Here is a 57,671-nt window from a genome sequence, read left to right on the forward strand (position 1 = left end):
GGGCATTAAGCCCAAAATATGAAAGAACCAGTACTACTTCCCCCGCAAGGTGATACTTGCCCCGATTCCAGTTATCATTATCGGCGTAATAATGTCCCCATCCCGGAACTGCCAGAGATCGCAGAAAAGCTCCACGTGGCGATGGAAGGTCTTCTTTTTGCTGAGCCCTAATATCGGTTCCCGTAGAAAATAGTAGTGCAAAAAGAATAATGAATATAGAATATTCAACTTTGAATGTTGATCTGATCCGGAGCTCTAAAGTATTTGACTTCATTATTCTGTGTTCAACATTGATTATTCATTATTCTTTTTCCGTTCTCTGCCCCAATGTCGGAAAATCGAAATGCTAAATCCAGCCATCAGAATAAATGTTCCTGCCCATACCACAGATATAAACGGTTTCTCATCCGCCACAATAAGCACCCATTCCGGCTCATATTCTTCCTCAAGTCCGGTTACCGTTAGTTCAATATTGTTTTCCTGAGGGTTTATTTGGGTGAATTGAAATTCAAGATCAAAGTCTGGAACCCGGGCTGGCGGTGAATAGATGTAGCTTTGCCCGTCTTGGCTGTAAACAGCAAAAAGGGGTTCAAGAGTGATGACTCGATTGCTGGCAGGATGCATCAACTCAACCTGTGCTTTAACACCAATGGTCGTATTTGGCGGAAGTTCGGAAGTATCTGTTCTGGCATAGCTCACAAACCTGATTTTAAACTTGCCCACATCAATAGTCTGACCCGGGTTTAGTTTAATTTTTTGAACTTCAGGTGTATCTGTTCCAGAGGTATCTTGCAGGGATGCATTTTGCATCATCCGGCGATTTTCACTGGCCCGGTCGTTTTGTTCCTGTACATATGAACTACCACCTACATATAAATAAATATCACTTAGCAATCCTGTTCTCACATCCGGATCTACCGACCATTGGATATTCTCGGCAGTGGAAGTTGTCAGCATCGGATACACTTCCGGATTCATATAGAAAGTCTTGCCACCATCAACCGGCTCAAACTTAATTTTATAGGTTTGCTGTCCCCTGCGGATTGAATTGTCAAGTTCGTACCCTTCATAAGTCACAACATATCTGGAGTCTACTATAACCGGCTCATTCAGATTTAACAATAGCATTTCTTCTTTTTGGGTGACTTTAAAGCCTTGTTCATCCGTCACCTCTCCCCGTTCTACCGCGGTGTTATAGTTCGCTGTTTTCTGATCCACCAGATAGGAATTATATGCAGATGAAGCTAAAATTCCGACCAAAAGTAATCCAAAACCGATGTGTGTAAGTGAACCCCCAATGAGCTTAGGATTCTGCATTGTTAAACGCACCAGAACCCAGGCATTCCCTACCACAGCGAAGTACCCGCAAAAGAGATACACCATGTAGTAGATGTTCCGTACATCTCCAAGAATGATGGACAGGATAGTTACCGCACTCGTAACCAGTAAGGGACTAATCAGAGCTGATGCCAGAGATTCAGCGTCATATTTTTTCCAGAAAAGGTACTGTCCCAACACCGTAAAGATGGCCATTATCATAGCAATGGGCATACTCCAGTCGTTATAAAAACTTATTTCCGGGGGAGTGGGATTTTCTACAAATAATTTACCGATAATCGGAGAACTGGTTCCTAAAATAATAACCAGGCCAAGTATGAGAAGCAGCATCGCTCCGGTGACCGTCATAAATTCACGGCTCAGGAATTTAGCTTCTTTATCTGGTGAAGGAAGCTCCTTGTACCTCCAAAAGAAGAGCCCCAGACCTACTCCGGTTACTACTACCATAAAAGCCAGCAGCTGATTGTACAATCCTAAATCCACGAAACTGTGAACGGATGAACTTCCCAGAATTCCGGATCGAGTCAGAAAGGTTTCATAAACAATTGCTACGTAAGCAAGTATGGCAAACAGAATCGATGATTTTTGAGCCACTGAGCTCTTACGTTGAATAATCATAGTGTGAATGCCCGCCGTACCGATCAGCCATGGAACCAGGGATGCATTTTCAACCGGATCCCAAGCCCAATAACCTCCGAATGAAAGCGTGACGTATGCCCAATATCCCCCGAGAAAAATGGCGGTCAGTAAAGCTACATTTGCACTCAGTGTCCAAGGAAGTGCCGGCCCAATCCACTCATTATACTTTTGCTTCCACAGCGCGGCCATGGCAAAGCAGTACGGGATGGTCATCATCGCAAAACCCACAAATAATATAGGCGGATGAATCATCATCCAGGGGCTTTTTAGCAAATCATTTAAGCCGCTTCCATCCTGTGGAACAAAATCAGGATTAGTTTGCAGAAACGGAGCATTTGGCATTTCTTCAGCGATGGTTCGGAATGGTGAGGCTCCCAGTTTTAGCCCAAAAATATCCCATCCCAAAAGCATGGATAATAAGAATACCTGTGTAAGTGTCAGGAAGAAAAGCACCGGAGCCTTATATGGTTCCCTCGTCCACTTCATCAACCCAAAACCAAAGAAAGCGGAAATGAGAATCCAGAGCATGAAACTGCCTTCCTGCCCTCCATAAAAAGCTGACCAGAGATAACGCGGGGCTAAATCAAGACTGGTATAATTGAATACATAATAATATTGAAACTGATGCTGGAAAATCAGATAAACCAGGATTCCGGAAGCAACAACAAGAAAAGCTGCTTTTGTGGCAAACAGCCAGTTGCCCACTTTCAGGGTTCTGTTTTCATCCCGGTTTGCTGAAATGAAATAGAAGATCATGGCCGCCAGAGAAGTTACAAAAGAAGCGGAGATCAGGATTTTACCAATTGTTCCTAGCATAGAAGAGATTTAACCTTGTGCAGCTTCGCTGAATTGACTTGGGTCGGCATCGTTGTATTTAGAAGGACACTTCATCAGCATTTCGTTTGCATAAAAAGTATCACCCCTCATCTCACCGATAACCACCAATTGGTCGGCCTGTTCAAAATTATTGGGTTTGGGCTTGGAGTACACCACTTTTTTGGAAACACCGGATTCGTCTTTCATATAGAACACAAATCTCTTGGTTTCCAACGAAAATTCAGCTCCTTTTTCTTCATCCCAGGTACCCGGGATGTGAGCACTGCTCATTTCAGATGCACCTTCAAAAGTTGTGTAGGTACTAATACTTTCCCCAAAGTTGTACATCAACAGGGAGGTAAACCCAACAATGGCTACAATGCCTATAATCAGTTTTGGTTTCATGCGTCTTTTGATGATTGAATTTGTTCTTCCAGTTTACTCACTTTCTTATCTACCCGGAAAAGAAAAAACAGGAGTATAAACCAGATGATCAGGCTTACTCCCAACACTACATATATTAATTCGTTTGAAGACATAAATTGAATGAATGCACCGGCATCTTCTGCCCCGGGAGCTCCACTCCAATTGTCAGAGTAGGCTTGAGTCAGGGTATCAACGACGGCGAGTGAATCTTCTTGCATTAATTTTAAATCTTATTGCATTGAAATTTACGAATTCTCAATTTCGAATTGAACCTTTTTATATCTGTTAACTACATCGTAAATCCAAAAGCCTATAGCTATAAATCCGATGAATGCCGGGTATAAAATATAACGAAGTTCGTCGGCTGTAATCTCGCTAAAAGCAGGATTTCCATCTGCCCCGGGATGCAAGCTTGTTAATTGCCGCGGAACCACATACAATAAAAACGGTATGGTAGTAACTGCAAAAATATTATAAACAGCCGACAATTTTGCGCGCTTCTGTTCGTCATCAAAAGCGGATCTGAGTACAAAATAAGCTACATAAATCATCAGAGCGAGAGCGGCCAGATTCATTTTAGGTTCAGCGAACGTCCACCATGAGCCCCATGTAAATCGCGCCCAAAGTGAACCCGTCAATAATCCACAAACCCCAAATGCGACTCCCACCATCGCAGCTGATGAAGCTTTAATATCGAATTCCATAACCGGTTCATTCAGATATTTAATGCTGTACCAAAAGCTTATAAGGAACAGCACAAACATGGTCATCCACATAGGTACGTGGAAAAAAATATTACGTGCCGTCTGTTCGAGAATGGGAATGTCAGGGATTTCAATCAAAAAGCCAGCAATGATAACGAGCGTCATCCAGCCGGCAACTACGTATTTCCAGGGTTTCAATAGTATGCGAATTTTATTAACTATGGCTACGTTTGCAATGCAAAATATACGAATTTACCCACGATAATCTGAGTATATAATCTGTAAAATCTGTTATGAGTAACAACGAAAAATCCATCATTCTCACTCCCTCCTGGAAAGCTTTTTTCTGGCGGTATTTTTTTGGAGTAATTCTGACCCCGGTTTTAATTGGCATCTACCTGCTTTGGAAAACATGGAAAACACAGAAAGGCATTTCGTATAAAATCACTGACCGGAAAATTACGGTGGTAGATGGCCATATATCTCAGAATATTGATCTGGCAGATATCCGGCAGGCTGTTTCTGGGGAAAAGTCGTTTGGTGTTGGCTCTGTTGTCCTCAAAACAAGCGGCAGAAAGATTGAGCTTATCGGGCTGAAAAACCCGGAAGCGATCAGCAAATCAATAGAAAAAGCCGTTGAAGCTGAACTCAAAAGAATTGAAGCGGAAAAAGAAGCCAAACCAAGAGAATCGGAATACGACCCCGGTTCAATGGATCGGCTGGAATACTTGACTGGCCTTTGGCAACAGGGACTTATCGACGATCAGGATTTTAGGGCCGAAAAAGAGAAATTGTAGCTATCCCGAATTTTATCACAGCCTTTTACAAATATATCTCGTTTATTGTTCGCCTAATCTAAACATTATGGTTTTTCTATGAACACATCTTTATTAAAATCAGCTCTTTTAGTCGCTTTTCTGGTCGCTTTATTTTCTAATACGGCATTTGCTCAACAAGCTAATTTCGAGGCTGCAGAACGTTTCACCGGTGATAAAATGGAAAAACTAATTGGAAATACTTCGGTATGGGCCCAATGGATTGAAGACACCAACAACTTTTGGTATACCTACGAAAACGATAAAGGTAAAAACTGGTATTTCGTAAATGCTGAACGTCCGTCCCAGCGCCTTCTTTTTGACCAGGAAGAAATGGCGTCGCAACTTACAGAGATTTTTGAGCGTCCGTTCAATGCCAAAGACCTGGATCTGAAAGATTTTGAATATGACACAGATAAAGAGCGGTTTACTTTCCATGTGGACAGTATTCAATTCACTTATAATCTAAATGGAAACGACCTTATTAAAGGAGACTCGCTTGAAAAAGAAGAGCGCGAACGTTGGGCTACCTACTCTCCTGATAGTACATGGATTGCCTTTGCTAAAAATCACAATCTCTACATCATGCGTTCAGATGACGAAGACAGTACTGAGATTCAGCTTACCGATGATGGTGAACGATGGTTCAGTTACCAAGCTGATGAAGGCGACACTACCAGCGACAAACGCCTTCGAACCAATGCCGACTTTTTTGATGACGAAAGCAAACTATACATCACCAGAACAGATGACCGGAAAGTGAAAGAACTTTGGGTTATCGATGCTCTCGGAAAGCGTCCGGAACTTGAAACCTACAAATACTCCATGCCGGGCGATGAAGAGATAGGAATTCCACAGGTTGAAGTTTTTGATATCGCCAGCCGCAACCGTGTGATCATGGATACTGATAAATGGGAAGATCAGGAGCTCCGGGCTAACTATGGAAATCATCAAACCGGGGACTTTAAATCCACCCCTTCTGATAAACTGTATATCTACCGCGAAAACCGGACTTCAGACAAAGTAGATATCCTCATTGGTGATACTGAAACCGGTGAAACTGAAGTTCTTCTAAGTGAAACCAGCAAGCCTTATTTCAACTGGAGTTTCCAGGATCTGGCTATTATCAATGATGGAGAAGAATACATTTGGTGGAGCGAGCGTACCGGCTGGGGACAGTTATATCGTTATGATTCTGAAGGTAATCTCAAGAATCAAATCACATCCGGTAATTTTGTAGTGGGTGATATTGTTAAAATCGATACCGCGGCAAAAACCATTTATTTTGAAGGCTACGGCCGTGATGGAGATCATCCTTATTATGAACACCTGTACAGTGTTCGTTTTGATGGTTCGAACTTCAAACACCTCACTCCTGAAAATGCCGATCACAGTATTTCAGAATCTGACAAAGGCAATTACTTTGTAGACAATTATTCACGTGTCGATATGCCAACCAAGTCGGTACTTCGGGACCGGAATGGAAAAGTGATACTCACGCTTCAGGAGGTCGACATGGGTAAAGCTGAAGCTATTGGGTGGAAAGCACCGGAGGAATTTAGAATAAAGGCAGCAGATGGAGCTACCGACTTGTATGGTGTAATGTGGAAACCATTCGACTTCGACTCATCCAAGTCCTACCCTATTATTTCTTACGTGTATCCGGGGCCACAAACCGAGCCTTTCCCAACCAGCTTTTCGCTGCAGGGTTACACAGGCCGAAATCAGGCACTGGCACAGCTTGGCTTTGTGGTAGTGGCATTTGGTAACCGTGGCGGAAGTCCGGTTCGCTCCCGTTATTACCATACCTATGGATATGGAGATCTTCGTGATTATCCTTTGGCTGATAACAAGTATGGAATCGAACAACTGGCATCCCGTCATACTTTTATAGACCAAAACCGTGTTGGTATTTTCGGGCATTCCGGTGGTGGCTTCATGAGTACCGCAGCCCTGCTCACTTATCCTGATTTTTATGATGTTGCTGTTTCCTCTGCAGGAAATCACGACAACAATGTATATAACCACTGGTGGAGCGAAACACACAACGGGGTGAAAGAAAAGCGCAAAACCATAAAAGAAATGAACGAGGACAGCGTGGAAGTGGAAAAAGAAGAAATCACTTTTGACGGCCCGATTGAATCGAATGCAGACTTGGCAGGTAATCTGAAAGGGCATCTGTTACTTGTACACGGAAATATCGATAACAACGTACATCCCGCTAACACTCTTCGTCTGGCGGATGCGCTCATCAAGGCCGGCAAGCGATTTGACATGATGATTCTGCCCGGTCGCCGACATGGCTTCGGACCTTATCAACCCTACTTCGAACGCCAGAAATGGTATTATTTCTCTCAGCATTTATTGGGTGATTACCGGAGTAATGTAGATATGAATTTACCGGAAGACGAAGATTAGAATTTCGAGCAGTGAACACTGAATATTGAAGGCAGAAAAATTCAGAGCTTTGCCTTCGATGTTTCTTGTTCGGTATTCAACCGCCAGGCTTTTTCGTTGGGGGTTATGGTGAAGCTCCATAAGATTCCGGCAAGTGCCATCACTCCTCCGTAAACCATAATGAGGGGTTTTACGGTCATCAATCCACTCTCAAGAATTAGTGAAGCGATGATTACCGAAAACGAATTTCCTATTGTAAATAGCAGCCATTCAGTACTGAATATTCTTCCGCGAAAAGTATCCTGAGTTCGTTTTTGGAGAAGTACCGTACTGGAAACCCAGTTTGCCCCGGATGCAGAATGAGCCAATAATACGAACAATAGCATCAGCCCGATACTATTCACCATCCCGACCACTAAATACATCACTCCACAAAAAGTGATAGCAAGCCCCATCAGCAACACCCAGTCTTTTTCATCCCTGAAGATACGCCTGCCTATAATCGGTCCTATTCCTGTTCCAAATCCCCGTGCAGCATAAAGTAATCCAAGACCAATACTGCCCATCATCAGAACTTCCTCACTGACAATAATGAGCAGGTAAACAAGTCCGCCCAGAAACACCGTTGAGGTTCCTTTCGCCAGTGAAGGCCGAAGAATATGCCGGTTTCTCACCAGGTAGCTGAGGCCTTCTTTAATTCCTTTGAGTGGATTTCTTGTTCTATATAACTCCTCTTTCGACAGTCGTTTTTGAGGGATTACTGCCCGGTATACAAACCAGGCTGAAACAACGTAACTGACTCCATCAAGAATCAGCACATTGGTTGTTCCCAGCCACTCGGTTGCAAACCCACCAATAGCCATCCCGGTAGTAAAAATGATACTCCAGCTTGCCGTCGATATGATATTGGCGTTTGTAAGGTTTTCTTCTGAAGTGACATTGGGGATGGAGGAAGTCTTCGCCGGCTCAAATACAGCAGATAACATCATCTGAATGGCCGTCAGAACATAAGCAAGCCAAAGCGTTGCTGCTGAATCTACCAAAATGATTCCAATTACGGCTAGTCCCCTGAGAAGGTCACACCAAATCATGAGTTTTCTTCGGTTGAACCGATCGGCTATATACCCAGCAAATGGTGAGAAAAAGGCCAGGCTGAGCATTTTGACTACAATGATAAGCCCCAATAAAAACTCAGAATCAGAGTACCGGCCAATAATGGCATACAGGGCGAGCAGACCGAACCAATCCCCGAAATTCGATACCGACTGAGCTATCCAAAGCCGGCGAAAGTCTTTGTTATCCTTGATGAGATTGAGGTACGGGCGGAGGTTATTGGTCATAGCTTTCAGCTGACAGCAAGCAGATTTCAGCTTCAAAAATGGAATAATTAGAGATTAAGACTTGTGAAGATTCTTCGGGAGTACCCTCAGAATGACTCAATAGAATGTTGTTTTGTTTAACAATGAAGGTCAGCGTTCAAAATTCATTCCACGCCGGTGCTGCCAAACCCGCCTTCGCCACGATCCGTTTCATCAAGCTCATCCACTTCCAAAAGCGGGAGCTGAGTGACCGGGGCAATCACCATTTGTGCAATACGATCGCCGTGATTCACCACAAACTCTTCTTCCCCGTGGTTGATGGCAATTACTTTCACTTCTCCCCTGTAATCGGCATCAATGGTTCCGGGTGTATTCAGCATGGTGATGCCATTTCGAATGGCCAGACCGCTTCGGGGGCGGATTTGAGCCTCATACCCCTCAGGAAGGGCTATTTGCAATCCGGTTGGAATTAGCGTTCGCTCTCCGGGCTTAATAACAATCGGTGTTTCTACGGCTGCACGGACATCCATTCCTGCTGCAGCTACCGATTCATAATTTGGAAGCGGTAAGTCTTTCGCGTGATCCAGTTTCTTTATTAGTACCTGTTTCATAATTCTTCTCGTGAGTATTCAACCATTCTTACAATTACATTTCCCCATAAAACCTTAACCCTAGCTTCCAGCGGAACCCGAAGGTCATCATCCAGAAACCAGGCCCTGAAATCGCCGGAAAAACCAAAAGGTCCTTCAATATTTTCTGTTGTGCCATTCATTAGATATGCCTGAATAGGTCCGTCGAAGGGTGCGTAATTTCGTTCTTCTTTTTTAAATGAGTTGTCTGCATAGATATATCCCTTTTTCTTGGTTACATACACCGGAAGCGTATAATCTTCTTCACTCCCTGCAAACAAACGCGAAAAATAAAAAATCAGATGGCCGGATGTAGCCGGATCTTCCAAATCCAGGGTATCACGTGAATCATCTTCTTCTATATAGTAAACCTTATTGATGTCGCGGTCGAACCAATACTGAATTTCATCATACTTATTTTCGTCGATATTATCCTTCCAGTATTTCACCTCCACAGGCAGCCCGTCTTCATTTACATAAAACAGGCTGTGAAAGCGATCCAGTTCATCACCTACAAAAGGTATAGAAGGATTTGACACAATTTCGGTAAGAATGTGATTTAATTCTCTTCCCTCGTAGGTTGTGTCACTCAGCAATTCTACATTCACCCAGCCTAGTTTTAGAAAACCATATTTAACTTCATACCGGAACGTTTCCTTCACCGAAAAAAGCTCTTCCATGGTTGGCGGCGTGGAGCTGGTATCCGGAAAGTTATGCTGCGCTAAGGCAGGATATGACAGCATAAATAGTAATATGGAGAAGATAATTTTGATCATAATCTGGACGGGCTGACCAACGTATGGGGTGAGCCGATTATTTCTCCTCCGGTTCCTCTTCCGCTATAAAAGCTTCAAAAGACTCTTCATCATAGCCAACCAAAACCGACTCATCCTTGATTAATACCGGGCGTTTAATCATAACCTGATTTTCCAGCAGTTGTTCAAATAATTCATCGTCAGACAGATCCTGGTCGGCAAGGCCTAAGTCTCTCCATTTCCGGCCTCTTTTATTCACCAATACATCCAAACCCACCTTAAACTCCAGTTCTTTCAATTCATTGCGGGTCAGCGGCTCCTCTCTAACGTCGATGAACTCAAACTCTACCTCATGCTCTTTCATCCATTTTTTTGTGTCCCTGATTTTGTTGCAATTTTTTATACCTGCAATATGAAGCATCGTAGTATTATAGTGAATGTTTTGTATTTTCAGTGATGTAAAGATACGGTTTGTTTCCTGAAATTCGAACGTAATGAACGCTAAGTTCGTGCCATTTTATGACGAAGTTTTTTTCTTATACGGTTTTTTTGATGTCAATGCTCATGCTGGCAAGCTGTACCCGTAATGATGCCCAGCGAGAATTTGAAAAAGAAGCCTACTCCTTTCCCGCTAATTTCACCGAGACCACCAATCAGGGTGTTGTTCAGAATTTAGACGAAGATGACTGGCGAACTTCCCCTCTCTTCCAGGGGTTGATTGAAATTGTGCCTCCCTACCCTAATCCTGTTCTTACATCACAAAACATACAATTTGAAGTTAATGTTACCGGCATAAATTCTGTAACCGGGATTCAGGTTTGGACGGAACTTCCAAATGGCCGTCAACAGATTATATACGAAGATTTCGAAACGCTGCAACCCGGCCTGACTACTTTCCAGATTGACCCGATTCTGCTTTCGTGGGATAGCAACAACAGCCCGGAAGGCGCCCGTGGGTTGAACCGCGTTTATATTTTCAATGCCAACCAGCAGATGATTTCCTACGGCGACATTATGGTGGAGTGAGCCGGTTTTGATTTGCAAATAATCGAACTGCAACTAATAAAATTCAAACCCGATCCTCACTCTATTCTTCCTGTCCTTGCTTCCAACTCTCTATTTTTGCTTATTGTAGTTTAAGTACCAAGAATACTTTTTATTAATAAAATCGGGGAATAAGCATGAAGAACTGCTACTACATGAGCATTATAGTAAGTTGTCTTTTGTTGAGTGTCATAAATACTGTAGTTGCACAGAGAGTTTCCGAAGCCGAAGCTTCCCATGAAACAGAAATCAGTGACCTTAAATTATTAGACCCCGTTTTCAACATTAATATTGGATATGTTGAAGATCATACCAAGCCCGGTGGCGGAAGATATCTTTGTGGGGGAATGACAAATTCTGGTGCTAAAATAGCATCACGAGTTGTTAGGAATGCACTTTCACGGGTGCCGACTACCGCCAGAGCTAAAATCGACCTGAAGTATGTAATTCTATGCAGTCGGATTCTTGCTAATCAACAACCGATTGGAGGCATCCCCATCCCACCTCTTAAGCTTTTGATGATAGATACAAAGCGAAATAACGAGCATATCGTACTCCACGAGCTTTATCACCTGATAGAATTTCAATTCAATACCTACAATGATCCAGACTGGCAGCAGCAATTTGGTGCCTCGGGTTATGTGAATAGTTATCGCGGGCAATTAGAGAACTCACCCATGGGCAGTGGACGAGAAGGCTTTCTAAACAACTATTCCAAAACTTTTCCACATGAGGAACGTGCTGAGCTATTTGCATTTTTGATTCTCAACCCCCGTGGTGTAGCTGCTCAACTTAGAAGAGTTGACGACGAAATCGTAGAGCAAAAAATTGAATTTATGATTGAAAAGTGCCGCCGGCTTCTGGGACTAAATATCAGAATTTAGATCGCCCATTGCATCATAAAAAAGCTGGATTGATTGTTTATTTATTTTTTGTAAAAAAGTAATCCTCCGCCCCGCGTACCTGAAATAAACTCAGCTATTCCATCTCCATCTAAGTCTACAAAATGTGGGGCTGTAAGCTGAGCTGTTGCTACCTCAAAAGGCATTGGTTTTTGGGTGAATTCCGCCTCACTTGGAGTTCCGGTGTTTTCAAAGAATAGAATGCCTTCAATTTTACTTCCCAGGAATAAATCCAAATCGCCATCGCCGTCTATATCATAGAAAGCAGGGGCACTCCGGTGCTGTACTTCAACTCCAGAAAAAGCATCCTTCTCAAAACTAAACTCCGGATTTTCAGCAGTACCGGTGTTACGGAATAGCTGTAAGCCACCTCCTGATTCTCCCACCAGTAAATCCAAATCTCCATCGCCATCAATATCAGCAAGTGTGGGAACAGCATTACTACCTCTTTCAAGCCCTGCTATCTTTTCTTTTTTTAGTTCGAACCCATTTCCTGTATTTAAAAACAAAGAGATGTCCCCTTTCCAGTTCCCGATCAGCAGATCATCCAGCCCGTCACCGTTTAAATCACCTAAAACCGGTGCATAATGATAGGCAATGGGCAAATCCAATGTCCCGCTCATCTGAAATTCCGGAGCAGTAGCAGTTCCACGGTTTTCAAACCGGTAAATAACCGAGGTCTTTTGGTTTGCTGGATCAATTTTATTGGCAAGAAGCATATCCACATCTCCGTCTCCATCCAGATCGCCGGTGGCCGGAATGCTCTCATCTCCTACGTCAATCATATTGATAAACTGACGAGTCTTTAAATTAAAGTCTCCTTCATCCTGCTCATAGAAATACAGGTTATCGCTCAGGGTTAGGTTTGCGTTGTAGGCTCCACCAAGCACGCCCAGGAATAGATCCATATCCCCGTCATTTTCCCAGTCCGCTAATGTAGGAGCATTATACCCACTGGTTTGAACCGGATTTGATGGTGGAAAGGGTTTGGGTTCGCCCCGGAAATCAGGAGTTTCACACGAACCGGTATTTTCAATTAGCAGAATGCTTGGCTCGAAAAAATCACCCCAGAACAGATCCTGATCGCCATCGGAATCAATGTCCATAAAGGCCATGGTGTTGGCACCATGCATGGTTCCAAACTGCTTTACAATCTCAATGTCTTCAAACCGTTTGGTAACTAATTTAAACTGCGGAATCTGGTTTTCATCTCTGCCAACCGATTCATACCGAGCTAAGGTACCATCCAGACTTCCGATAAAAAGATCCAGCCTGTTGTCGCAGTCGATATCTGTGACATTTGGGATATTCTGCCGATCAGAAAAAATGGGTTCGCCGTTTACATCCTTCAGTGAATCAGCAGCGAGTACAAATCGGGGAGATTCAGCCGTTCCTTCATTTCGGTAATAGCGAATGTAACTGTACGGTTGTTCGGATAGTAAATCGAAGTCTCCATCCTGGTCCATATCTACAAAGCGAAACCATTCCCCTATATCCAAATTCTGAAATTTATCGGATCGCCACATTAATGGACTTTCGGTATCACTTCCCAGATGTTCAAAAAACATGAGTTCGTCTGTATGCTCCTGCACAAAAAAATCAGGATCGCCATCGTCGTCTATATCAGTAAACTGAGGTCTTGGAGCATTAAATCCTCCAGTAAAAGGATGAGGTACCTGGGTTCCATCTTCAGCATAAACAGCAAATGGGTTGATCTGTCGCTGGTAGTTATTAGAATCCGAACTGCTTTTTTCAGGTGTCTGTGATGATTTGCATCCTGATATCGACACCAGCAGAGAGAGGATTATCAAGACCAGAAAATTGTAACGCATAGTTTTCATTGACTTCCTTTCAAAAAGTTTTTGCAAATGATTTTACCAATTACTGGTTCCTATACCGGTTGGGTAGCGACCTGTTTCTATAACTTTCTCAATTTCGAGCGTTTCTGTATTAATGATAACCACGGTTCCGGGTAATTCCTCTTCAGCAGACAATCCTTTAGGGTTATAGGTTTTGTCTCTGTTGTTGTTTGTTACATATAAATATTTACCATCAGCGGAAAGCGCTGCTCCATGAGGCTGGGCTAATCCGTTTCCTTCAATCACCTTTTCTACCTTTTTGTTTTCCATATCTACAACAGTTACGGTATGAGCCCCTTTATTCCCAAAATAGACCCGTTTACCGTCTGGAGAATATACAGGATGCCAAGGTTGTGCATTGACAGAAATGGTATCCGTTACCTGTGGCGTTAATGGATTGGATAAATCAAAAACCAAAAGCTTCCCCGAAACCTGACCGGTTCCTACCATGGTTTGTCCATCCGGTGAAATAGCAAAGTTCACAAATACATGCGAATTTCCATCCAATATTGTGAGTTCTGTTTCTTCCGTTTCGTTGTTCCTTGCTAAAATCTGATTCGCTGACAGGCTGGCGATATAGGTCCATTTTCCATCCGGAGTTGTGGCTATAGCATGCGGTCGGGTAAAAAATAAGTCCACTTCCCTATCTACCTTCATCCCCGATCGGTTTACTACTCCAAAACTCTGCGGCGGGTTTACGGCACTCATCGACCGGCCCACAAAAAGCAACTCCTGCGTAGGATGCATTGCCATCAGTCCCGGAACTTCCATTTCAGCTTGTTCAACCAGTTCATTATCTCTGTTAAACTTCAGCACCTTGTTCTCCCCAATTAACGTTACATACCAGTGTGATCCATCAGCATCAGTAATGGCGTGGTGGGGTTTTGCATTTTTTGAAAACCCAAGTTTTTGCAGATCAATAGTCTCGACAATGGAATTTGACTCCGCATCCAATACAGAAAGTGTAGCTTCTCCCTGATTACAGATATATATACGCTGTCCATTAGTATCCGATTGGGCAAACGTATTCATCCCGGAAAAGGAAAAAATAACAAACAGACTTATAACGAATAAAGATCGCAAAATGGATTTCATACGAACGTTCATGAGGTTTTAAGTTTGGTTATAAAAGAAAAGGCAACTTCATGTTGATCTCTGGTGAGAATACATAAAGTTGCCTGATCAAATTTATTGTTTTCTACTGGTTGATCGCTTGCTGGTTTGTTTCCAGGATAAACAGTCCTTCACGTCCACTGGTCATAACCACAACCCCACTCTTGAAGTAAGGGTAATTACTCCATGTACCTGAAAAGCCAGGAGCATCTGTGGTGAATGGATGGGTATCAAAGTGACCCACTTTCTGTGGATTTGCCGGATCGGTTACATCAATCACCTGCAAGCCACTCACATAATTCGACTGATACATCATATTGTCTTTGATGTACAGGTTGTGATCGGAAGAAGCATTTTCAATGAAATACTCTCTCACAAATTGCGGATCATCCAGATCAGTAACATCCCAAACGATAGTACGGGTCTGATCAACTTTACCCATCAATTCATCCAGCTCATCGTTCTGGAAGAAATAGCGGTGATCTTCGGTCAACCAACCTTGGTGAACGTATCCGTAATCCGGATAAGAAGCCGTGGATAATGCTTTAGGATTTTCTTTGTCGGTTACATCTGCTATACTGATGGCTGTTTCATTGGATCCGATACAGATTTCACTTCCCTTATGTTCTTCGTCAGGGCCATCATAAATGACACATTGTGCATCGTGAGAATATCCGGTTCCACTTCGTCCTGTAGAAGGATCTGCAAAACACCCTGCAAAAGTTGGATTAGCCGGATCCTGAATATTCACCATGTGAAGTCCGCCACCACAGGTTTGTCCACCACCGCTGCTGCCAACAATAAAGGCAAAACCTGATTCTTCATTAATTACTACGTTATGTGCACTGTGAATTTTATCGTAATGGTTGGTTTCTTTGAGTTGTAATGGTTCACCCGCAAATTTACGAAGCTGAGTCATATCGAGAACCTGCATTCCGTGTTCTCCGGCCCCGTCTGCCACAATGTAGACATGGTTTTTATACACTTTCATATCTCTCCAGACATTGGCGCGTGAACCTTCAGTCATAGGCAGGTTTGCTACATAAATAGGATTTGAAGGATCGCTGATATCAACAAATGAAGTACCTTCGTTCCGGCCTACAATTGCGTATTCTTTCTCGGTTACCGGATCAGTCCAGCCCCACATATCATTCAGACGAACTCCGCGCTCGCCGCCAATAGCACTGATCGGCATGAAGGAAATCAGGTCAACATTGCTACAGCCAAAACGATCAGCTTTGCCGTCACTGCAATCAATACGCCCATTGGTGATTGACTTAAGTACAGAACCGCCTTTCCCAATTACAAGATTCTGAGTAGTCCATTTTCCATCTTTATCCTTTTCAAGGATAGCTGCTGAACCAGCTCCGTAATCGGCTCCAATTAATCCGGCAACGGCTACATTGCCATCAACATCAAGAGTTCCTGAGAAGTAGTCACCTTCCTCCTGCTCGGCCATCGCCATCTTGGAAGCTCCGTTCCACATTCCGTTTTCATCCATATGGAACTGATAAATGGTTCCTTTGCCGTTATTTGCATTCGGAGCTCCAATCCATACGCCTGATTCTACAAAAGTAATAGAGCTACCAAACATGTATCCTGATTGTCCGTCAAAGGCTGCCAGACGGCCACTTTCATTCCAGGAACCCTCTTCATTTCTGTATACAAACACAGTTCCTGATGCGCCCGCATTTCTTGGAGCACCTACTAAAATTTGATCTCCATGAATACCCAGCGAATTGCCAAACTGACTTCTTTGCGTAGTTTGATTGCTGCTGAGTGTACCAGTATGATTCCATGTTCCGGAACCATTATTAAATACATGAACGGTACCACCTTCTCGCTGAGGAGCGCCTACCACTAAATTCATTCCATCTGTAGCAAGGCTTGAACCGAAGTTTGAACCAGCTGTATCAGGATTCATGATACTTGTGATTTCCATCCACTGGCCGCTGTTGGCTCTGCGATATACAAATACCGCGCCCAGTCCATCGTCATGGCCGGGAGCACCTACAAAAGCGTGATCGCCACGAAGCACTACGCTGGATCCCAATGCACTTTCAACGGAATCGACCGGCAACATTAATTGAGCTGTCTGTGTCCAACTGCCAGAGTTTGATTGCTCAAATACATAGGCAGCGCCCTGTTCATTATTTACTTCCGGAGCACCAATAAGAATATATTTTCCATCTGCGGAAACGGCAGAACCGAAGTTATCACCAATGGCTCCATTGTCGGCCATAAGCATTGTTTCCTGGGTCCACTCTTCACCAGACTTGGTAAATACATAGACAGCACCGGGTTGGTGGTCGTTGGAAGGTTCTCCAATAAATACAAAACCATTTGAAATGGAGACCGCCTGAGCAAATCCACGCATAGCTTCGGATTCACCATCAGGGGTAGTTTGAGCCTGAACCAGACAAAAGGCAGGCACTAATAATAGTAGTGTTAATAGGAACGAAAATCGCTTCATGGAATCTTTGATTTGTTAATACTCAGATAAAAAACTTAAGGAAGCTGAATATAGTGCCTGAGTTTCAAAAATCCAGAAAATGAAGGAAGGAGATACATTTTTTAAAAAACTCCTTCCACACTTCGCCCTGTCTAGTCTTCCGTACTTTTAAGTAACGCCCAGGCTGTAGCTCCTATCAGGGCTGCTGTGCCTCCCAAGATAAGAGCGAGGTTTACATCACTTTGAATCCGTTCTGCTTTTGACAAATAATCGGAACCTATTCCCTTTTTGGCGATAATGCCTTCCAATTCTTTTACTCTGTTTTGTAATTCTTTCTTCGTTTTGTTCTTCAAACTCATAACGTCACTCTTTTTGTTGATTGATTTTCTAACTTCTTTATCTATTAAACATAGCAGATGTGGCTTTTGTTTCATCTTTTCAGCTACAGATAAAATAGTGGCCCAGCTATACACCAAAAAAACAGATCCGGTTGAGCTGATGTATTATTTGAAAAATCCAATCCTGAAACTTTCCTTAACAAATAAGCATTTCAATTCGCTAGCAGAGATGCTATATTCCCAACCCCAAATTTGAACCTCAAAAAAGACAAAATGAGCGTATTAGTTGGAAATGATACCCGCCTGATTGTACAGGGATTTACCGGAAGCGAGGGTAGCTTCCATGCCGGACAAATGATTGAATACGGCACCAACGTTGTTGGTGGTGTAACTCCCGGAAAAGGTGGACAAACCCATTTAGACCGACCTGTTTTTAATACTGTGGCAGAAGCTGTTGATGAAGTTAATGCCAACACCTCTGTAATTTTTGTACCTCCAGCTTTTGCCGGTGATGCAATCACTGAAGCCGCTTTTGCGGGAATCAAGGTTATTATCTGTATCACAGAGGGTATTCCTGTGAAAGATATGATTGTGGCTAAGCAAATTGTAAACAGCCATGGCGCTACTTTGATTGGACCTAACTGTCCGGGAGTAATTACTCCGGGCGAAGCCAAAGTTGGAATTATGCCAGGCAGCATTTTCACTCCGGGTAAAGTGGGTTTGATCTCCCGATCCGGAACGCTCACTTATGAAGCTGTAGACCAGCTAACTAAAGAAGGACTTGGACAAAGTACAGCCATTGGCATTGGCGGTGACCCTGTTATCGGAACCACCCACCTTGATGCTGTTAAAATGCTGAACGATGATCCTGATACCGACTCCATCGTTTTGATTGGTGAAATTGGCGGTACTGCAGAAGAAGAAGCTGCGGAGTGGATCAAAGATAACTGCAAAAAGCCAGTTGTAGCCTTTATTGCAGGGTCAACTGCACCTCCCGGACGCCGGATGGGTCATGCCGGAGCTATCATTTCTGGTGGTAAAGGAACCGCTCAGGAGAAAAAGAAAGCCCTTGCTGAAGCTGGAATTACGGTTGTAGAAAGTCCGGCTGAAATTGGCATCACTCTCAAAAAGATGCTTGAAACAGCATAAGCAATATTATCTTTTCTGATTCTGGTTAAGCCTCCTCCCTTTGGGTGGGGGCTTTTTTATTTCAAAAGTTCTCTCTTTCCATTAACCTTTAATGTCGATACTTTATCCAAAACCAATAGACTTTATACCTGCATATGAAACTTTTCTCTTTAATTTCAGCTATCTCTGTTTTTGTAACCCTTCTAACCATTCAGGCTACCCAGGTTGATAAACCTGAAATGATTTCAAAAAAAGAATGGGGCGGTAAAGAGAAAACGGGAGAAATCCCCACTCATGAAATCGAATATATTACGATTCATCATGGCGGAGTTGAATTCCCGGAGGATAAAGACCCTAAAGAGTATATGCGCAATCTCCAGAAATTCAGTCAGGATGATAAAAACTGGATTGATATCCCCTACCATTTTTGTATCGACCTCGATGGAAAGATTTATCAGGCGCGGCCACTTGAGTACCCCGGAGATACGAACACAGAATACGACCCCGCCGGGCATGCTTTAATCAATGTGATGGGTAATTATGAAGTTCAGAAAATTAAACCCGAACAGATTGAAGCTATCATTCATTTAAGTGCGTGGCTGGCTCAGGAATATGAAGTACCGACAGATTCTATTGCAACCCATAAAGATCATTCTGACCAAACCGTATGCCCCGGTAAAGACCTTTATAAGTACTTTGAGGATGGGACAATAATCTCTGGTATTAAAGAGCTTCTCAGTAAATAATTTCTTCTGGAAAGCACGGGCTTCTAGTCTCAGACACCCATGTCGTATAAATGACGTGTACTTGTCGTACTTTTATTTCAGTCTGCTAATTATGTTTTGCGTGAATGCTAACGCAACCATCATTCTATGAAAACGGAGTTATCCAGCCAAATTAAAAACATTCGAACTCAAAGGGGGTTTTCACAGGAGTTGCTTGCCGAAAAAACGCAACTCAGCCTCCGTACTATTCAACGGGTTGAAAACGCCGAGACTGAACCCAGGGGTGATACCTTACTTAGAATTGCAGAAGCGTTACAAGTTACTCCTGATGAACTGCTGGAATGGAATCAAACTGAAGATCTCTCCACTCTTGTAATCCTGAATCTATCAGCCCTCGGGTTTTTATTTACACCCATTCTTGGGGTAATTCTGCCTCTTATCATTTGGATATCGAGAAAAGACCGAGTAAAAAAAGCAGATCTAATTGGACGGAAAGTGATCAATTCTCAGATCACCTTTACGGCTTTTATTTATTCTTTGGAAGGCATTCTGTTTCTGCTTCCTTTACTTGGACCGGATATAGAAATTTGGCTTCAGGAATTATTCGATTACTTTAGCGTCCCTTCTTTCTTATTCCAAACGATACTGTTTGGAATACCCTATGTGTATAATCTTGGGAATATTATTCTAAACACATTCAGATTAAGAGCCGGGGATGAGGTGAATTACTTTCCATCCGTAAAACTTCTTAGGTAAATCAAATAATAGTACCGTCCGGAATCACCGTGTTTTTCTTCACGATTACAATGCCATCACGTACATAGTGATATTTGTGGTCGCCATCTTCGAGGTGACTCCCTCCTACAATCCGCACATCATTTCCGATACATACATTTTTATCGATAATGCAATTGCTAATATAGCAGCGTTGACCTATTCCCATAGCGGGTTCATCGGATTTTGCATTTTCGATAACCGAACGATCCTGGAAGTAATCATTACCCATAATAATAGAATATTCCACGGTGCTTCCCTTCCCGATACGCGACCGGATTCCAACCACCGACCGAACAATACGGCTGGCTTCGATAATACAGCCTTCAGCCATCAATGCGTGTTCGAGGGTAGTTCCCATTAATTTTGAAGCGGGCAGTAACCGGGCGCGGGTATAAATGAAATTCTCATTGTCGTACAGGTTAAAATCCGGGACGGTATCCGCCAAAGCCAGATTTGCCTCAAAAAACGACTGAATGGTTCCAATATCGGTCCAGTAGCCGCCAAATTCATAGCTGCATACTTTCTTACCGCCTTCCACACATTTGGGAATAAGCTCCTTCCCGAAGTCGGTAGCATCCGGATTATCATCAAAAAGCTTTTTCAGCATTTCGCGGTTAAAGATGTAAATACCCATCGATGCCAGGTAATCCTTGCCCTGCTCTTTATACCTTTCAGGGACTTCTGACTTCCATTTTTCCAGCTCATCCGCAGAGGGTTTTTCAATGAAATCTTCGATAATGCTATCCGCATTGGTTTTCATGATTCCAAAGCCGGTGGCATCGTCAGCATTAACAGGAATAGTAGCTACCGTAAGGTCGGCATTATTGTCCTTATGGCGTTGAAGCATTTTGCCATAGTCCATTTGATACAGCTGGTCTCCGGAAAGAATCAAAACATGATCGTGCTCGTGATTTTCCATATGGTGAACCGATTGGCGAACGGCATCAGCTGTTCCCTGAAACCAGTCGGTACTGTCGGGAGTTTGCTCAGCTGCCAGTATATCCACAAAACCACTACTAAAGACATCAAAGTTATAGGTGTTCTTGATATGCCGGTTCAGCGATGCCGAATTAAACTGCGTAAGCACATAAATTCTGCGGATATCTGAATTCAAACAATTGGAAATGGGAATATCAACCAGACGATATTTACCGCCAACCGGAACGGCTGGCTTGGAGCGGTGATCGGTTAAAGGGAAAAGCCGGGTTCCCCTGCCCCCACCTAAAATAACTGCAATAACTGATGACCTTTTCATATGTATATAATCTATTTTGGTGTTAATGCTTTGTACATTTTAATGTATTCCTGAGCCGAACGCTTCCATGAAAAATCCAGCTTCATGATTCGACTTAGCACATCCGAATGTTGGGCAGAATCGACATACAATGAAACAGCCCGGTCTATAGCTTGCGAAGCAGCTTCCAGGCTAAATTCGTCGAACGTAATCCCATATCCATCCTTCTCCGAAATATCCACAACCGTATCCTTTAAACCACCAACGGAACGAACGATAGGAACCGTTCCATAACGCATGGCAAACATTTGATTTAGCCCGCAAGGCTCTACCCGTGATGGCATCAAAATAAAGTCGGAACCTGCATACATCTGATGCGCCAGTTTCTCATTGTACTCCAGCGTTGCATCAAAGTATCCCATATGATCACTTTCCATCCGGGCAAAAATCTGATGTAACTGAGGGTCTCCGGTTCCTAATAAAACAAAATTAACTTCCTGATCTGAATACATGACCTGTTTAAATAAATCGGGCAACAAATCGGCTCCCTTTTCACGAACCAGCCTTCCTATAAATGAAATAGTCGGCAACTCGGGATTCAAATCAAATTCCTTACACAAATATTTTTTGTTTTCTGCTTTCCCCTTCTTCCTGCTTCTGTAGCTGAAGTTATGTTCAATCAGCTCGTCGGTATTCGGATCCCAAACCTCGGTGTCAATCCCATTTACAATCCCCATAGATTTTTTCCGCTCCTGTTTGAATAGCAACTCCAGTCCACTGCTTTCTTCCGCGAGCTCAATCATATAATTATCGGAAACGGTAGTGATTTTCCATGCAGTTTTTAAGCCGGCAGCCAATGAATTCAGCCTTCCGTTCCAATCTAACAATCCAAGATTATTAATATTGAAAGCCGGTAATAACTTAAAGTTATCCAGGTCGTGTTCACCATGATATTCTGCATTATGAACGGTTAGCACCGTCGGAATTTCAGACATCTCACGATAACGGTTACACTGAGCCAGCATAAAGGGAACCAATCCGGTATGATGGTCGTGACAGTGAATTACTTCCGGTTTTTGCTTCCTTGATTTAATCCATTCAAGAGCGGCAATCTGAAAACTCACGAATCGCTCCAGCTCGTCCCAATAGCCATGCCCCGACCAGGGGTCGATATAAATTCCGGGGCGGTCAAACCTTCCAGGGATGTCGATCACATAAAAAGGAAAGCCCAGTTTATCATCAGTCATTTTCTGAACCGAAAACTTCACCTGCTCCGAGGCCATCGAAAAAGCCCCTTCAAAAACCTCCTCATATTCCTGCGAACCAATCCAGTGATTATCGTACTTCGGAATTACGACTTCACATTCATGTCCCAACTGGTTAAGGTATTTGGGCAGTGAACCCACTACATCGGCTAACCCACCCGCTTTGGCTGCGGGATAACATTCAGCACTTAAATGAATAATGCGCATCTGATTTGAAACCTGTGTCCTTACAATTCGTTATCATTTCTTAATATGGGAAATAAGAAATCTTTGGGCATCTTCCAAAATAAACAGGGGCTTTCTTTATAAGTCAACGTTGCTTTTCTTAAGCTCTCACTTCACATCAATTAATTTGAATTAAAAACAAAATTATGGCAGTAATTGAAGTTAATAACGTCCATAAAGCCTTTGGGAAAACCAAGGCGGTAAACGACGTTAGTTTCGAGGTAAATAAAGGCCGAATTTTCGGGTTGCTGGGGCCAAACGGGGCAGGTAAAACTACTACCATCCGGATGATTAATTACATCCTCTCTCCTGACAGCGGCAGCGTAACTATTAACGGGGAAGTCGCAAGTCCGGAAACCCAAAAAGTGATCGGATATATGCCGGAAGAGCGAGGACTGTACAAAAAAATGAAAGTGTTTGACCAGCTGATGTATCTCACCCAGCTCAAAGGCATGAACTCATCCGATGCCAAAAAAGCCATCGACTACTGGCTGGAGCGATTTGAGGCTTCCGACTGGAAAAAGAAAGAGATCAATGAGCTTTCCAAAGGGATGTCTCAGAAGATTCAGTTCATCGCAACCATTGCTCACGATCCGGATATCTATATTTTTGATGAACCGTTTAGCGGACTCGATCCCATCAACAGTGAGACACTGAAAGAGATTATTATTGAGCTTCGTGAAAAAGGGAAAACCATTTTGTTTTCCACTCACCGTATGGAACAGGTTGAACAGATGTGTGACGATATCTGCCTGTTCAATCAGGGGGAAGCCGTATTGACGGGTAATCTCAGGAACATCAAATCATCCTTCGGAGAAAATACCATTAATCTTGAGTTCGAAGGCGACAGTTCATTCCTGGATAAAATTGAAAATGTCCGGATCAACAACCGTTCCACAAACTTTGCGGAAATCCGGGTGCTTGACGGACAGAAGATGCAGGATATCCTGAAGCTGGCAATGGAACATGCTGAAATTCATAAGTTCGAGCGCATCGAACCATCATTAACAGAAATTTTTATCTCCACCGTTGGGGAAGATAATATCAAAAAAGGGGAGCTGGTATAATTATGAGTCTGCACAAAATTTGGTTAGTACTAAAACGAGAATATTTGACGCGAGTCAAAAGCAAGTCCTTCATCATAGCAACAGCTTTGACTCCACTCGCCCTTGTAGCATTTATAGGGATTGTAGTTTATATCAGTATTTCGGAATCAGAAGTAGAAAAAAGAATCGGGATTCTGGATAACTCCACCGTTCTGGTAGAGCGGTTGGTGGATATCAATGAGACCCGCTACTTCGATGTCAGCGACATCTCCGAAGACAGCCTCCGCGCCGAAGTCCTTTCCGGTGATCTCGATGGCTTTATCATTTTGAATAATGAAGTCATTACGGATTCACAAAGCCCAACCCTGATTTACGGAGGAAGCGGCGGATTGAGTTTTATATCAGCCGTCCGTTCTGATTTACGGGAAGCCGTTCGGGAAGAGAAGCTATCCCGTGAGAATGTATCCGCCAACATCCGGGAAATTTTCGAGACCCGGACCGGACTTGAAGCCGTTAAGCTGACGGAAGAAGGAGAATCTGAAGACAACACGCTCTTTGCCTCTGCCCTTGGCTTTATATTGGGACTGATGATCTTCATGGGTATTTTTATTTACGGTTCTCTGCTTATGCGCAGCGTGATTGAAGAAAAAACCAATCGTGTGCTGGAAGTAATTGCTTCGTCGGTGAAACCCATAGAACTGATGTTTGGAAAACTGTTCGGCGTATTGGCAATGGCTCTTACCCAGTTCGGTATCTGGATTGTATTCTATATCGGTCTTTCCATTGCAGCCGCTCCGGTTGCCGGCATGATTATGGAAGCCCAGATGAGTAATATCCCGGATGAAGCAGCACAAGCGGCAGCCTCCTCTTTCGATCCCTCCTCCCTGGAGCAGATGGTGGTTGACCCGATGATATTCGTCAACTTCCTGATTTTCTTTTTCCTTGGATTTATGATTTACAGCGCGGTATTTGCAGCCATCGGTGCTGCGGTAGAAACAGAGCAGGATTCCCAGCAGTTTATGCTGCCAGTAGGACTCCCTATTTTTGTAGGTTATTTCCTGAATACCAAAGTGATGGAAGCCCCTGACTCCGGACTATCCGTGTTTGTTTCCCTGTTTCCGCTCACCGCCCCCATTAATATGATTACGCGTATCGCGGCTTCGCAGGTTCCCTTATGGCAAATCATCGTTTCTATATTGCTGATGATTCTGACCTTCCTGGGTATCATGTGGCTGGCGGCTAAAATCTACCGCGTAGGTATTTTGATGTACGGCAAGAAGCCCAGCTTCAAAGAGCTCGGTAAGTGGATTAAGCAAAGCTAAACGAGCGAGATCATATCATTTAAACTTCAAAGGGACGGGCTTGCTCGTCCCTTTTTTTGTTCCCCTTTCATTCTTGCCCCACTGTCATTCCTGCGCAGGCAGACATCAGGTTTCCTGTTTTGGCTTCGCTGCCCTTTTTATAAAACCAGATCCCGGGCATACGCCGCGGGATGACCTGAGCAATTTCTTACTACCTACCCTTACTCCCTCGTTTCATCCCCCTCCGTCATTCCTGCGCAGGCAGGAATCTTGTTGACTGATTTCGGTTCTTAGAGCTGTAAGAGCAACTTTATGAGCTTTACTTACAGATTTATTTACCATGTTATACGATTTCACCCATTTGAAATCCGTATAGCATTGGAAAAACAGTGGCTTACTTGGATTTGAAAGGGATTTAAAATATTATCAGGCGTAATAGTTCTTCTCAAAAAACCTAACACTACATGAATGATCCTATTTCAATACTTAGTGTAATTATTGTGTTCACAACTATTTTTTTCGATTTAGTCTCAAAAGATGTTGAGAGTTATATAAGTATTGTCGAGGATAATATTCCAAAACCCGATAGTATTTTAAATAAAATTAAGGAGGAATACCCGAGGTTAAAAAGAAAGGCGGCTTTACTACTTATCTCATTTTTGGTGCTCACTTATTTACTGCTTCCACACACTTTTTCAATTTTAAAAAATAGCCACCTCGCGTTATGGAATTTTGACCTTGAATCAACGCTCTTTGTTTGTATTGAAATATATTTAATCATCTTTACGATTATGTCAGGAAGTATGGTCTTCAGATTAATTTCTGTATGTAAAGAAAAAACACTACTGATTCAGCACTATAACAAGGCGTTTTAATCTAACCCTGATCTTCTTCAATGCAGGCTCTGCCGTAAAGCTTTTGCAAAAGAATAATTCAGCTACTTCAACTTTAAACTTCGAATTCAAATGAAATGCTCAGTCTACATCGCAACCAGTGCTGATGGTTTTATAGCAAAACCGGACGGAGATATAGAATGGCTTATCCGTCCTGAATATGCTGATGCCGCAAAGGTTGGATTGGTTTACAGTGAATTTATTTCAACAGTTGATGCCATTGTGATGGGGCGCCATTCTTATGAAAAAGTATTAACATTTGACGAATGGTATTATGAAGGTACTGAAGTTGTTGTATTGACTTCTCGGGATCTAACAGCTCCGGAAAAACTAACCGGAAAGGTGAGGTTTGAGTCCGGCTCACCCCATGACATTGTCGCAAAGCTGGCGAAGGAAGGTAAACATCATCTTTATATAGACGGCGGAATAACAATTCAACGATTTCTGGAAGCAAAACTGATCGATGAATTGACTATTACGGTCATCCCTATACTTTTGGGTCATGGTATACCGCTATTTGGTGATACCGGAACAGAACTGCCTTTAGAGCTGATTGATGTGTCCACATCACCCAATGGCACCGTACAAAAAAGATACCGGGTTAAATCAACGGAATAGCCAGCATTCCAGGCAGACTCCCAAACCAAAAAAATTGCTCGTTCTTAGAGTTTTCTGAGCCACCCTTCCCTCTTGCTTCGTATTACATACCGAACATAAATCTTTAAACAATAAGTAATACACATGAGGGTACTAACTACCATTATTCTTTTTCTTTCAATTACACTTTTCACTGGCTGTAAAGACAGCTCTTCAGGCAACAAAAATGAGAACAACCTGAACGGGTTGGGAATCAGGGTGGTAAATACCGGAGATGTTGACCTTGAACTTTCTATGGACAGCGACGCCGACACCGACTTTTGCTACGAAGAAACCGGCTGTGAAGACACCGGCGGACATGGCTTCTATTTGATTTATCCGGATAACGAATCCGTTGTTTCCCATTCCACCCCAGACGGACAAGCAGTAGGAATTAATATTGGATTTCATGTAGATGCAGGATCCGGATATTTTGAAGTGGTTACCGGAAACGCCTATCGAGACGATGCTGACTTTCTTGAATTCGATTCCGATAAAGTGATGTATACTTCAGATGAGTTTACGGAGGGAGAAATCGTTATTGATACCTATGGTGAGGTAGAATAACCGTTATCATTCCCCTTTTCTATTTATAGCGAGGCCTGAATTCCGGGTCTTGCTATTTTCTTCTTTTATACCCCGGTGTTTGAATAAAATATTTTGGTTCAAACAATGGCTTTTCTTCCTCTTTATCATCTTCCTGAAAAACAGAAAAGGCGCCGGTATCAAGATTAAAGCCTAACATGCGTCCCGACTTGGCCTTGATCATCACGGTAGAAGAATTCCGGTCAAAATCATATTGATCAATTTCAAAGAATTCTTTCTGAATATCCGATTTCAATAAATGCCTGATAAAATCGTCTTTCTCATTGGTGTATAGCGTAAAGTCTTTGTCCTTTGTATAGAGGTGAAAACAGTGATAGTGATCGGAGACGTACTCGTCAATAAACAAATCACCTAGCAGATAGCGATACTCTCCTTTCACGATAATGGAAGTACCAGTTAGTACCACCTTCGATTTTAGTTCCGCCCCGCCATTCATCTTCGCAAAAAAGGAAAAAAACATCACCGCTCCCATCACAATAATGAATATAGTCTCGATGGCATGGGTTTCCAGAAAGTCATTCAGGTTAAAAATGATGTAGGTGAATGCAATCAGGAACACAATGACAAAAAAGCCGGAAGTACAACCCAGAAAAACTTGTCGGTTGGTGTATTTGAATTCAATTGCCGCCATTGTCCCCGTATCTTAATCTTAAATGACGGTGAATCTACTTCAAAAAAATGAAGACTAAAAACCGAAGCAATTATCTACATAATTCTCCGGATTTTTTGGGCCACTCTTGGATCCATTTCTTCTTTCATAAGGTCTTTAAGTACATCAACAGTCCTTTTGGCTGATAAATATTTGATTGCATTTAACGCATGGTATCTGACTCTCGGATCACGATCGCCCAATAACATTCCTATGGTTTGGTTCCAGTAATCCTGATTTTGCTCAAACTTCAACAAGATATCCAATGCCTTTTTTCTGACATCAAAGGGATATTCTCCAAGAGCAAAACGATCGGCGATAGATATAGACTGTTTGGTAGTATCAGCCTGCACAGCCAGCTGTAACACATTAATTGCCTTCTCTGCCTCACCACTTCTTTCCAGTCTTTCCGTTAATGAAATCAGGTCTTCTGCACTGGCTATCTGGCGATAGGTATTCAGTGCTGCATTCGTCACCGTATCCCTTTCCGACCTTATAATCGTATTACGAATAGCGTATCGCACCTGTTCATTATCAGGGTAACCGGCTAATGCTTTAATAGCTGAAAGTTGGGTAGCCAGATTATCCGAATTTAATTGACCCAGGAAATTCTGCTCTGTACCTGAAGCACCTTTTGTGATTTGGCCTAATGTAGCCAGCATCGCAGCTCGAACTTCAGGCTCGGTCTCTACTTCCAGCACATCCTGCAAAGCCAGCTGTAAATCAGGATTATCCGTATAATTTCTTAGCTGCTCAGCCGCCTGAATTTTTTCATCCGGATCTGAACTCCTTAACTGGCGAATCAAAAATATGAACGGTTTTTCTTCATTCAGTTTAAGATTCAGATCGGTTTTGGGAGTTAATGTCACATAATCCGTTCCCGATGGGAGTTCAACGGACACCGAATCGCGTGCTCCAGTAAAGCTGATCTCAGTTTGGGTAGTGTCCGTGAATCCATACTGCATCAAATCTATCCCTACCAGGGAACCTATAGGTTGCGACTGGGCTTCAAAAACAAGGGACAGAACTGAATTCACTTCGTCATAGATATATTTTACACTATAGGCGTAAGCTTCTTCCGTTTCATTAAACTGTCCTGCATCACTCGGTTCTGGTAATTTATTCCAGAAAGTCCCTGTTTGGTCATACCAGAAATCGGCATATTTATCCCAGCTTGTCACCCCTTTAATTTCCTGAATAAGCTCCGGCATTGATTCCCTGATGGTAGCTTTCAGAAATTCATTTTCCATATTGCCAATTCCCTGCTCCCACTTATTCCATTCCCTTATTGACTGCAAGTCATCCGGGTTTAGTAATTGTTCGGTTTCGTCATCTTCCATAACCAAAGCTTTCAGAAATTCATATCGTGAATCAGGGGCATTTAAATATCTATGATAGTTACCCAGCCATTGTTCAACAATTCCTCTTTTGAGTTGAGTTGTAAGGTTGCCCAAATTTTGATACAGATAAATAACCCCAGCTCCTGACTGAATCTCTTCCCACTTATTATCCGGCAGAACCACGATACTGAGCCCATCAAACGGGAACTCAAAAGAAAAATCAGCCTCATATTTTTTCAAGCTCTCAACTGCTGTTGCCAGTAAACCTGATCTGACATCTTCAAGCAATGTATTATCAGAAGCGTAAATAGATACTTCTTTTACTCCGGAACGGGCACTTTCTCTTTGAAAATTTCCCACTGCAAAAGTAATTCCTGAAACTGGCACCTCTGTACCGGAATTCCAGGTTATTTTCTTCTCATCCGTGGAGACAACTTCATCAGCATTTCTGGTGCCATTAAAAACGGCTTCTTGCTCTGCTGGAATGGTAAAAGAAGCATTTACCGTAGTTTCAACTTCCGGATGGTCCGGAATGGGCAGCCAATGATGACGGGTTCGTGGATTTAATGAGGTCCACAGATTACCATGCACATCAGTATGAATTCCGTAGACGGATGAGCTTTCCCATGAAATAAGAAATTCTGTGCTTTGCTCAATCCCAAGTGTATCGCTAAGCTGAATAATCAGGGAATCAGAGCTTACCCTGAACTCAAGAGCCTGGCCATTGCTGGAAACTTCTTTTATATCCAGATTGGAAGTATTGAAAATTACTTCGGTTAAGTCAGGGCGTCTGGAACGGATGTTATACATTCCGGTAGCTTTGATAAGTGCCGATTCTGGTTCAACAGAAATCTCCAGATCAATATTATTTAGCTGAAATGGTAAATCAGGATATGCTTCATACTTCCAGTTATCAGAAGACTGAGCAAAAATTGTTGTTAAAGAAAGAAATATAAAAAGAGATGTAAGTAGTCCTTTTTTCATTATTTGCTGTGTGCTTCAAATATTTTCATTACTTCCGGGAAAAGAGCTTTGTTGGTTGAAAATCCATTTCCGGAGAAGATGGTTTCATTGCCCTCAATATCGCTAAAAACACCACCGGCTTCCTGCATCACAGGCAATAACGCAGCAGCATCCCAAATATTAAGTTCGGGATCATACATCAGGTCGGCCCGGCCGGTCGCTACCATCATATGTCCGTAGGCATCTCCCCATGTTCTGTGTAGCTTGGTTTTGGTCATGAGTTCCTCAAAAACTTCCTGCTGGCCCATTTCTTTGAACCGAAATATTTCGGTGACTAGTAAGGTAGCATCCTCGAGCTTATTCGTATCCCTGACTCTGCAAGGCTCTCCATTCAGGGTTGCTCCATGTCCTATAGCAGCAGCGCATAGTTCCTCAAGTGCCGGAGCATAGATAATACCAACCTGGGGTTTATCGTCAACTATGATACCAATGAGTGTTGTATAGAATGGAATGCCGTGAATAAAAGATTTTGTTCCATCTATAGGATCTAATACCCATTTAATGTTACTATCTTCGTTTGTTTTACCGTATTCTTCACCTATAATGCCATGGTCAGGAAATCGTTTAAGGATTTCTTCCCGTATTATTTGTTCCGTTTCACGGTCCGCAATGGTAACAGGAGAATCATCGTCTTTACTAATGACTTCTACATTCTGTTTAAAATATTTTAAAGTATGATGACCGCCAATTTTGGCAATTTCTGTTGCCGCTTGTAATAAATCTTGTATCATTGAATCTGTTAGTTCATAAAACTTTTAACTATTCGATCACTTTCTTCTAAAACTATGAGTATGAGAAAGGTTCTTCAAACAATTTTGATTCCGGCTTTGTGCATGCTTCCTGCTCTATCACATGCTCAAAATGGAAAAGTACGTTTAAGTAATGAGAGTAAGTTAAGCATTAATGGAAAATCAAATGTGAATGATTTCCGTTGCCAGTCGGAACATGAACTGCAGCAAGATTCTCTCGATTTCAGCTATTACTTTACGGCTGACACTATAACTGTAGATGGAGTGGATCTTTTCCTTGAAGTCAGCCAGTTTGATTGTGGAAAGAGAGCTATCAACCGTGATTTCCGCAGCACCCTGAAATACAAAGAGTATCCATTTATTCAAATTGTACTAAATGAATTGGTGTTGAAAGATTCTGTAGATATTGTCCCTACAACTGCAAAAGTCACCATTACCATTGCAGGAGTTAAACGCGGTTATGATGTTCCGCTTAATGCTTTTTCAAGTATGGAAGACCGTGTAATAGTCGGCGGTAGCAAAATTCTTTATATGACTGATTTTGGACTTACGCCCCCCTCCCCACTGTTTGGGCTTGTTCAGGTCAGTGATGAATTGGAGATTGTATTTGACCTGGTCGTTCGCCTGGACCCATGATTTGTCTTTAAGCTCCAACAAATAAAAAACCGCCAGCTGGAATACTCCAAATGACGGTTCTAAATCAAAAACTATTTCACAAAAAAAGGGCGAGCCTTTCACAGCGCACCCTTTTCCTATGAGGTCGGTATATCAGAAGCTTATCACAGCTTCTAACATGATTCCGCTAAATTCGCCACCGTTGTAGAGGCTGGTGTTCCAGCCGTCACCATCATAAGATTGTGATACATACTCGAGTTTGGTCAGTACGTTTTCAGTCATGAACCAGCCACCACCAAAGTTGATTCGGCTGATTTCCTGAGTTGCAGCAGCATCTGATACTTCGCCGCTTACCATGTTGTAACGACCACCGATGTAAATGTCTTCGTTAGCACCGAATCGGTAGAGTACTTCAGCTCCTATTTGATTGAAAGATCCACCAGCATCGCCATTGTTGCTTGTAGTTTCAAAGATTCCGAAGAACTCAAGTCCCTGAAATTTTACGAAGGGGTTGATCTGGAATGCTGTTTGTGTAGCAAATCCTGGGTTGAATCGGCCTGAGAAGTCACCGCCTTCCATTACAGCATAGTAACGACTACCGGCACGGTCACCACCGTAGATATAGTCTCTTGTACTTTCTTCAGAGCTGTTGTAGAAAGAACCTGTGAGACGGAAACGGAGGTCTTCATTCAGTTGCTTGTCGTATCCTAATTTACCGAACAGGACAATACCTTCATCAGAAGAAGTAACACTTTGATTCAAACGACCGTTAGTTGCACCTATTACACCAAGGAAGCCTGAGTTTTGGTAAGTGAATTCCATGAAAGGCTCTGTGGTGAAGTTGTCCATAATGTAGTTTCCTACAAATGGATTGTAGATAGCAGCAGCGTTGTCTGATCTGCGGAAGTGTGCGTCACCGTAGTTGATTTGGTCCATACCTACACGAATGGTCAGATAGTCCATCAAACCTTCGGCAAAATCTTCAGAGATAAAGTCTAGTCTGTCAATCTGCATGTATCCACCTTTAACATAAGATTCTGTGTGGTGGCGAGATGACAAATAAGTTCTCAGGTGCATACGTACACCCTCGTCTAATTGGACGTCTAAGTTCAGGTTAGCTGTAGGCAGGTTAAAGTTATTGCCTAATTCAGCAAGGCTATCACCTTCGTTAGACTGGGAAATTCCCTGGAATTGGAGAGCGAAGTCGCCTCCCACTCGAACATACAATCCGTCAAATTCAACGTCTGTAGTTTTAGGAGTTTCGAATACATTCACGCCAGCCTGTCCTGGAGCTCTGAAGTATTGTAGTGGTTTCTGCTGGGCATAAGCTGAGCTCACACCCATGATAAAGGCTAATAGAAATGCTGTGATATATTTGGCTTGAGATTTCATGACCTTAGGATTTAGTGTTGTTTGGTTGTTGGTTAGTTAGTTTGTTACTGGACAAATTTAGCGTCGAAATGTACTTCTACTTCATTGCCGGCTTTTATAGTACCAAGCATGGCTGTAGGAGGATCAACGTTATAGTCTGTCATTTTTAAAGCTTTTGATCCCTTGAAGGTAATAGTACCATCTTCCAGCAATTCATAGCCTACTTTCATCTGGATGTCGTTTGTTTTTCCAGAAATAGTAAGTGAACCGTTGGCAACAAGGGAATCCGCATTGATTTCAGCTATATTATTTAGCTTGAATACAATATTCGGATGTTTCTTCTCATTAAGGGCATCATATGTTTTCTTATCCATGCCTCCTTTTCCGCTTTTAATTCCTTCTACCAATACATTGAAAGTCAGGCCCTCAATAGAAACGAGTTTACCTTCTTCCATATTAATGGTAGCTGAACCGGAAAATTCTTCAGCAGCTGACTCCCAATCGTGAATAGTGGAAGTACCGGTTACCGTAACCTTACTTTCCTGGGGAGCTATTGTATAAGACTGTGCAAACAATGCTGTACTAATCAGAAGCGTAGTGATTAATGAAACTGTTGTTTTTAACATGTCGACCTCTTTAGGTTTTATTTATTTGAGTTCTTTATTTAACTCACAATAAAGAAATCACATTTTCATGAAGGGATTGTGAAGAAAAAAATATTTTTTTCTACGTTCAAGTCATTCAACCCCAACAAGTTAGCGTTCACAATAATTTTGGATTTATGAAGATTATATGAAGTCCTGAAAAGAATTTTTAAAACAAATTCAGAAAAGCATTTCTCTCTTAAGTCAATGCCTATTTATTTACTTTACAGGCAGGCCTTCCAACTCCATAATCTTGAGGGCATTTGTGGTTGGGCATGGCCCCTTCTTTAACTTATACTCGAAGCTCATTTTCCCACCTTCAATGGTTTCTGCAAAGTGCCAGTTACTTAACTCAGGTATTTCTTTTTCCAAGGATGCTAATTCCAAATCATGCGTGGATACCATACCGACTCCATTCTTCCCTGCAATCTCTTTTAGAAATGCCGTACTCCCCTGAAACCGCTCCCTGTTGTTTGTCCCTTTAAAAATTTCATCCACAAAAAAGAAAAGCGGAAGCTCATGCTCACTTTCTAGCTTATTAAGTAAAGTCCGAAGCCGTCTCACCTCAGCATAAAAATGGGACAATCCTCCTTCAAGAGAATCTTTTACATTTATACTGGTAAATATTCGGAACAAATTGGTCTTTAGCGAGGCTGCATTAACCGGGGCACCTGCAAATGCCAGACATAGATTGATACCTATCGTCCTCAGAAAGGTGCTCTTGCCAGCCATGTTAGAGCCGGTGATCAGAAACAGGTCTTTATCCTCTTTCACTATAAAATTGTTGGTTACTTTTTGGCTTGATGGAATTAAAGGGTGACCAATTTCTTTCGTTTCAAATAGGGTTTGGCTGTCGTTGGTTAAGTCCGGGAAATTATATTCTTCATGCAACGCCCCAAAATTCGCTATTGAATTAAGCGCCTCCAGTTCATAGAAAACATCCAGCCACTTCGAAAGCCTTGGTTCCAGTTCTTCCTTCAAATTTTCGAGCTTCATGGAGTAATACATATCCCATGGTATAACCAGATTCACTAACGGCCAAACTACCTGATTTGCCTGCAGTGATGCTGCCCCGGTAAGCTTCTCCACTTTCTTCAGGTAATAAGAGGGCTTGGTTTCTGAATTGTGAAATACCTCCAGGAATTGTTTCAGGCTTTCGCTTTTAGTCACCCTGAATTGTTCTACCTGCAAAAGCAGCTCCCGAAAACGCCCCAAAAGCTTATCCATTTGATAGGCAGCTTCAAATAAACCCGAAATTTTATCGCTATTGAACTTGTAGATGCTTAAGTACAATACCAGCGTTATGACCGGAAAAACTGGATTCACTATCCCTATCCATGCTAATATGGCCAATGTTATATTTGATAGCGAAAGTAAAGAAAGTAATACAAGAGGCACCATAAAGCCTTTTCTGGCGGGCTTCCGCAACCAAGCGAGCATGCGATCCATGGTCCAGTCTTTTTCGGAAGTATGCATAACGGTGTATTTACCAATCACCGCTAGTTTATCCCGGAATCCTTGCAGAGGAATCAGTTCTTTAACCAACTTTTGACGCTCTGTGATCTCTTTCTTATCCGGAGCTTCTCTCATCAGCCAGTCCAATAAAAGCCTTGTACTTCCCTCATAAATCGAAGTGTCCAGCAGATGATGCAATGAATAGGGCCCAACGATATCTAAATCTTTAGCATAGGCGTGATCTTTAATATCAGCTTCAAACCTCCGGGAAGGAATTTCCTTCCAGTTTAACTCCAACCGCGCAATATGCTCTTTCTTGATTTCCTTCAGATAGCCAAATTTTTCAATGGACTGATGGACTTTATAATGCCGATCTACCAGAAACAAAAAACCTCCTACCCCGCCTATCAGACCAAGCATATATATATAGTCATTTAATAAACCGGCTGTGAAATATCCGAATGCCACGATCAGCAGAAATACAATAGCCCTTAGCCAGGAAAACTTCTTGCTGCAGTCTTTCAATTGTTCGATTTTGAAATCGATGCGACTACAGTGCCGTTCAAATAACTCTTTCAGATTCTTTTGATCCATAAGTAAACATCCGCATTTTTATTTTGGAGTCTGAGGATAAAAAAAGAATCACCCAAAAACTTACTTCACTTTCAGTACAGCAAAACAATTGCTAATATCCACTCGAATTAAATAAAGGCATATGGATTATTTCGCACACGAAACGGCTGTTATTGACGACGGAGCTAAAATCGGAAATGGAACTAAAATCTGGCATTTTACGCATGTAATGCCGGATTCAGAACTGGGAGAAAACTGCAATCTTGGTCAAAATGTAGTCATATCTCCCAAAGTGAAACTCGGTCGTAATGTTAAAGTCCAGAACAACGTATCGATTTATACAGGAGTAATTTGTGAAGATGATGTGTTTCTGGGGCCATCTATGGTTTTTACCAATATCGTAAATCCTAGAAGTGCGATTGTCCGCCGGGATGAATACGTGGAAACCAAAGTGCGGAAAGGTGCATCCATCGGGGCTAATGCCACCGTAATTTGCGGAAATGAATTGGGAAAATATTGTTTGATAGGCGCCGGAGCTGTAATCACCAAACCGGTTCCGCCGTATGCTTTGATGGTAGGCAATCCTGCCAAACAAATTGGGTGGGTCAGCGAATATGGACATCGCCTGGAATTTGGCGATGATGGCCGAGCTACTTGCCCGGAATCTGGCGATAAATATCAGTTGCATGGAGGCAAAGTCTCCAAAATAGAAGACTAGCCCTTCTTTAGTTCAGCTACTGTTGCTCCCCAGCTGCTTCGATCGCTAGCTAGGCTATATGATTGTACATGTGGGTTCCGGTCCAACAAGCTATGCACCGTTCTTCTCAACACTCCTTTGCCCTTCCCATGTATTATTCGGATCGAATAGATTTCTTTCTCCAGACAAGCTTCTATATAATCCGGAATTAAATCTCCGAGCTCGTTCGGATTAAACAGGTGCAGATCAAGAATTCCGTTAATCGGTATTTCAATAGGATCGGGTTCGTTCATTCGGAGTTCCTTATTCGTTATCGGCAGTTTCCCATTTCCCGGTTCACAGTTTATAATCTACTACTCTTCGTTCTGTCACCACCTTCTTTATAAAATCTACAACTTTTTGATGATCGGGATGTACCGCATAAGCATTCAGGTCTTCCTCTGTTTCACATTGGGTGGTCAAAACCACATCACAGATTGCATCATCTTCTCCTTCCAGGATGTTGATGCCTACTTCTGCACTTGATAATTCTTCGATTTTTTGAGGAAGGACTTCAAGCAGTTCTTTCATTATTCCAGCATTTTCTACCCTGGTTTTCCCTTCAGCTACTTCCTTAAGCTTCCACATCACTATATGTTTAATCATTTCGGTATTTTGATATTCGTTATTCGTATTTGTTGAGAATATGCATCATACATCATAAAAATCCCAAATTGATTACTTCTGCATTCAAAATTCCTTGTTCAATGTTCGAAGTTCTTCTACTGTCAATTAATAGCAGGAACCCTTAACTTTGAGGTTCTGTTTGAAAGGCACAGGGTTCGTCCTGTTCTCCATGATTTATAAATCAGAAATATTGAAAACATTGGATTTAGATAAAATCACTGCCGAAGAAATCGGCGAAGACCACATTAGTAATGGTGTCCAGACTCCGCTGCGAGAAGATGCTTTTGAAAAAACCGACGAAGAAAAAATTGAAATCATTCAAGAGCACTTCGCTGAAATTATGCATGCACTCGGACTTGACTTAACCGACGACAGCCTGAAAGGCACTCCTTACCGAGTGGCAAAAATGTATGTAAAAGAAATTTTTGAGGGATTGAATCCCAAAAATAAACCGGTAGCTCGTCAGTTTAACAACAACTACGACTACAAAGGTATGCTTGTTGAAAAGAATATCCAGGTGACATCCTTTTGTGAGCACCACTTCCTTCCGTTTATAGGGAAAGCCCATGTTGGATATATTTCTTCCGGGAAAAAAGTAATTGGCCTTTCTAAGATTAATCGAATTGTAGACTATTATTCCCGACGGCCTCAGGTTCAGGAACGGCTCACACTTCAAATTGCTGATGAACTACAGGAAGCTTTAGAGACTGAAGATGTAGCTGTATTTATAGACAGTAAGCATTTGTGCGTATCTACCCGGGGAATTAAAGATCAGAGCAGTACAACTGTTACCGCTGAATACCGCGGAGCCTTCAAGAATGAAGAGACTCAACGAAAATTCATTGATTACATTACAACCAACACCGAGATTCAATAATCGCTGTGGCTGAAAAAGGCACCCAACAACTTCAGGTTTACAACACCCTATCCCGCAAGAAAGAACCGTTTGAACCACTCAACCCACCTCATGTGGGTATGTACGTTTGTGGCCCAACCGTTTATGGTGATGCCCACCTCGGGCATGCTAAAAGCTATGTTTCTTTTGACGTGGTGCTCAGGTATCTGAGATATCTCGGATACAAGGTTCGATATGTTCAGAATATTACCGATGTCGGGCATCTTGTAGATGATGCCGAAGAAGGTGAAGACAAACTCAGCAAACAGGCACGTATCGAAAAGGTGCAGCCCATGGAAATAGCCGAGAAGTACACCTACACTTACTTCCGCGACATGGATGCCTTAAACGTGCTCCGACCTGATATTGCACCTCGTGCAACGGGACATATTCCCGAACAAATTGCAATGGTTAAGAAGCTGATCGATAATGGTCATGCTTATGAAGTTGAGGGAAATGTATATTTTGATGTGTCTTCTGATAAAGAATATGGCAAATTAAGCGGCCGTAAAACCGAAGACGCGGAGTCGGGCACACGGGTAGATACAGCTTCGGATAAAAGAAGCCCTGAAGACTTTGCCCTCTGGAAAAAAGCCGATGACAACCACATCATGAAATGGGATTCACCCTGGGGTGTTGGCTATCCCGGCTGGCACATAGAATGCTCGGCTATGAGTACCAAATATCTTGGTGAAAGTTTTGACATCCATGGTGGAGGACTCGAAAACCAGTTTCCTCACCACGAGTGCGAAATAGCCCAGGCCGAATGTGCTCACGATAAAGATTTCGTGAAATACTGGCTTCACAATAACATGGTTACCCTTGAAGGCCAGAAAATGGGTAAGTCGCTTGGTAATGCCATTAATCTCCATGAATTTTTTACCGGAGATCATAAACTTCTGACCCGAGCCTGGCCACCAGAAGTGATTAGGTTCTTCCTGCTTCAAAGCCATTACAGAAGTACAACTGACTTCTCAGAAGAAGCCCTTTCCGGAGCTGAATCAGGATTGAAAAATCTTCAATCTATGATTCTGACTATTGAAAAAACAGAAGCAGGTGATGGAAATGAATTTGATCTAAAAAGCTTCAAAGAGGCTTTTGAATCATCCATGAATGATGATTTTAACTCGGCTCAAGCCATCGCAATCTTATTTGAAAAGCTGAAGGAAATCCGCAAGCGAATTAATGATGGCGATATCCCTTCGAACCTTGATACTATCAAAGTGTTCTTGCACAGTGTGGTAGAAGAAGTGCTTGGAATCTGGCCTAAAGAAGACTCCGGTGGAAATGAGCAGTTAACAGAAGAGTTGGTAGAGTTGTTGATCGAGATCAGAAAAGACGCTCGCTCCAACAAAAACTTTGAGCTCTCGGACAAAATTCGTGATGACCTTAAAGAACTGGGTGTTCAGCTTATGGATGGCAAAGAAGGTACTACCTTCGAAATAGAGTAATGAGGCTGCTGAGCAACATATTCAGCTGGCTTATTGTAAGTTTAGTAAAATTTTACCAAGCAGCCATTTCACCATGGTTAGGCAAAAGCTGCCGATACTCCCCCACTTGTTCCCGTTATATGATTGAAGCGGTAGAAGAATGGGGACCATTAAAAGGATTTTGGATGGGCATTAAACGTATTGGACGATGCCATCCCTGGGGCGGTGATGGGTATGACCCCGTTCCCAAAAAAACATCGAATACAGAAAAAGAAACTCCTAACATTGAACTTTAGTTAATTCAGTCATTCAGAGCGAAAGCGAAGAATCTTCAAGATTTTTACATGTGAAGGTCCTTCGGTAGCAGCCTCAGGATGACTATCCATTTATTATGTCAGACATCACATTCAAAAAACGCATTACTGTAGAACAAGTTGAAGAAGGAACCGAACTGGTTCCCAAGTTTCAGGATGACGGACTCATTCCTGTTGTAACAACCGACTATGAATCCGGTGAGCTTTTAATGCACGGATACATGAATGAAGAAGCCTTTAAAAAGACCATTGAGCTCGGCGAAGCAGTATACTACAGCCGAAGCAGGGAAACCTTATGGCATAAAGGCGCCACTTCAGGTTTGACGCAAATCGTTAAAGAAATGCGTATTGATGACGATCAGGATTGTGTATGGCTTCGCGTTGAAGTGCAGGGAAATGGTGCCAGCTGCCACGTAGGCTATCGCTCCTGCTTTTACCGAAGTGTACCAACCGGTGATGATTTCCAGAAGAAAGACGGTGAACTCCACTTTGAGGAAGACGAGAAAGTCTTTGATCCAAAAGAAGTGTATGGAGATGCACCAAATCCTACCAAGCTCTGATTAGAGGTGCAGGGGCTTTAGAATATCTTTGATTCTCTAATTTCAGCATTATACCGGTTCTGTATGCTCTGCGCAGGAACCTTATGTATTTTGTGCCAGATCTATACTCAGAAATTTGTAAAACAAAAAAGCACAAACCCGTTTCCGGATTTGTGCTTTAATTTTATCTAAACAAATTCCCGTTAAGCGTACACTTCAGGACTTTTTCTTTTCTTGATTCTTCCGCTGCCTTTAGACTTACTAAATGGCTCGCTTCCGCCTTTTCCTTTACGCTTTCCTTTGCCATAAGATTTCCCTGATGACTTTGATGATGATCCTGATGAAGAACCACCGGTATCAGGTTTAGCCAGCTCTACAGAAAGATCCCGGCCTTCAAACTGAGTGCCATTTACAGCATCAAACAATTTGGAATCGAAGCCTTCTTCCACTTCAAAGAAAGAGAAGTTATTCTGGATGTCGATTTTACCGAAATTCGGCTTTTTACCATTCAATTGTTCGTTTACAACACCCATCAATCGGGCTGGATTAAGTCCGTCACGGTTTCCAACATTCAGGAAATAACGGGTAAAACCCTCTTCTGCATGACGTCCGCTACCACCAGAATTACTTCTTCCATTACTCTTACGAGAAGAATTCTTACGGTTATTATTATTTTTGGATCGTCCGGCTGAAGCGTTGATATCACCTGCTTCTTCGTAATATTCCAGGATCTGGTTGAATTCCATGGATACAAAGTGTTGAATCAATTCCTGCCAGCCCAGATCAGCTAATTTCTCATAAACCTGTGGCAAGTACTTTTCAATCTGTTTTTCGTTTACTTCAGTGGCTCTGAGTTTGTCTACCATGTCCATCATCCGAACACCACAAACTTCTTCACCCTTAGGAACTTCCTGCTTGATGAAATCTTTTCCTGACATTTTTTCCAGTGCACGAATTCTACCCATTTCACGAGTATGAATGATTGATACCGCAATGCCGCTATTTCCGGCACGTCCGGTTCTTCCACTTCGGTGAATGTACACTTCCAGATCATCTGGTAAGTTGTAGTTAATTACATGAGTCAGGTTATCGACATCAAGTCCACGCGCAGCCACATCAGTAGCTACCAGTAATTGTAATTCTTTGGTACGGAAACGATTCATAACCTCATCGCGCTGTGCCTGAGATAAATCTCCATTCAGTAAATCAGCGTTATATCCTTCTTTCGAAAGCTTGGAAGCTACTTCAGAAGTCTCACGACGGGTTCGGCAGAAAATAATACCATAGATATCAGGATTTACATCTGCAATTCGTTTAAGAGCGTCGTAACGGTCTTTGGCGTGAACCATATAGTAATGGTGTTCTACATTCAGTGCTCCTGAGTTACGGGCATTCACTTCAATCTCTTCCGGATTGTTCATGTACTTATGAGCCATTTTGGAAATCTGCTTTGGCATCGTGGCAGAGAAAAGCAGGGTTTGCTTTCCTTTCGGTGTGTCAGCTAAGATCGCATCCAGATCATCCTGAAATCCCATATTCAGCATTTCATCTGCTTCATCAAGTACCAGCGAGCGCACATTGCTGACATCCAGCTTACGCCGGCGAATCAGATCCAGCATACGGCCGGGAGTTCCAATTACAACTTGTACACCGTTGTTCAGTGCACGAATTTGAGTAGAGATATTTGCACCACCATAAACCGCAACGGTTTTAATTCCTTTTTGGTGCTTGGCGTATGACTTCAGGTCTTTGGCTATTTGTATGGCAAGCTCACGTGTTGGTGAAAGCACCAATACCTGAACGTTGTCTGAGTTAGCATCAACTTGTTGTAGTACCGGCATTCCAAATGCACCGGTTTTACCGGTTCCGGTTTGGGCAAGCGCAATCAGGTCGCGCTGAGAAGCCAGAATAGTGGGAATAGCCCGTTTCTGTACTTCGGTTGGAGTTTCAAAGCCAAGATCTGCAACAGCTTGACATATTTCGGGCGATAAGCCCAGTTCTTTGAACGATGACATAAATTATATTCAGTTTTATCCCGTACAAAGAATTTTGTGCTGCGCGTTAACTTGCCCGGAATCATTATTTGGTAAGGTGAGCTAATGACAAGAGGCAAGCACGACTGCTTGATTCATAAAGGCCAGCAAGGTTCTATAAACCTGAAAGATTTTCTTTCGAAAATGGGTTTGTTCCAGTCTTATCGCGAACTCACAAATTCAGTAAGCCTTAAAAGTACGAATAAAATCCTTCTGATATGAAATCTTTCCGAAAAATCTTTTCTTTATGAAGCTGATAGAGAATGACAGGAACGCTGCGGATAATAATTTTTTTAACTAAAAAATTTACTCACGATATGGTTAGATTATTCACCCTTAAAATGTAAAAACACAATCATAAATCATAAAATGCAGTACATAACACAACACTATCCAAAGGCAAAATCTCTTACTTCTTTAGAAGAAACCATCCTTAATGAGACTAAAAAGCATGATATGAATCCCGAGCAGTGTATTTGGGGAACTTCTATTTGTAGTGATGAGGTGAACAATACTTTCAATATGATTAGTAAACATTTTGCTGGCCCCGGACCTTTTCGGTTTGGCGGAATTTCAGGCATTCCCTTTACAGGCAAAACCGGATTTGGAGCTTTTGCCAGCCATATCCCTGAAAATGGTGGAGCTGTTATTGTATACGGCCCGCATATCGGGGTATCAAGTGAGGGCAAAACCGGAGAATTACATCGTGAAGGTCAATCCGGAAACACCACCTGTTGCGGTTCTTTAATTGCAGGACTTGAGAATGTAAAATCTGGCAACGTACTTAACATTTCTCATGATGATTACCAACAGGGACAGGTAAATAAACTGCTTATTGAAAATTACGAGGATATTAAAAAAGCAGATGACCAGATTAAAGAAGTTACCAATATTGCCTATAACCAAATTAAGAGAGAGCTCACAGATATTATCTCTGGCAGCAAGCAAAATCTTGGTGATAGTCCGGTTCTATTGATTGGTGGAATCGTAATAAATACTGATTATGATCAGGAAGATTACTTTGAAATAAGAGATATATCCGTATTCAATTCCTGAAAGTGACCATTTACTTCATTTATTTGGTTTTGGATTACATTTGAGCCTATGATTCAGCTATAAACTTTCATTCAATACTGCTTATCATGTATAAATATCTACTGATCATTATAATTTGGTTATTCGTTTCTTGTAGGTCTGGTGGACACAAAACAACTAATATTGATTGGGATACTGTTCAGGACTCAACCAATATCGTCTATACTATAAAAGGATTGGATGGCCCTGAGGCTGTTCGTTATGATCCTGAACAGAATGTGTATTTCATTTCCAACTTCACTGGCGGAGGGAATACTCAGGACTCAACAGGGTTCATTACAAAAGCTGATGCTGAAGGAAATATACTCGAATTGAAATTTATGAAAGGAACCAATGGCGCCCCTCTTCACGCTCCCCGTGGGATGTTCATTATTGATAACACGCTATGGGCTGCGGATGTATTAGGTGTTCATGGTTTTGATAAATCAACCGGTGAACAAACCGATTTTATTGACTTCTCTGAGTTTGAAGTTGGGTTCTTAAATGATGTCTCAGCCAATACTGAGGGAACCCTCTTTGTTACTGACACCGGCTCTAATCGTGTTTTCAGAATTGAAGCCGATACACATTCCATATTTTTAGACTCGCTGCCGGAAGCACCAAATGGAATCACGCTTAATCCGGAGAATCAACAATTTGTACTTGCTCCCTGGGGTGGTGATCAAACTTTCAGAAGCTTTGGCAATTCTGAAGAACTTACTGAATATGGAATTCTCGACGGTGGCTATTTTGACGGAATTGAATTCCTGCAGTCAAACTTGTTGGCAGCAAGCCAACAAGACTCCAGCATCCGCTATTTTGATGGTTCTGAAAGCACAATTCTGATTAAAACTTTGGGACGACCCGCCGATATAGGAATTAATACCAATCTGAATCATGTGGCAGTTCCGTATATTGCATTAGATCGCGTAGACATCTGGAATCTCACAAAAAAATAAGCTTAGATACTTTATGTCCGACTCTCCGGCTCCTATTCCCAATAATGAGTTTGAGCGAGCACTCAAACTTTCTGAGTATGACATCGATTATTCTGAAATTCATGGGAAATTAGATGATTTAACAAAGCTGGCAGCTCATGTTGCCGGAACCCCTATTTCTCTGATTAATCTTCTTGACACCACTACCCAATGGACGGTCTCCAACTTTGGACTTGATATCCAACAAACCCCTCGTGAAGACACAGTGTGCCAGTATGTAGTGTTAGACGATGAAGCCGTTGAAGTAGAAGATATGACCGAAGACGATCGGTTTAAATTCAAGGATTACGTCACAGACGACCCACATATCAGGTATTATTTTGGAGTACCACTTAAAACCCCTGACGGACACAGAATCGGAGCCATGTGCGTGATGGATACAGATGAACACGAACTTTCTCCTGAGAAAGAGGCCTTCCTTAAAATCATTGCGAATGAAGTGATTACACGCATTGAATATGAACACAAATTAAAGCTTATGCGACACAATGTGGATGAGCTCAAAGAAATTCAGCGTAAAGTAAGTCATGATATACGCGGACCTATTGGCGGAATTATTGGTATAGCCGAAATACTCCGCGATCAGGCGGAAGAAAGCAAAATGGACGAATTTATGCAGCTGTTGGAGCTGATTAATAAAGGGGGTCGTTCTGTACTCGATTTGGCTGATGAAATTCTAAGCAATTACGAAGAGCAAACAAGCCAGACAAAGCTTCAGAAAAACCAGTTGACACTAGAGGTACTGCAAAAAAAACTGGAAGACCTGTACAAACCACAGGCGATTAATAAGTCGATATCTTATCAAGTTGAGATTAATAATGGTCATCAGGGATTGGCATTTCCCAAGCATAAACTGCTGCAGATTTTAGGTAATCTAATCTCCAATGCCATCAAGTTCACCCCGGAAAAAGGACAGGTTAAGGTTGGTCTGGATATCAAAAAACCTGACTTAGAGCTTATTGCTACCGTTAAGGATAATGGCGTTGGAATGACCAAAGACCAGATTGATATGGTTATGAGCGATCAGGCTAAATCAACGGAAGGTACCGGAAACGAACGAGGTTTTGGATTTGGGTTTAAGCTTGCTAAACACCTTGTAGAATCGGTTAAAGGTTCACTGCATATCGAATCCAAAAAGGGAAGCGGAACTCAAATTACCGTCAATATTCCGCTTTAAATTTCTTTATAGTTACCAAGCTCCAGCGTCCAGTCGTATGCTTTAAAATCCAGAGAAGGATCAGCATCCTGGGGTATAATCTCATATTCTTTTAGCATCTTAATAGCCCCGCTCTTGCCACCAAAATCTGCCCTAAACCAGCTCATTAGTTTATTCACCACCACCCTGTTCTCTTCCGGATAATAATCTGTGGTTCTTTCCAGGTATTGTTTGGTAGTGATGTCAAGCTGCTCGTTAACCCGATCCGGATCATAGGCTGCTATATAAGGGCAGGATTTTGCGCCACAATTAAGGGCAAAATGAATCCGCGGATCTACATCATCCCATCGGAATTTCTTTTCATAACTTCCCGGGAAAGGATTGCTGGCATATCCTCCTGATATCTTTACTTTTGATCGGCGGATGATTCCATGCTCGATGTCATCAAAGCTGATATCTTTTCCGGCGATGGTTATCTGAGGTGATGAAAAGAAATTGTATCCAAAAACCGAGTCACGATCCTTGAATAAATCCGGATTTTCTGAAAGTATAATCTGTACGTAAGCGTTGTACACATTCAGCCAAAAAGCCTTTTGCTTTCCTTCGGTGTTCAGGTCTTCTTTCAGTTTTTTCTCTGATACACTCGCCAGTTTTTCCACGATGGCTTCTGTAGGCTGTCCATTTCTAAGGTTCTCAATCAATTGAACAGATAGTTCTGCGTACGACAGAGAATCCTGTGCATGAATATTTCCCACGGCCATCAAACCTAAAATTATGCTTAAAAATAAATTCTTCATTTTGCTTTTCTTTTCGAATATTAACGTACATCTGAAATACCAAACACTTCGTATTGACTGATCAAGGTCGATTAATCTTACTTTTGAATGTTAAGCATCATTGTCCCTACATATAACGAAGAAAACACCATATTGGATTTGTTGATTCATTTGAACGACGCTAAATGCAATTCAGATGAACTATTGGTTGTTGATGGCGGCAGTGTTGACAATACAACAGAGATAGTTCGGCAGCAAGGAATTACCTGTTTGGAATCTCCACAAAAAGGCCGGGCCCGGCAAATGAATTATGGGGCAGAAAACTCCTCGGGAGACATCCTTTATTTTGTACATGCGGATACTCTTCCTCCCTCTTCTTTTGGGGCTGACATACTGGAAGCTCTTGAACAGGGTTACAGATCAGGTTGTTATCGCTATCAGTTTGACAAGGCTCACCCCTTGCTTAAAATCAATGCTTTTTGCACTCGATTTGACCGGCTTATGTGCCGGGGTGGTGACCAAACCTTATTCATTACCCGTGATTTATTTAATGAATTGGAAGGTTTTCGGGAAGATTTCCAGATTATGGAAGACTACGATCTGATTCAGAAAATCCAGTCCAAAACCCGTTTTAAGATCATTCCAAAAAATGCAACCGTATCTGCCCGAAAATATGATCATAATGGGTATTTACGCGTAAATTTTGCCAATCTGATTATTTTTATGATGTACTTCGCCGGACTTTCTCAGGAAACCATGGTACATGCCTACAAAAACCTGATTGTACATCCCAAGTTTGATTAAGAATAAATATCCAACATTGAATATTCAATATTGAGTGTTGGATATTCTTTATTCGAACGTCAGCCCGAGGTTTTCTTGTAACGATTGATGGAAATTATCAGTAGAACACTTCCCATACCAATCAATGTATAAACCATAAACTGAATTTCTTTCCAGCCGGCTCCTTTCAGTAAAACCATCCGCATAATCTTGATGAAGTAAGCTACCGGATTTGCGAGAGTTAGGTTTTGAGCCCATTCAGGCATACTTTCAATCGGGGTAAACAGCCCGCCCATCAAAATAAATATCACCATCAGGAACCAGGCAATGAACATAGCTTGCTGCTGGGTGTGGGTCATGGTAGAGATAAGCAGACCCAGCGACTGAATAACGATCAGGAAGATTCCCGCTACTACTAAAACCGTAGCCAGACTTCCCAAAAAAGGAATCTGGAATCCATATCGGGCCAAAGCGAGACCTATCAGAAGATCCACCATTCCAATCACCCAAAATGGAAGTAATTTTCCAATCATGAATTGGTATTTACGGATCGGAGTCACATTAAGCTGTTCAATGGTCCCTATCTCCTGCTCCCGTACTATGTTCATACCAGATAAGAACACTCCAATCATGGAAACCAGTACCACCAGAATTCCCGGCACCATGTAGGTTATATAGTCAAGGTCCGGATTATACCAGTTCTGAGGTATGATATTGATCATTTTGGCCTGATGCATTGATTGGTTTGCTTGTTCCATCTTTAGCTCAGCCAGTTTAGCAGCATTAAGATCACCTAAAATAGAAGCGCTATAGGACTGAATAAGTCCGGCTGTACTTCCATCTACTGCATCGATTATGAGCTGAAGATTGACCGGCTGTCCACTTGATAGCTCTTGTTCAAAATCGGGGGGAATCCGGATGATCATCTTAATCAGGCCAGCATCCATAGCTTCAAGGGCTTCACCCTGATCAAAAGTTTCCAGCTCTAATGTAAAATAGCCGGTAGCCTGAAACTTCGATGTAAGCTCTCTGGACAAACTCGACTGATCCATATCCACCAGGGCAAAATCAACCTCTTTAAGTTCATAGGTTGCTGCAAAAGAAAGCACCAGTAGCTGAACCACAGGCATCACAAACAGTATAGGCAACATGGCTTTATTGCGAAATATTTGCAGAAACTCTTTTCGAAGAAGTACACGGATTATTCTCATTGTAGCCTCACTTTAAATTTCTTCAGGCTTAAAGCCATAAAGAAGAGCGTAATCCCAACCAAAATCAGTGTTTCTTTCCAAATAAACAGGAACTCCGATCCTTTCAGCATGATACCCCGCACTATAATCAGGAACCATTTTGCAGGAATAGCATGTGAAATCCACTGCAAAGGCACCGGCATGCTGGATACAGGAAAAATAAATCCTGACAGCAAAACGGTGGGCAGAAGAAGTCCAGCCAGAGAAACCATCATGGCTGTTTGCTGGTTATTGGCTGCCGATGATATAAAAACACCCAGAGCAAGTGCCGTCATGATGAATAGCGTGGATTCTGCAAAAAATAATAAATACGAACCCTGGAACGGTACATGAAATACAAACCGAGCCAATACCAGAATAGTGATTACATTTACTACTGAAAGCACCAGGTACGGCAAAACCTTACCCAAAATAATATGCCGGGGTTTGAGGGGAGAAACCAGCAAAATTTCCATATTTCCCAGCTCTTTCTCACGCGTGATAGAGATGGAAGTCATCAGAGCGGAAATGAGCATTAAAATGACCGCGATCAATCCGGGTACAAATAAATTCACACTTCGAAGTTCCGGATTATACATCATCCGGACTTCGGTATTTAATCCAGCCTGTTGAACATGACCAATATTATTTAGTTCATGCACATAATCCCGGATGATATTTGATGTATAAGACTGAACAAGGTTGGCGAGATTTGGATCGGTAGCATCGGTAATAATTTGAACATCAGCCCTGTTTTCTCTAACTAATTTCTCTTTGAAATTCGGTTCAAATACAACCACTTCTTTGATATTTCCCTTCTGAAAAAGTCCTTCCACTTCCTCATAATTTTGTAAGTAAGCCCTTATCTCAAACGACTCCGAAGCTCCCAGCTTCTGCGTTATTGTACGGGTCACTTCATCTTTTGAAAGATCCAGAATCCCTATTTGTGCATTGGTAACTTCATTCCGAATGGCAAAGCCAAACAGCACCAGCATGATGACCGGCATACCGAAAAGAACCGTCAACGTGCGCTTGTCGCGATATATCTGCTTGAACTCTTTGATAACAAAACCTGAAAATGAATTCATCCATCCCCCCTTTGCGCTCCGCGAGCAAGTTGTATGAAGACATTTTCTATAGAATCAGCATTGAAATCTTGCTTTAGCTGCCGGGGTGAACCAATAGCATCCATACGGCCATCCACCATGATAGAAATACGATCGCAATATTCGGCTTCATCCATATAATGGGTAGTCACGAAAACAGTAATACCCTGATCAGAAACTTCATAAATTTTCTCCCAGAACTGACGCCGGGTTACCGGATCTACGCCACCGGTTGGCTCATCCAGAAATACAATTTTCGGGTTATGAAGTATTGCAATGGAAAAAGCCAGTTTCTGCTTCCAGCCCAGAGGCAGGGAACGAACCAGTTTCTTACGGACCTCCCCTAACCCCACCGATTCTATAACTTCATTCATTTTGGTATCCAGCTCTTTATCTGGAATCCCATAAATACCTCCATAAAACTGTATGTTTTCCTCAGATGTCAAATCATCATACAGCGAAAACTTCTGGCTCATATAGCCAATATTCTTTTTAATAGCCTCTGCCTGTGTATAAACATCATTCCCAGAGACAGAAGCTTTACCTGAAGTCGGTGTCAGAAGCCCGGTGAGCATGCGCATGGCTGTGGTTTTGCCCGCTCCATTGGCTCCAAGAAATCCGAAAATCTCTCCCTGTTCTACTTCAAAAGTGATGTTATCCACGGCCGTGAAATCTCCAAATTTCCGGGTTAGCTTTTCGGTTTGAATGGCAAAATCAGACATGAGCCCCCTCTGCTTTGGAAAGCATCAGTTGCATAAAGCTATCTTCAATGTCAGGTTTGATGGTTCTTATGTTCACATCCCTAAGTCCCTGATCGAATAAATAGGTTTTTAAAGCTACCAGGTTTGGCGAACCTCCCTTTTCTGTATAGTGAAGACTTTCTCCAAAAGGGTGCACTGAATGGGTTTTAGGATAAGCTTGCAGAGCTTTAAGTAGCTTGTACGTATTTTCAGCACGAATGCCCAACAGTGGCTTCTCAAAATCATCTACAATGGCCTCGGGTGTATCAATTTTCATGATCTCACCGTCCTGAATCAAAGCTACGCGTTCACAAAGATTTGCCTCGTCCATATATGGAGTTGACACAATGATGGTTATCCCTTCTTTTTTAAGCATCTTCAGCATTTCCCAGAATTCTTTACGGGAAACGGCATCAACTCCTGTAGTGGGTTCGTCGAGCAGTAATAGCCTGGGCTTATGAATGAGAGCACAACTGAGAGCCAGTTTTTGCTTCATCCCTCCTGATAAATCTCCGGCAAGCCGGGTTTTAAACTTCTCAAGCTGACTGTAAATTGGCTTCACCAGCTCGTAATTCTGTTCGATAGAGGTTCCAAAAACCGAAGCAAAAAAGTTCATGTTTTCTTCCACTGTCAAATCCTGATACAGTGAAAACCTTCCGGGCATATACCCAAGAAGCGGACGAATCTCTTTATAATCTTCAACTACGTCTTTACCCAGCACCGTTGCGGAACCTTCATCAGGAACCAGCAATGTGTTCAGAATTCGAAATAAGGTTGTTTTTCCGGCACCGTCCGGACCAATCACCCCAAAAAGTTCTCCCTCATTAACCTGAAAAGAGATCTCTCTAAGGGCCTGAACCTTTCCAAATGCTTTGGAAACCGACGATATGTTAACCACGTTATTCAATCCTGATATACTTTCTCAAATTCAGATATAACAGCCTGTACTTTTTCTTCAATAGTTTCATCCAGCTTCCTGATTCGGGCCATCACTGGTGTCGATGCAGATTCTTTTCTATATGATTCGTGACAAAGCATGTTTTTCTAAGTTTAAAAGTTTACTTCCCCGGGCATGCCAATTTTTAGCTTGCCATTCGGGTTTTGTACCGAAATTTCAACCGCATATACCTGCGTAACCCGTTCTTCTTTGGTTTGAATCATTCTGGGAGTGAACTCAGCTTCAGAGGCGATCCACCGTACCACTCCGCTAAGCAATTCATTCTCTTCTATATTTTTGTCAATTAAAACGTCAACCTCGTTGCCCAAGATCACTTCCTGAAGCTGGGCTCCTGATACATAAACTCTCAATATCATTTCTTCCAGATTGGCGATCTCATACAGAGGCTTGCCCGTTGAAACCAGTTCGCCAGGTTGTGCATAACTTGAAAGCACCGTACCTGAAATCGGATTGATAATCTCTGTCTTTTCGATCTGATCCTGAATCTGGGCGATTCTGGTCTTCAGCGTTTCCAGCTCTGCATATACCGATTGCTTTTGAACATTCACCGAAGTAATCTGTTTCTGTAGCACATTTACCTGTCCCTCTGCCTGATCAATCTGCTGCTGAGTTGCTGCATTATTTTGCTTCAGGTTTGTGAAACGATCCAAGTCTTTTTTAGCCGTTTGAAGCTGCTCTTCGTAAACCGCAGCCTGGGCATCCAGCTTTGAAATATTGGTTCTGACTGCCCGAACAGAAGCATGAAGCTCTTTCTTTCGAAGCGATAATTGAGTTGAATCAACCTGCCCTGCTTTTTGTCCATTCTCCAATTTCATCCCTTCTTTTACCGTAAAGCTTTTAAGTACTCCTGAAGATTCAGAGGAGATGGTTATTTCATCGGCTTCAAACTGCCCGTAAGCATCCGATTTTGGGTCAGAACTGCATCCTACTAACAGAACAATGAGTGCTGCCAATGGTGCTATCGATATCTTTGTTTTTCTGTTTCTCATGATTTTTCCTGTGATTGAAATTCTCTATTCAATATCCAAACCCATAGCCGTGCGATATTCTGTCAAGGCCTGAATTAATTTAACCTGGTTGGTAAAAAGGGAAAGCCGGGCTCGGTTGGCATTGGTAAGCTCAGTGATATATTCGGTAGCCGTAATAACTCCATTCTCTAGCTGATTGACACTTTCACCCACCACTTCTTCTCTTATTGTTATGATCTCTTTATCCCTGCTGATGTTCTCTTCTAAAACCCTGATCCGCTCACTTATTTTACTCAACTGAGTGGTCAACTGAAGGTTAAATGATTCTTCCTGGTGCTTTATCGTTTTTTGCCTGATGTTCAATGCTTTCACTTCCTCATCCGAATTCAGGAAATCCATAAAATTCCATCTCAGCCTGAGGCCTACGATATAATATTCGTGAAAATCATCATTCAGGAAATTAAGCCCCGGCCTGCCGTAAGCAGCCGTTCCAAAAGCTGATATACCCGGTCTTTTCATGGATTTAGCCAGTTTCTTTTGCTGCTCAATGGTTTTTCGTGAGCTTTCGAATAGCGCCAGTTCTGGTCGGGCGGGCTCAGCCATTTCAACTTCTGTAGCCAAATCCGGTAACATCAGCTTAGTGGAAACCGGGATTTCCTCCCCAATTATGGCACTTAGTACAGGATAGCCGGCTTTCATATTCGACATCACGCTCGCGGAGTCCTGACGAGCTTTGATCAGTTCAGCCTCCAATATCAGCTGTTGGCTTCGCAACAAAAGCCCGTTTTCCACTTTAGAACGTACGCTTTTGAGCCTTTCCTTCAGATCAGTAATTAACAATTCACTAGCTTGTTTCTGCTTTTGAGAGAGCAGAATCCCGAAATAAACCTGATCAATTTGATTCCGTATTTGATGAAGCTCTGCTTTGGTCGTTAGTACTTCCTGCAGCCCTTTTTCCTTCTCCAGATTCTTCCGAATTCCTATAGCTCCGCCATTATAAATATTCTGGCTAACCTGTAAGGAAGCTTCATACTGATCTTTACTTATAGCTGGCGCACCGCCTCCGCTTGGAAGTCCAAATTCCGTCACCTCCGACTGATAACTTGCTTTCCCGTTTAACGACACCTGCGGGTAATAGCCTGTATTCAAAATCCGGATATTCAGAACTGTAATCTCCTGCTGCAATGCCATATTCTTTGCTATTGGGTAGTTGTTCTCAGCCTGCTCATAGCAGTAATTCAGGGAGATAGAATCGGCTGGTGAACCCGGCTGTAAAAAAGTGAATATCAACAAAGAGGCGAGCAGAGTATTCATGGCTTTTTATAGTTTATAGCGTTCAAAATAAAATCGGTGAGGAACCATTTTCGGTCTTTCAGGAACTTTAGGTACTCTTGCTCCTCAAGCCCAAAAACGGTTTTTACCATCATCTGGGCAATGAATGGGAAAAGAATCAGACCAACCATACTGATAAGAAGCTGCCTTGGTTCTACTGGGTCCATATTTCCTTCTTCAACCTCTTTCCTGATTTGGTCAGCAAAGCTTTTAGGCGGATGGATATTTTTTTCCTTCATGAACCGCCGAAATTCTTCGGGATGATTATTCATCTCCTGTATAATAAACTGCACAACGGTTGGGTTGTCTTGCAGAAAATTATAATAGGCATCGATTAGTCGGGGTACTTTCTTGTCAAGAGTCAGCTCAGAACCCAGGACCTCGAAAATAGTTGGGAAAAACCGGGCAAGCTGTTTCTGGAACACTGCCCTGAAAAGTTTTTCTTTGCTTCGGTAGTAATAATGAAGCATCGACTTGTTGATATTAGCTTCATCCGCTATTTGTTGCATGCGTGCACCGGCGTAGCCATCCTTTTGGAATACCCGGGACGCTGCTTCAAAAATTTGTTCTTCGGTTGCTTTCTCTTTATCAGTCATAATGATCTTTTGATTAATTCTGCATCAAATTTAGAAAGGTAAACTCACATTTTCAACCATCTGGTTGAACTTTATGGTTAATAATTTTCATGACAAACCAAACGCATTAAAATCAGTTAGATAAAATTTGGTTTTATAAGGTCATTCAGATCAGAAAGAGTAATTCTAATCTATTTTTTGTGTGAAAGCAGTGCGTCAATCACTTTCATATTGGCAACGGCATCTTCGATAGGCGTGGGGACGTCAGTATTATTCAAAATGGCTTGAGTAAATGCGTCTGCCTGCAGAGTATAATGATTAGCCTGAGTTGTTTTTTCTTTGACCATCTTACCATCTTTTTTAAGTCTTAGATCAGCAGGATTTTCGAGAGGATTAAACGGTATATCCATCTCAATTATTCCTTCCGTGCCATAAACAGTAAGTTTTTGGTTTGGACTGGCCAATGTTGAACAGGTAAAAGTGGCTGTACCTTCCGGAAACCGAAGAATTCCTGAAGCTAAAACATCGGTCCCGAAGTCCGGATGAATTTCTACTTCTCCTTTAACTTCAATCGGTTCATCCTCAAACAAATACCGGGAAGCAGAGATGCAATAACATCCGATATCCATTAATCCCCCTCCTCCAATACCAGCTTTATTGCGAATGTTCTCCGGGTCATCATTGTAGTAAGTAAACACAGAATGGATGGTTTTAATATCCCCGACTTCCCCATCACTGATCCATTTTTTCACGACTTCCCACTGGGGATGAAAGCGGTACATAAAGGCTTCCATCACTTTCAGGTTGGGGAATGCTTTTATTTTAGACAGTAATGCCTCTGCTTCATTCAGGTTCATAGCGATCGGTTTTTCGCAGAGCACATGCTTACCGGCTTCTAAAGCCTTCATGGTCAGCGGCACATGTAAATGATTGGGCAGCGGGTTATAAATGGCATCAATTTCATCATCAGCCAGCAGGTCTTCATAAGACCCATAGGACTTTTGAATGCCAAGCTGAGTAGCAATCTCCCCGGCACGCTTGGGATTTCTCGAAGATATAGCTGTTACTTTCGACCTTTTACTTTTTTGCATTGCAGGGATTACATGCTTAACCCCGATATTTGCTGTGCTTAAAATTCCCCATCTCACATAATCCATAGAACCATTCTTAAATTATTATTTTGACTAGAGTAAAACTTTTATTTTTAACTTCACAAAATATTCACATTACACCGATAGTTTTTGATCAACAAAAATTAAACAGGTCGGTAACCAAACTTTGGTACCGCAAATAAAAAAAGCGAATCATTATGAGAACTCTATTTTCTTTATTGGCCATCTTTGCCCTTGCATTTACAAACTTGGCTCAAGCTCAGGATAAAGTTGAAATTACTATTGAAGGCAATGACAGGATGCAATTCAATCTAAGCGAAATCAAAGTTGAAGCAGGTCAAACTGTTGTACTAACCCTGAAGCATGTTGGTAAACTTCCAAAAGCTGCCATGGGACATAACTGGGTGCTTCTTACTCAGGGAACAGACATCCAAAAGTTTGGTGCAGCTGCATCGAAAGCAGCCGGTAACGAATATATCCCTGAAGGTACAGAAGATGTAATTGTGCATACAGATTTGATTGGAGGCGGACAAGAAACCACCATCGAATTTACAGCGCCTGAAGCCGGAACTTACGACTATATTTGTAGCTTCCCTGGCCACTACGCGCTAATGAAAGGTAAACTAATTGTAGAATAAGTAGTTAATTAGCATTTCTAAAAACTACTCGTATTATACCCTGAGCCCCGGATTTCTGATCGTTATCCGGGGTTTTTTATATCTGTTAATTCAGATTTGATATAGCTTCTTTTATGGGTGTGCTCCCCTGCAATAATTCCAGACTTTTCTTATAGCTTTGTTTCGCATCCAAAAGCTCCACTATCACTGTTGCTACATCATCACGGGTTATAGTTTTGTTGTCTATTGATTCAATCCGTTCTTTTAGCTCTACTTTTCCGATTCCCTCTTCATTGGTTAACCGACCCGGCATAAGCACCGTATAGTCTAAATCCGAATTTCTAAGTCGTTCATCAGCTTTTGCTTTGGCATCATAATAATGCTCCATCGGTTCCGACCAGGTTTCCGAATCTCTGTTAGCCTTCAGAGCACTTACCATAATGAATCGCTTACGACCTGCTTTTTCTGCCTCATCGATAGCTTTTATAGCGCCATCCCGGTCAATTACTTTTGTCTGAGATTTGGGAGTATGCCCACCTGAACCCGCCGAGAACACCACTGCATCAATGTCTTCAAAAGCATGAGTGAAATCGTCTTCCAGATCCCCCAAAACAGTATCAATTCCATTTTCTTTGAATTGATCTACCTGTTCTTCTTTTCGAACCATGGCAACAGGACCATGGTTTGACTCTTTCAACTGATGGACTAATCTTTTTCCAATTTGCCCATTAGCTCCAATTACTAAAACGTTCATTATCCTCTTTCTTTTTTTTGATTTCAATTAGATAAATGTACACACCTCACATATCGTTTCAGTGACCACAAACTAGTTCTGAAATTCTTATTCGGCACGTCTGCGTCCCATTATTAATTCATTTAAAATCACTTATTTTAATCATCAAATTTCATCGACAAAACCAACTATGAAGAAAGTACTTATCACAACCGGCGGCGGTGATTGCCCCGGCCTTAATGCAGTAATTCGTGCCATCGTAAAACGTGCAGCAAAAACTAGCGATTGGGAAGTGTATGGCAGCATCGAGGCCTTCAACGGGGCTCTGCGCACCCCAAAAGAAATTATTCGGTTGACTGATCAGGAAGTGGCTGGCATACATGCTAAAGGTGGTACCATTTTAAAAACCACAAACAAGGGAGGCCCCTTCAACTGGCCTGTTAAACACAAAGATGGTTCCTGGACTACCGAAGACCGTTCCGATGAAATGATTGATTATCTGAAAAATGAAGGTTTTGAAGCCGTAATAAATATCGGCGGAGACGGTTCTCAAAAAATCAGTCACCAGTTGCAAAAAAAAGGCCTCAATGTAATTGGTGTGCCTAAAACCATTGATAATGACCTCTCTTCTACCGACTACACTTTCGGTTTTCAAACAGCAGTTGATATAGCTACCGATGCTGTGGATAAATTGGTAACTACAGCCTCAAGCCACCACCGTTTGATGATTCTGGAAGTAATGGGTCGTGGTGCGGGTTGGATTGCCCTTCACTCTGCCATCGCGGGAGGAGCTGAAGTTTGCCTGATCCCTGAAATCCCCTACGATATCAACAAAGTGCTGGAAAAAATTAACAGTCGCTATAAAGACGGGCGTGGATTTGCGATTGTTGTGATTGCGGAAGGAGCCAAACCAAAAGAAGGATCAGTCTTTTCAAGAGAAAGCAAAGAAGTGGGTTATCAGAATAAACGTTTGGGAGGTGTAGCCTACCAGTTATCCGATCAGCTGAAATCTGCCGGATTTGAACACGATATTCGGGAAATGGTGTTAGGGCATTTGCAACGAGGAGGAAAACCCGAAGCCTTCGACCGCATTCTTGCCACCCAGTTTGGAGTGAAAGCAATGGAATTAGCCATTGAAG

Annotated in this window: 58 protein-coding genes (2 of these 58 cut by a window edge); 23 read left to right on the forward strand and 35 right to left on the reverse strand. The window is 42.3% G+C overall.

Features of this window, described 5'->3' with window-relative positions; genetic code table 11:
* The 5 genes in view from RIB15_RS00270 to ccsA are tightly spaced (at most 27 nt apart) and all read right to left on the reverse strand, a layout consistent with a single transcriptional unit that may run on beyond the window.
* Positions 1–274: the 5' portion of a hypothetical protein gene (locus RIB15_RS00270; RefSeq protein WP_350200137.1), read on the reverse strand. 425 nt of this gene lie to the left of the window's left edge; 274 of the gene's 699 nt are visible here — the first part of the coding sequence; it begins with the start codon at positions 272–274; its stop codon lies off the left edge, out of view.
* 20 nt (positions 275–294) lie between these two features.
* Complete coding sequence (locus RIB15_RS00275) at positions 295–2,793, reverse strand: heme lyase CcmF/NrfE family subunit (RefSeq protein ID WP_350200138.1); 2,499 nt, start codon at positions 2,791–2,793, stop codon at positions 295–297.
* A gap of 9 nt (positions 2,794–2,802) precedes the next feature.
* Positions 2,803–3,198: a cytochrome c maturation protein CcmE domain-containing protein gene (locus RIB15_RS00280; RefSeq protein WP_350200139.1), complete on the reverse strand. Its 396-nt coding sequence runs from the start codon at positions 3,196–3,198 to the stop codon at positions 2,803–2,805.
* Positions 3,195–3,437: a CcmD family protein gene (locus RIB15_RS00285; RefSeq protein WP_350200140.1), complete on the reverse strand. Its 243-nt coding sequence runs from the start codon at positions 3,435–3,437 to the stop codon at positions 3,195–3,197. Before RIB15_RS00285 ends, RIB15_RS00280 begins: the two co-directional genes overlap by 4 nt.
* Positions 3,438–3,464: 27 nt before the next feature.
* The gene (ccsA, locus tag RIB15_RS00290; protein WP_502881330.1) at positions 3,465–4,175 is read right to left on the reverse strand and encodes a cytochrome c biogenesis protein CcsA; all 711 of its coding nucleotides are present in this window, start codon (positions 4,173–4,175) and stop codon (positions 3,465–3,467) included.
* A gap of 41 nt (positions 4,176–4,216) precedes the next feature.
* On the opposite strand from ccsA, the gene RIB15_RS00295 reads away from it, so the two are divergent.
* Together RIB15_RS00295 and RIB15_RS00300 are read left to right on the forward strand one after the other, a co-directional pair.
* Positions 4,217–4,720: a PH domain-containing protein gene (locus tag RIB15_RS00295; RefSeq protein WP_350200142.1), complete on the forward strand. Its 504-nt coding sequence runs from the start codon at positions 4,217–4,219 to the stop codon at positions 4,718–4,720.
* A 78-nt stretch (positions 4,721–4,798) separates the two neighbouring features.
* Positions 4,799–7,156: a S9 family peptidase gene (locus RIB15_RS00300; protein WP_350200143.1), complete on the forward strand. Its 2,358-nt coding sequence runs from the start codon at positions 4,799–4,801 to the stop codon at positions 7,154–7,156.
* Positions 7,157–7,197: 41 nt separating this feature from the next.
* Here the strand turns inward: RIB15_RS00300 and RIB15_RS00305 are convergent, their stop codons facing one another.
* The 4 genes from RIB15_RS00305 to RIB15_RS00320 all read right to left on the reverse strand — a co-directional run bounded on the left by RIB15_RS00305 (position 7,198) and on the right by RIB15_RS00320 (position 10,259).
* Complete coding sequence (locus RIB15_RS00305; RefSeq protein WP_350200144.1) at positions 7,198–8,475, reverse strand: MFS transporter; 1,278 nt, start codon at positions 8,473–8,475, stop codon at positions 7,198–7,200.
* A gap of 143 nt (positions 8,476–8,618) precedes the next feature.
* Entirely contained in the window at positions 8,619–9,065 is a 447-nt protein-coding gene (dut, locus tag RIB15_RS00310; protein WP_350200145.1) for a dUTP diphosphatase, read from the reverse strand.
* A complete protein-coding gene (locus RIB15_RS00315) occupies positions 9,062–9,859 on the reverse strand; it encodes a DUF3108 domain-containing protein (RefSeq protein ID WP_350200146.1) in 798 nt (265 codons plus the stop codon). The genes dut and RIB15_RS00315 overlap by 4 nt, the downstream gene beginning before the upstream one ends.
* A 37-nt stretch (positions 9,860–9,896) precedes the next feature.
* Entirely contained in the window at positions 9,897–10,259 is a 363-nt protein-coding gene (locus RIB15_RS00320) for an arsenate reductase family protein (RefSeq protein WP_350200147.1), read from the reverse strand.
* Positions 10,260–10,390: 131 nt separating this feature from the next.
* Between RIB15_RS00320 and RIB15_RS00325 the strand changes: the two genes are divergently transcribed.
* On the forward strand, positions 10,391–10,864 hold the full coding sequence (locus RIB15_RS00325) for a hypothetical protein (protein ID WP_350200148.1): 474 nt from the start codon (positions 10,391–10,393) through the stop codon (positions 10,862–10,864).
* A gap of 155 nt (positions 10,865–11,019) precedes the next feature.
* Positions 11,020–11,766 carry a hypothetical protein gene (locus tag RIB15_RS00330; protein WP_350200149.1) on the forward strand — a complete coding sequence of 249 codons (747 nt, stop codon included), beginning with the start codon at positions 11,020–11,022 and terminating at the stop codon, positions 11,764–11,766.
* Positions 11,767–11,807: 41 nt separating this feature from the next.
* Here RIB15_RS00330 and RIB15_RS00335 read toward each other — a convergent pair whose 3' ends face one another.
* The 4 genes from RIB15_RS00335 to RIB15_RS00350 all read right to left on the reverse strand — a co-directional run bounded on the left by RIB15_RS00335 (position 11,808) and on the right by RIB15_RS00350 (position 17,567).
* Positions 11,808–13,625, reverse strand: coding sequence for an FG-GAP and VCBS repeat-containing protein (locus tag RIB15_RS00335; RefSeq protein ID WP_350200150.1), 1,818 nt, complete (start codon positions 13,623–13,625; stop codon positions 11,808–11,810).
* A 33-nt stretch (positions 13,626–13,658) separates the two neighbouring features.
* A complete protein-coding gene (locus RIB15_RS00340) occupies positions 13,659–14,738 on the reverse strand; it encodes a YncE family protein (protein WP_350200151.1) in 1,080 nt (359 codons plus the stop codon).
* 103 nt (positions 14,739–14,841) lie between these two features.
* Entirely contained in the window at positions 14,842–17,229 is a 2,388-nt protein-coding gene (locus tag RIB15_RS00345) for a choice-of-anchor B family protein (RefSeq protein ID WP_350200152.1), read from the reverse strand.
* Positions 17,230–17,360: 131 nt separating this feature from the next.
* A complete protein-coding gene (locus RIB15_RS00350) occupies positions 17,361–17,567 on the reverse strand; it encodes a hypothetical protein (protein WP_350200153.1) in 207 nt (68 codons plus the stop codon).
* Positions 17,568–17,819: 252 nt separating this feature from the next.
* Between RIB15_RS00350 and sucD the strand changes: the two genes are divergently transcribed.
* From sucD to RIB15_RS00365, 3 genes are all read left to right on the forward strand, one after another.
* Positions 17,820–18,695: a succinate--CoA ligase subunit alpha gene (gene sucD / locus RIB15_RS00355; RefSeq protein WP_350200154.1), complete on the forward strand. Its 876-nt coding sequence runs from the start codon at positions 17,820–17,822 to the stop codon at positions 18,693–18,695.
* 134 nt (positions 18,696–18,829) lie between these two features.
* The gene (locus tag RIB15_RS00360) at positions 18,830–19,420 is read left to right on the forward strand and encodes a peptidoglycan recognition protein family protein (RefSeq protein ID WP_350200155.1); all 591 of its coding nucleotides are present in this window, start codon (positions 18,830–18,832) and stop codon (positions 19,418–19,420) included.
* Between the two features lie 126 nt (positions 19,421–19,546).
* Entirely contained in the window at positions 19,547–20,155 is a 609-nt protein-coding gene (locus RIB15_RS00365) for a helix-turn-helix domain-containing protein (protein ID WP_350200156.1), read from the forward strand.
* A 1-nt stretch (position 20,156) separates the two neighbouring features.
* On the opposite strand, the gene RIB15_RS00370 is transcribed toward RIB15_RS00365, so the two are convergent.
* Positions 20,157–21,431 carry a glucose-1-phosphate adenylyltransferase gene (locus tag RIB15_RS00370; protein WP_350200157.1) on the reverse strand — a complete coding sequence of 425 codons (1,275 nt, stop codon included), beginning with the start codon at positions 21,429–21,431 and terminating at the stop codon, positions 20,157–20,159.
* Between the two features lie 11 nt (positions 21,432–21,442).
* Complete coding sequence (locus tag RIB15_RS00375) at positions 21,443–22,882, reverse strand: glycogen synthase (RefSeq protein WP_350200158.1); 1,440 nt, start codon at positions 22,880–22,882, stop codon at positions 21,443–21,445.
* A 164-nt stretch (positions 22,883–23,046) separates the two neighbouring features.
* Here RIB15_RS00375 and RIB15_RS00380 point away from each other — a divergent pair, with 164 nt between their 5' ends.
* From RIB15_RS00380 to RIB15_RS00395, 4 genes are all read left to right on the forward strand, one after another.
* Complete coding sequence (locus tag RIB15_RS00380; RefSeq protein ID WP_350200159.1) at positions 23,047–23,967, forward strand: ABC transporter ATP-binding protein; 921 nt, start codon at positions 23,047–23,049, stop codon at positions 23,965–23,967.
* Positions 23,968–24,011: 44 nt separating this feature from the next.
* Positions 24,012–25,268: an ABC transporter permease gene (locus tag RIB15_RS00385; protein WP_350200160.1), complete on the forward strand. Its 1,257-nt coding sequence runs from the start codon at positions 24,012–24,014 to the stop codon at positions 25,266–25,268.
* Between the two features lie 944 nt (positions 25,269–26,212).
* Positions 26,213–26,758 (forward strand): dihydrofolate reductase family protein, encoded by a 546-nt coding sequence (locus tag RIB15_RS00390; RefSeq protein WP_350200161.1) that lies wholly within the window; start codon positions 26,213–26,215, stop codon positions 26,756–26,758.
* Between the two features lie 123 nt (positions 26,759–26,881).
* Complete coding sequence (locus RIB15_RS00395) at positions 26,882–27,343, forward strand: hypothetical protein (RefSeq protein ID WP_350200162.1); 462 nt, start codon at positions 26,882–26,884, stop codon at positions 27,341–27,343.
* Positions 27,344–27,395: 52 nt separating this feature from the next.
* Here the strand turns inward: RIB15_RS00395 and RIB15_RS00400 are convergent, their stop codons facing one another.
* The 3 genes from RIB15_RS00400 to hisN form a co-directional block, all read right to left on the reverse strand.
* A complete protein-coding gene (locus tag RIB15_RS00400; protein WP_350200163.1) occupies positions 27,396–28,013 on the reverse strand; it encodes a hypothetical protein in 618 nt (205 codons plus the stop codon).
* Between the two features lie 74 nt (positions 28,014–28,087).
* Entirely contained in the window at positions 28,088–30,355 is a 2,268-nt protein-coding gene (locus RIB15_RS00405) for a hypothetical protein (RefSeq protein ID WP_350200164.1), read from the reverse strand.
* Positions 30,355–31,125 (reverse strand): histidinol-phosphatase, encoded by a 771-nt coding sequence (gene hisN, locus RIB15_RS00410; RefSeq protein WP_350200165.1) that lies wholly within the window; start codon positions 31,123–31,125, stop codon positions 30,355–30,357. The genes RIB15_RS00405 and hisN overlap by 1 nt, the downstream gene beginning before the upstream one ends.
* Before the next feature lie 54 nt (positions 31,126–31,179).
* On the opposite strand from hisN, the gene RIB15_RS00415 reads away from it, so the two are divergent.
* A complete protein-coding gene (locus RIB15_RS00415; protein WP_350200166.1) occupies positions 31,180–31,779 on the forward strand; it encodes a YceI family protein in 600 nt (199 codons plus the stop codon).
* A 132-nt stretch (positions 31,780–31,911) separates the two neighbouring features.
* On the opposite strand, the gene RIB15_RS00420 is transcribed toward RIB15_RS00415, so the two are convergent.
* The 3 genes from RIB15_RS00420 to RIB15_RS00430 all read right to left on the reverse strand — a co-directional run bounded on the left by RIB15_RS00420 (position 31,912) and on the right by RIB15_RS00430 (position 35,822).
* Positions 31,912–33,150, reverse strand: a complete 1,239-nt coding sequence (locus RIB15_RS00420; protein ID WP_350200167.1) for a hypothetical protein — start codon at positions 33,148–33,150, stop codon at positions 31,912–31,914.
* Between the two features lie 44 nt (positions 33,151–33,194).
* The gene (locus RIB15_RS00425) at positions 33,195–33,755 is read right to left on the reverse strand and encodes a YceI family protein (RefSeq protein ID WP_350200168.1); all 561 of its coding nucleotides are present in this window, start codon (positions 33,753–33,755) and stop codon (positions 33,195–33,197) included.
* Between the two features lie 237 nt (positions 33,756–33,992).
* Positions 33,993–35,822 carry a MutS-related protein gene (locus RIB15_RS00430; RefSeq protein ID WP_350200169.1) on the reverse strand — a complete coding sequence of 610 codons (1,830 nt, stop codon included), beginning with the start codon at positions 35,820–35,822 and terminating at the stop codon, positions 33,993–33,995.
* 121 nt (positions 35,823–35,943) lie between these two features.
* Here RIB15_RS00430 and RIB15_RS00435 point away from each other — a divergent pair, with 121 nt between their 5' ends.
* Positions 35,944–36,519, forward strand: a complete 576-nt coding sequence (locus tag RIB15_RS00435; RefSeq protein ID WP_350200170.1) for an acyltransferase — start codon at positions 35,944–35,946, stop codon at positions 36,517–36,519.
* On the opposite strand, the gene RIB15_RS00440 is transcribed toward RIB15_RS00435, so the two are convergent.
* Both RIB15_RS00440 and RIB15_RS00445 read right to left on the reverse strand, forming a co-directional pair.
* The gene (locus RIB15_RS00440; protein WP_350200171.1) at positions 36,516–36,791 is read right to left on the reverse strand and encodes a Smr/MutS family protein; all 276 of its coding nucleotides are present in this window, start codon (positions 36,789–36,791) and stop codon (positions 36,516–36,518) included. The genes RIB15_RS00435 and RIB15_RS00440 overlap by 4 nt on opposite strands.
* 43 nt (positions 36,792–36,834) lie before the next feature.
* A complete protein-coding gene (locus RIB15_RS00445; RefSeq protein ID WP_350200172.1) occupies positions 36,835–37,143 on the reverse strand; it encodes a Dabb family protein in 309 nt (102 codons plus the stop codon).
* A 190-nt stretch (positions 37,144–37,333) separates the two neighbouring features.
* Here RIB15_RS00445 and folE point away from each other — a divergent pair, with 190 nt between their 5' ends.
* The 4 genes from folE to hisI all read left to right on the forward strand — a co-directional run bounded on the left by folE (position 37,334) and on the right by hisI (position 40,363).
* Positions 37,334–38,041: a GTP cyclohydrolase I FolE gene (gene folE, locus RIB15_RS00450; protein WP_350200173.1), complete on the forward strand. Its 708-nt coding sequence runs from the start codon at positions 37,334–37,336 to the stop codon at positions 38,039–38,041.
* Between the two features lie 5 nt (positions 38,042–38,046).
* Positions 38,047–39,510, forward strand: coding sequence for a cysteine--tRNA ligase (gene cysS, locus RIB15_RS00455; RefSeq protein WP_350200174.1), 1,464 nt, complete (start codon positions 38,047–38,049; stop codon positions 39,508–39,510).
* Positions 39,510–39,785 (forward strand): membrane protein insertion efficiency factor YidD, encoded by a 276-nt coding sequence (gene yidD / locus RIB15_RS00460; protein ID WP_350200175.1) that lies wholly within the window; start codon positions 39,510–39,512, stop codon positions 39,783–39,785. The genes cysS and yidD overlap by 1 nt, the downstream gene beginning before the upstream one ends.
* Before the next feature lie 95 nt (positions 39,786–39,880).
* On the forward strand, positions 39,881–40,363 hold the full coding sequence (hisI, locus tag RIB15_RS00465) for a phosphoribosyl-AMP cyclohydrolase (RefSeq protein WP_350200176.1): 483 nt from the start codon (positions 39,881–39,883) through the stop codon (positions 40,361–40,363).
* 182 nt (positions 40,364–40,545) lie between these two features.
* On the opposite strand, the gene RIB15_RS00470 is transcribed toward hisI, so the two are convergent.
* A complete protein-coding gene (locus tag RIB15_RS00470; protein WP_350200177.1) occupies positions 40,546–42,357 on the reverse strand; it encodes a DEAD/DEAH box helicase in 1,812 nt (603 codons plus the stop codon).
* Positions 42,358–42,744: 387 nt separating this feature from the next.
* Between RIB15_RS00470 and RIB15_RS00475 the strand changes: the two genes are divergently transcribed.
* The 3 genes from RIB15_RS00475 (at position 42,745) to RIB15_RS00485 (ending at position 45,624) form a co-directional block, all read left to right on the forward strand.
* Positions 42,745–43,431 carry an LCIB family protein gene (locus RIB15_RS00475; protein WP_350200178.1) on the forward strand — a complete coding sequence of 229 codons (687 nt, stop codon included), beginning with the start codon at positions 42,745–42,747 and terminating at the stop codon, positions 43,429–43,431.
* A gap of 86 nt (positions 43,432–43,517) precedes the next feature.
* Entirely contained in the window at positions 43,518–44,408 is an 891-nt protein-coding gene (locus RIB15_RS00480) for an SMP-30/gluconolactonase/LRE family protein (protein ID WP_350200179.1), read from the forward strand.
* A 13-nt stretch (positions 44,409–44,421) separates the two neighbouring features.
* Positions 44,422–45,624, forward strand: a complete 1,203-nt coding sequence (locus RIB15_RS00485; RefSeq protein ID WP_350200180.1) for a GAF domain-containing sensor histidine kinase — start codon at positions 44,422–44,424, stop codon at positions 45,622–45,624.
* Here RIB15_RS00485 and RIB15_RS00490 read toward each other — a convergent pair.
* Positions 45,621–46,400 (reverse strand): DUF547 domain-containing protein, encoded by a 780-nt coding sequence (locus RIB15_RS00490; protein WP_350200181.1) that lies wholly within the window; start codon positions 46,398–46,400, stop codon positions 45,621–45,623. The genes RIB15_RS00485 and RIB15_RS00490 overlap by 4 nt on opposite strands.
* 87 nt (positions 46,401–46,487) lie before the next feature.
* On the opposite strand from RIB15_RS00490, the gene RIB15_RS00495 reads away from it, so the two are divergent.
* Positions 46,488–47,183 (forward strand): TIGR04283 family arsenosugar biosynthesis glycosyltransferase, encoded by a 696-nt coding sequence (locus tag RIB15_RS00495; protein WP_350200182.1) that lies wholly within the window; start codon positions 46,488–46,490, stop codon positions 47,181–47,183.
* A gap of 59 nt (positions 47,184–47,242) precedes the next feature.
* On the opposite strand, the gene RIB15_RS00500 is transcribed toward RIB15_RS00495, so the two are convergent.
* The 9 genes from RIB15_RS00500 to RIB15_RS00540 form a co-directional block, all read right to left on the reverse strand.
* Complete coding sequence (locus RIB15_RS00500) at positions 47,243–48,373, reverse strand: ABC transporter permease (protein ID WP_350200183.1); 1,131 nt, start codon at positions 48,371–48,373, stop codon at positions 47,243–47,245.
* Entirely contained in the window at positions 48,370–49,479 is a 1,110-nt protein-coding gene (locus RIB15_RS00505; protein WP_350200184.1) for an ABC transporter permease, read from the reverse strand. The genes RIB15_RS00500 and RIB15_RS00505 overlap by 4 nt, the downstream gene beginning before the upstream one ends.
* Entirely contained in the window at positions 49,476–50,219 is a 744-nt protein-coding gene (locus RIB15_RS00510) for an ABC transporter ATP-binding protein (RefSeq protein WP_350200185.1), read from the reverse strand. The genes RIB15_RS00505 and RIB15_RS00510 overlap by 4 nt, the downstream gene beginning before the upstream one ends.
* Positions 50,212–51,135, reverse strand: coding sequence for an ABC transporter ATP-binding protein (locus RIB15_RS00515; protein ID WP_350200186.1), 924 nt, complete (start codon positions 51,133–51,135; stop codon positions 50,212–50,214). The genes RIB15_RS00510 and RIB15_RS00515 overlap by 8 nt, the downstream gene beginning before the upstream one ends.
* 5 nt (positions 51,136–51,140) lie before the next feature.
* Positions 51,141–51,275: a hypothetical protein gene (locus RIB15_RS00520; RefSeq protein WP_350200187.1), complete on the reverse strand. Its 135-nt coding sequence runs from the start codon at positions 51,273–51,275 to the stop codon at positions 51,141–51,143.
* Positions 51,276–51,287: 12 nt separating this feature from the next.
* A complete protein-coding gene (locus tag RIB15_RS00525; RefSeq protein ID WP_350200188.1) occupies positions 51,288–52,184 on the reverse strand; it encodes an HlyD family secretion protein in 897 nt (298 codons plus the stop codon).
* 24 nt (positions 52,185–52,208) lie between these two features.
* Positions 52,209–53,477, reverse strand: coding sequence for a TolC family protein (locus RIB15_RS00530; RefSeq protein WP_350200189.1), 1,269 nt, complete (start codon positions 53,475–53,477; stop codon positions 52,209–52,211).
* Positions 53,474–54,091 carry a TetR/AcrR family transcriptional regulator gene (locus RIB15_RS00535; protein ID WP_350200190.1) on the reverse strand — a complete coding sequence of 206 codons (618 nt, stop codon included), beginning with the start codon at positions 54,089–54,091 and terminating at the stop codon, positions 53,474–53,476. Before RIB15_RS00535 ends, RIB15_RS00530 begins: the two co-directional genes overlap by 4 nt.
* Positions 54,092–54,261: 170 nt before the next feature.
* Positions 54,262–55,227: a Gfo/Idh/MocA family protein gene (locus tag RIB15_RS00540; protein ID WP_350200191.1), complete on the reverse strand. Its 966-nt coding sequence runs from the start codon at positions 55,225–55,227 to the stop codon at positions 54,262–54,264.
* A gap of 152 nt (positions 55,228–55,379) precedes the next feature.
* Here RIB15_RS00540 and azu point away from each other — a divergent pair, with 152 nt between their 5' ends.
* Positions 55,380–55,820, forward strand: coding sequence for an azurin (azu, locus tag RIB15_RS00545; RefSeq protein ID WP_350200192.1), 441 nt, complete (start codon positions 55,380–55,382; stop codon positions 55,818–55,820).
* A gap of 85 nt (positions 55,821–55,905) precedes the next feature.
* Here azu and RIB15_RS00550 read toward each other — a convergent pair whose 3' ends face one another.
* Positions 55,906–56,553, reverse strand: coding sequence for an SDR family oxidoreductase (locus RIB15_RS00550; protein ID WP_350200193.1), 648 nt, complete (start codon positions 56,551–56,553; stop codon positions 55,906–55,908).
* Between the two features lie 169 nt (positions 56,554–56,722).
* On the opposite strand from RIB15_RS00550, the gene RIB15_RS00555 reads away from it, so the two are divergent.
* Positions 56,723–57,671: the 5' portion of a 6-phosphofructokinase gene (locus RIB15_RS00555; RefSeq protein WP_350200194.1), read on the forward strand. The gene runs 146 nt beyond the window's last position; 949 of the gene's 1,095 nt are visible here — the first part of the coding sequence; it begins with the start codon at positions 56,723–56,725; its stop codon lies off the right edge, out of view.

The organism is Gracilimonas sp. (assembly GCF_040218225.1).
GTDB lineage: Bacteria > Bacteroidota > Rhodothermia > Balneolales > Balneolaceae > Gracilimonas.

Excerpts from the sequence above, each read along its gene's own strand:
- RIB15_RS00275 (WP_350200138.1), bottom strand. The coding sequence starts at position 2,793 with ATGCTAGGAACAATTGGTAAAATCCTGATCTCCGCTTCTTTTGTAACT.
- RIB15_RS00280 (WP_350200139.1), bottom strand. The coding sequence starts at position 3,198 with ATGAAACCAAAACTGATTATAGGCATTGTAGCCATTGTTGGGTTTACC.
- RIB15_RS00285 (WP_350200140.1), bottom strand. The coding sequence starts at position 3,437 with ATGCAAGAAGATTCACTCGCCGTCGTTGATACCCTGACTCAAGCCTAC.
- RIB15_RS00295 (WP_350200142.1), top strand. The coding sequence starts at position 4,217 with ATGAGTAACAACGAAAAATCCATCATTCTCACTCCCTCCTGGAAAGCT.
- RIB15_RS00300 (WP_350200143.1), top strand. The coding sequence starts at position 4,799 with ATGAACACATCTTTATTAAAATCAGCTCTTTTAGTCGCTTTTCTGGTC.
- RIB15_RS00305 (WP_350200144.1), bottom strand. The coding sequence starts at position 8,475 with ATGACCAATAACCTCCGCCCGTACCTCAATCTCATCAAGGATAACAAA.
- dut (WP_350200145.1), bottom strand. The coding sequence starts at position 9,065 with ATGAAACAGGTACTAATAAAGAAACTGGATCACGCGAAAGACTTACCG.
- RIB15_RS00315 (WP_350200146.1), bottom strand. The coding sequence starts at position 9,859 with ATGATCAAAATTATCTTCTCCATATTACTATTTATGCTGTCATATCCT.
- RIB15_RS00320 (WP_350200147.1), bottom strand. The coding sequence starts at position 10,259 with ATGCTTCATATTGCAGGTATAAAAAATTGCAACAAAATCAGGGACACA.
- RIB15_RS00325 (WP_350200148.1), top strand. The coding sequence starts at position 10,391 with ATGTCAATGCTCATGCTGGCAAGCTGTACCCGTAATGATGCCCAGCGA.
- RIB15_RS00330 (WP_350200149.1), top strand. The coding sequence starts at position 11,020 with ATGAAGAACTGCTACTACATGAGCATTATAGTAAGTTGTCTTTTGTTG.
- RIB15_RS00335 (WP_350200150.1), bottom strand. The coding sequence starts at position 13,625 with ATGAAAACTATGCGTTACAATTTTCTGGTCTTGATAATCCTCTCTCTG.
- RIB15_RS00340 (WP_350200151.1), bottom strand. The coding sequence starts at position 14,738 with ATGAAATCCATTTTGCGATCTTTATTCGTTATAAGTCTGTTTGTTATT.
- RIB15_RS00345 (WP_350200152.1), bottom strand. The coding sequence starts at position 17,229 with ATGAAGCGATTTTCGTTCCTATTAACACTACTATTATTAGTGCCTGCC.
- RIB15_RS00350 (WP_350200153.1), bottom strand. The coding sequence starts at position 17,567 with ATGAGTTTGAAGAACAAAACGAAGAAAGAATTACAAAACAGAGTAAAA.
- sucD (WP_350200154.1), top strand. The coding sequence starts at position 17,820 with ATGAGCGTATTAGTTGGAAATGATACCCGCCTGATTGTACAGGGATTT.
- RIB15_RS00360 (WP_350200155.1), top strand. The coding sequence starts at position 18,830 with ATGAAACTTTTCTCTTTAATTTCAGCTATCTCTGTTTTTGTAACCCTT.
- RIB15_RS00365 (WP_350200156.1), top strand. The coding sequence starts at position 19,547 with ATGAAAACGGAGTTATCCAGCCAAATTAAAAACATTCGAACTCAAAGG.
- RIB15_RS00370 (WP_350200157.1), bottom strand. The coding sequence starts at position 21,431 with ATGAAAAGGTCATCAGTTATTGCAGTTATTTTAGGTGGGGGCAGGGGA.
- RIB15_RS00375 (WP_350200158.1), bottom strand. The coding sequence starts at position 22,882 with ATGCGCATTATTCATTTAAGTGCTGAATGTTATCCCGCAGCCAAAGCG.
- RIB15_RS00380 (WP_350200159.1), top strand. The coding sequence starts at position 23,047 with ATGGCAGTAATTGAAGTTAATAACGTCCATAAAGCCTTTGGGAAAACC.
- RIB15_RS00390 (WP_350200161.1), top strand. The coding sequence starts at position 26,213 with ATGAAATGCTCAGTCTACATCGCAACCAGTGCTGATGGTTTTATAGCA.
- RIB15_RS00395 (WP_350200162.1), top strand. The coding sequence starts at position 26,882 with ATGAGGGTACTAACTACCATTATTCTTTTTCTTTCAATTACACTTTTC.
- RIB15_RS00400 (WP_350200163.1), bottom strand. The coding sequence starts at position 28,013 with ATGGCGGCAATTGAATTCAAATACACCAACCGACAAGTTTTTCTGGGT.
- RIB15_RS00405 (WP_350200164.1), bottom strand. The coding sequence starts at position 30,355 with ATGAAAAAAGGACTACTTACATCTCTTTTTATATTTCTTTCTTTAACA.
- hisN (WP_350200165.1), bottom strand. The coding sequence starts at position 31,125 with ATGATACAAGATTTATTACAAGCGGCAACAGAAATTGCCAAAATTGGC.
- RIB15_RS00415 (WP_350200166.1), top strand. The coding sequence starts at position 31,180 with ATGAGTATGAGAAAGGTTCTTCAAACAATTTTGATTCCGGCTTTGTGC.
- RIB15_RS00420 (WP_350200167.1), bottom strand. The coding sequence starts at position 33,150 with ATGAAATCTCAAGCCAAATATATCACAGCATTTCTATTAGCCTTTATC.
- RIB15_RS00425 (WP_350200168.1), bottom strand. The coding sequence starts at position 33,755 with ATGTTAAAAACAACAGTTTCATTAATCACTACGCTTCTGATTAGTACA.
- RIB15_RS00430 (WP_350200169.1), bottom strand. The coding sequence starts at position 35,822 with ATGGATCAAAAGAATCTGAAAGAGTTATTTGAACGGCACTGTAGTCGC.
- RIB15_RS00435 (WP_350200170.1), top strand. The coding sequence starts at position 35,944 with ATGGATTATTTCGCACACGAAACGGCTGTTATTGACGACGGAGCTAAA.
- RIB15_RS00440 (WP_350200171.1), bottom strand. The coding sequence starts at position 36,791 with ATGAACGAACCCGATCCTATTGAAATACCGATTAACGGAATTCTTGAT.
- RIB15_RS00445 (WP_350200172.1), bottom strand. The coding sequence starts at position 37,143 with ATGATTAAACATATAGTGATGTGGAAGCTTAAGGAAGTAGCTGAAGGG.
- folE (WP_350200173.1), top strand. The coding sequence starts at position 37,334 with ATGATTTATAAATCAGAAATATTGAAAACATTGGATTTAGATAAAATC.
- yidD (WP_350200175.1), top strand. The coding sequence starts at position 39,510 with ATGAGGCTGCTGAGCAACATATTCAGCTGGCTTATTGTAAGTTTAGTA.
- hisI (WP_350200176.1), top strand. The coding sequence starts at position 39,881 with ATGTCAGACATCACATTCAAAAAACGCATTACTGTAGAACAAGTTGAA.
- RIB15_RS00470 (WP_350200177.1), bottom strand. The coding sequence starts at position 42,357 with ATGTCATCGTTCAAAGAACTGGGCTTATCGCCCGAAATATGTCAAGCT.
- RIB15_RS00475 (WP_350200178.1), top strand. The coding sequence starts at position 42,745 with ATGCAGTACATAACACAACACTATCCAAAGGCAAAATCTCTTACTTCT.
- RIB15_RS00480 (WP_350200179.1), top strand. The coding sequence starts at position 43,518 with ATGTATAAATATCTACTGATCATTATAATTTGGTTATTCGTTTCTTGT.
- RIB15_RS00485 (WP_350200180.1), top strand. The coding sequence starts at position 44,422 with ATGTCCGACTCTCCGGCTCCTATTCCCAATAATGAGTTTGAGCGAGCA.
- RIB15_RS00490 (WP_350200181.1), bottom strand. The coding sequence starts at position 46,400 with ATGAAGAATTTATTTTTAAGCATAATTTTAGGTTTGATGGCCGTGGGA.
- RIB15_RS00495 (WP_350200182.1), top strand. The coding sequence starts at position 46,488 with ATGTTAAGCATCATTGTCCCTACATATAACGAAGAAAACACCATATTG.
- RIB15_RS00500 (WP_350200183.1), bottom strand. The coding sequence starts at position 48,373 with ATGAGAATAATCCGTGTACTTCTTCGAAAAGAGTTTCTGCAAATATTT.
- RIB15_RS00505 (WP_350200184.1), bottom strand. The coding sequence starts at position 49,479 with ATGAATTCATTTTCAGGTTTTGTTATCAAAGAGTTCAAGCAGATATAT.
- RIB15_RS00510 (WP_350200185.1), bottom strand. The coding sequence starts at position 50,219 with ATGTCTGATTTTGCCATTCAAACCGAAAAGCTAACCCGGAAATTTGGA.
- RIB15_RS00520 (WP_350200187.1), bottom strand. The coding sequence starts at position 51,275 with ATGCTTTGTCACGAATCATATAGAAAAGAATCTGCATCGACACCAGTG.
- RIB15_RS00525 (WP_350200188.1), bottom strand. The coding sequence starts at position 52,184 with ATGAGAAACAGAAAAACAAAGATATCGATAGCACCATTGGCAGCACTC.
- RIB15_RS00530 (WP_350200189.1), bottom strand. The coding sequence starts at position 53,477 with ATGAATACTCTGCTCGCCTCTTTGTTGATATTCACTTTTTTACAGCCG.
- RIB15_RS00535 (WP_350200190.1), bottom strand. The coding sequence starts at position 54,091 with ATGACTGATAAAGAGAAAGCAACCGAAGAACAAATTTTTGAAGCAGCG.
- RIB15_RS00540 (WP_350200191.1), bottom strand. The coding sequence starts at position 55,227 with ATGGATTATGTGAGATGGGGAATTTTAAGCACAGCAAATATCGGGGTT.
- azu (WP_350200192.1), top strand. The coding sequence starts at position 55,380 with ATGAGAACTCTATTTTCTTTATTGGCCATCTTTGCCCTTGCATTTACA.
- RIB15_RS00550 (WP_350200193.1), bottom strand. The coding sequence starts at position 56,553 with ATGAACGTTTTAGTAATTGGAGCTAATGGGCAAATTGGAAAAAGATTA.